General features: G+C 38.2%; 59 protein-coding genes and 1 tRNA gene (1 of these 60 only partly in view). 21 read left to right on the top strand and 39 right to left on the bottom strand.

Annotated features, from left to right (window positions below; all coding sequences use genetic code 11):
• Positions 1–171: 171 nt before the first annotated feature.
• The 3 genes from QNI15_RS18400 to prmC all read right to left on the bottom strand — a co-directional run bounded on the left by QNI15_RS18400 (position 172) and on the right by prmC (position 2,471).
• Positions 172–816 carry a C40 family peptidase gene (locus tag QNI15_RS18400; protein ID WP_313982893.1) on the bottom strand — a complete coding sequence of 215 codons (645 nt, stop codon included), beginning with the start codon at positions 814–816 and terminating at the stop codon, positions 172–174.
• Positions 817–1,131: 315 nt separating this feature from the next.
• Entirely contained in the window at positions 1,132–1,458 is a 327-nt protein-coding gene (locus QNI15_RS18395; RefSeq protein ID WP_313982892.1) for a rhodanese-like domain-containing protein, read from the bottom strand.
• A 146-nt stretch (positions 1,459–1,604) separates the two neighbouring features.
• Positions 1,605–2,471, bottom strand: a complete 867-nt coding sequence (prmC, locus tag QNI15_RS18390; RefSeq protein WP_314032917.1) for a peptide chain release factor N(5)-glutamine methyltransferase — start codon at positions 2,469–2,471, stop codon at positions 1,605–1,607.
• A gap of 97 nt (positions 2,472–2,568) precedes the next feature.
• Between prmC and ribD the strand changes: the two genes are divergently transcribed.
• From ribD to QNI15_RS18370, 4 genes are all read left to right on the top strand, one after another.
• Positions 2,569–3,651 carry a bifunctional diaminohydroxyphosphoribosylaminopyrimidine deaminase/5-amino-6-(5-phosphoribosylamino)uracil reductase RibD gene (ribD, locus tag QNI15_RS18385; RefSeq protein ID WP_314032916.1) on the top strand — a complete coding sequence of 361 codons (1,083 nt, stop codon included), beginning with the start codon at positions 2,569–2,571 and terminating at the stop codon, positions 3,649–3,651.
• Between the two features lie 239 nt (positions 3,652–3,890).
• Positions 3,891–4,619 carry an LOG family protein gene (locus tag QNI15_RS18380; RefSeq protein WP_313982888.1) on the top strand — a complete coding sequence of 243 codons (729 nt, stop codon included), beginning with the start codon at positions 3,891–3,893 and terminating at the stop codon, positions 4,617–4,619.
• 2 nt (positions 4,620–4,621) lie between these two features.
• Positions 4,622–5,620, top strand: coding sequence for a lytic transglycosylase domain-containing protein (locus QNI15_RS18375; protein WP_313982887.1), 999 nt, complete (start codon positions 4,622–4,624; stop codon positions 5,618–5,620).
• 66 nt (positions 5,621–5,686) lie between these two features.
• Positions 5,687–6,517 (top strand): CvfB family protein, encoded by an 831-nt coding sequence (locus QNI15_RS18370; RefSeq protein WP_313997413.1) that lies wholly within the window; start codon positions 5,687–5,689, stop codon positions 6,515–6,517.
• A 55-nt stretch (positions 6,518–6,572) separates the two neighbouring features.
• Here QNI15_RS18370 and ruvC read toward each other — a convergent pair whose 3' ends face one another.
• The gene (gene ruvC, locus QNI15_RS18365) at positions 6,573–7,133 is read right to left on the bottom strand and encodes a crossover junction endodeoxyribonuclease RuvC (RefSeq protein ID WP_313982884.1); all 561 of its coding nucleotides are present in this window, start codon (positions 7,131–7,133) and stop codon (positions 6,573–6,575) included.
• 144 nt (positions 7,134–7,277) lie between these two features.
• Between ruvC and QNI15_RS18360 the strand changes: the two genes are divergently transcribed.
• The 4 genes from QNI15_RS18360 to QNI15_RS18345 all read left to right on the top strand — a co-directional run bounded on the left by QNI15_RS18360 (position 7,278) and on the right by QNI15_RS18345 (position 10,768).
• On the top strand, positions 7,278–8,426 hold the full coding sequence (locus QNI15_RS18360) for a glycosyltransferase (protein ID WP_314032915.1): 1,149 nt from the start codon (positions 7,278–7,280) through the stop codon (positions 8,424–8,426).
• Positions 8,427–8,522: 96 nt separating this feature from the next.
• Positions 8,523–8,783: a hypothetical protein gene (locus QNI15_RS18355; RefSeq protein WP_314032914.1), complete on the top strand. Its 261-nt coding sequence runs from the start codon at positions 8,523–8,525 to the stop codon at positions 8,781–8,783.
• Positions 8,784–8,923: 140 nt separating this feature from the next.
• On the top strand, positions 8,924–10,165 hold the full coding sequence (locus tag QNI15_RS18350; RefSeq protein ID WP_313997409.1) for a PP2C family protein-serine/threonine phosphatase: 1,242 nt from the start codon (positions 8,924–8,926) through the stop codon (positions 10,163–10,165).
• Between the two features lie 27 nt (positions 10,166–10,192).
• The gene (locus QNI15_RS18345; protein ID WP_313997407.1) at positions 10,193–10,768 is read left to right on the top strand and encodes a DUF1572 domain-containing protein; all 576 of its coding nucleotides are present in this window, start codon (positions 10,193–10,195) and stop codon (positions 10,766–10,768) included.
• 14 nt (positions 10,769–10,782) lie between these two features.
• On the opposite strand, the gene QNI15_RS18340 is transcribed toward QNI15_RS18345, so the two are convergent.
• Positions 10,783–11,109 (bottom strand): HesB/IscA family protein, encoded by a 327-nt coding sequence (locus tag QNI15_RS18340; protein WP_314032913.1) that lies wholly within the window; start codon positions 11,107–11,109, stop codon positions 10,783–10,785.
• A gap of 156 nt (positions 11,110–11,265) precedes the next feature.
• On the opposite strand from QNI15_RS18340, the gene QNI15_RS18335 reads away from it, so the two are divergent.
• Positions 11,266–11,787, top strand: a complete 522-nt coding sequence (locus QNI15_RS18335; RefSeq protein ID WP_313982873.1) for a DUF7935 family protein — start codon at positions 11,266–11,268, stop codon at positions 11,785–11,787.
• A gap of 263 nt (positions 11,788–12,050) precedes the next feature.
• On the opposite strand, the gene QNI15_RS18330 is transcribed toward QNI15_RS18335, so the two are convergent.
• The gene (locus QNI15_RS18330) at positions 12,051–13,577 is read right to left on the bottom strand and encodes a hypothetical protein (RefSeq protein ID WP_313982872.1); all 1,527 of its coding nucleotides are present in this window, start codon (positions 13,575–13,577) and stop codon (positions 12,051–12,053) included.
• A 473-nt stretch (positions 13,578–14,050) separates the two neighbouring features.
• Positions 14,051–16,006, bottom strand: coding sequence for a sialate O-acetylesterase (locus QNI15_RS18325; protein WP_314032912.1), 1,956 nt, complete (start codon positions 16,004–16,006; stop codon positions 14,051–14,053).
• Between the two features lie 257 nt (positions 16,007–16,263).
• Here QNI15_RS18325 and QNI15_RS18320 point away from each other — a divergent pair, with 257 nt between their 5' ends.
• The gene (locus QNI15_RS18320) at positions 16,264–16,695 is read left to right on the top strand and encodes a YkvA family protein (RefSeq protein ID WP_314032910.1); all 432 of its coding nucleotides are present in this window, start codon (positions 16,264–16,266) and stop codon (positions 16,693–16,695) included.
• A 210-nt stretch (positions 16,696–16,905) separates the two neighbouring features.
• Positions 16,906–17,319 carry a hypothetical protein gene (locus tag QNI15_RS18315; RefSeq protein WP_313982866.1) on the top strand — a complete coding sequence of 138 codons (414 nt, stop codon included), beginning with the start codon at positions 16,906–16,908 and terminating at the stop codon, positions 17,317–17,319.
• Position 17,320: 1 nt separating this feature from the next.
• On the opposite strand, the gene QNI15_RS18310 is transcribed toward QNI15_RS18315, so the two are convergent.
• The 12 genes from QNI15_RS18310 to QNI15_RS18255 form a co-directional block, all read right to left on the bottom strand.
• Positions 17,321–17,851: a hypothetical protein gene (locus QNI15_RS18310; RefSeq protein ID WP_313997400.1), complete on the bottom strand. Its 531-nt coding sequence runs from the start codon at positions 17,849–17,851 to the stop codon at positions 17,321–17,323.
• A 170-nt stretch (positions 17,852–18,021) separates the two neighbouring features.
• The gene (locus tag QNI15_RS18305; protein ID WP_314032908.1) at positions 18,022–19,479 is read right to left on the bottom strand and encodes a SusD/RagB family nutrient-binding outer membrane lipoprotein; all 1,458 of its coding nucleotides are present in this window, start codon (positions 19,477–19,479) and stop codon (positions 18,022–18,024) included.
• Positions 19,480–19,488: 9 nt separating this feature from the next.
• Positions 19,489–22,845 carry a SusC/RagA family TonB-linked outer membrane protein gene (locus QNI15_RS18300; protein ID WP_314032906.1) on the bottom strand — a complete coding sequence of 1,119 codons (3,357 nt, stop codon included), beginning with the start codon at positions 22,843–22,845 and terminating at the stop codon, positions 19,489–19,491.
• 412 nt (positions 22,846–23,257) lie between these two features.
• Positions 23,258–24,457, bottom strand: a complete 1,200-nt coding sequence (gene trpB, locus QNI15_RS18295) for a tryptophan synthase subunit beta (protein WP_313997393.1) — start codon at positions 24,455–24,457, stop codon at positions 23,258–23,260.
• Positions 24,458–24,755: 298 nt separating this feature from the next.
• Positions 24,756–25,409: a phosphoribosylanthranilate isomerase gene (locus QNI15_RS18290; protein WP_314032905.1), complete on the bottom strand. Its 654-nt coding sequence runs from the start codon at positions 25,407–25,409 to the stop codon at positions 24,756–24,758.
• 146 nt (positions 25,410–25,555) lie between these two features.
• Positions 25,556–26,356, bottom strand: a complete 801-nt coding sequence (trpC, locus tag QNI15_RS18285; RefSeq protein ID WP_314032903.1) for an indole-3-glycerol phosphate synthase TrpC — start codon at positions 26,354–26,356, stop codon at positions 25,556–25,558.
• A 67-nt stretch (positions 26,357–26,423) separates the two neighbouring features.
• Positions 26,424–26,822 carry a hypothetical protein gene (locus QNI15_RS18280; protein ID WP_313997389.1) on the bottom strand — a complete coding sequence of 133 codons (399 nt, stop codon included), beginning with the start codon at positions 26,820–26,822 and terminating at the stop codon, positions 26,424–26,426.
• 52 nt (positions 26,823–26,874) lie between these two features.
• On the bottom strand, positions 26,875–27,285 hold the full coding sequence (gene tssD / locus QNI15_RS18275; RefSeq protein ID WP_313982854.1) for a type VI secretion system tube protein TssD: 411 nt from the start codon (positions 27,283–27,285) through the stop codon (positions 26,875–26,877).
• A 335-nt stretch (positions 27,286–27,620) separates the two neighbouring features.
• A complete protein-coding gene (trpD, locus tag QNI15_RS18270) occupies positions 27,621–28,607 on the bottom strand; it encodes an anthranilate phosphoribosyltransferase (protein WP_313997387.1) in 987 nt (328 codons plus the stop codon).
• A 15-nt stretch (positions 28,608–28,622) separates the two neighbouring features.
• Complete coding sequence (locus QNI15_RS18265; RefSeq protein WP_313997385.1) at positions 28,623–29,384, bottom strand: hypothetical protein; 762 nt, start codon at positions 29,382–29,384, stop codon at positions 28,623–28,625.
• A gap of 113 nt (positions 29,385–29,497) precedes the next feature.
• The gene (locus tag QNI15_RS18260) at positions 29,498–29,887 is read right to left on the bottom strand and encodes a tautomerase family protein (RefSeq protein WP_313997383.1); all 390 of its coding nucleotides are present in this window, start codon (positions 29,885–29,887) and stop codon (positions 29,498–29,500) included.
• Positions 29,888–29,911: 24 nt separating this feature from the next.
• Positions 29,912–30,478: an anthranilate synthase component II gene (locus QNI15_RS18255; RefSeq protein WP_313982849.1), complete on the bottom strand. Its 567-nt coding sequence runs from the start codon at positions 30,476–30,478 to the stop codon at positions 29,912–29,914.
• Positions 30,479–30,545: 67 nt separating this feature from the next.
• On the opposite strand from QNI15_RS18255, the gene QNI15_RS18250 reads away from it, so the two are divergent.
• Together QNI15_RS18250 and QNI15_RS18245 are read left to right on the top strand one after the other, a co-directional pair.
• On the top strand, positions 30,546–30,746 hold the full coding sequence (locus QNI15_RS18250) for a hypothetical protein (protein ID WP_313997381.1): 201 nt from the start codon (positions 30,546–30,548) through the stop codon (positions 30,744–30,746).
• 1 nt (position 30,747) lies between these two features.
• Positions 30,748–31,155, top strand: coding sequence for a type II toxin-antitoxin system death-on-curing family toxin (locus tag QNI15_RS18245; protein ID WP_313982846.1), 408 nt, complete (start codon positions 30,748–30,750; stop codon positions 31,153–31,155).
• On the opposite strand, the gene QNI15_RS18240 is transcribed toward QNI15_RS18245, so the two are convergent.
• The 3 genes from QNI15_RS18240 to QNI15_RS18230 all read right to left on the bottom strand — a co-directional run bounded on the left by QNI15_RS18240 (position 31,152) and on the right by QNI15_RS18230 (position 33,239).
• Positions 31,152–31,640: a GNAT family N-acetyltransferase gene (locus QNI15_RS18240; RefSeq protein ID WP_313997379.1), complete on the bottom strand. Its 489-nt coding sequence runs from the start codon at positions 31,638–31,640 to the stop codon at positions 31,152–31,154. The two genes, QNI15_RS18245 and QNI15_RS18240, sit on opposite strands and share 4 nt — an antisense overlap.
• A gap of 46 nt (positions 31,641–31,686) precedes the next feature.
• Positions 31,687–33,132: an anthranilate synthase component I family protein gene (locus QNI15_RS18235; protein WP_313997377.1), complete on the bottom strand. Its 1,446-nt coding sequence runs from the start codon at positions 33,130–33,132 to the stop codon at positions 31,687–31,689.
• A gap of 33 nt (positions 33,133–33,165) precedes the next feature.
• Positions 33,166–33,239, bottom strand: a tRNA-Trp gene (locus QNI15_RS18230).
• 355 nt (positions 33,240–33,594) lie between these two features.
• Between QNI15_RS18230 and QNI15_RS18225 the strand changes: the two genes are divergently transcribed.
• The 3 genes from QNI15_RS18225 to aac(6') all read left to right on the top strand — a co-directional run bounded on the left by QNI15_RS18225 (position 33,595) and on the right by aac(6') (position 35,516).
• Positions 33,595–34,209 carry a Crp/Fnr family transcriptional regulator gene (locus QNI15_RS18225; protein WP_313997375.1) on the top strand — a complete coding sequence of 205 codons (615 nt, stop codon included), beginning with the start codon at positions 33,595–33,597 and terminating at the stop codon, positions 34,207–34,209.
• 91 nt (positions 34,210–34,300) lie between these two features.
• Positions 34,301–34,993, top strand: coding sequence for a hypothetical protein (locus QNI15_RS18220; RefSeq protein ID WP_314032901.1), 693 nt, complete (start codon positions 34,301–34,303; stop codon positions 34,991–34,993).
• Between the two features lie 64 nt (positions 34,994–35,057).
• Positions 35,058–35,516, top strand: a complete 459-nt coding sequence (aac(6'), locus tag QNI15_RS18215; protein ID WP_313997371.1) for an aminoglycoside 6'-N-acetyltransferase — start codon at positions 35,058–35,060, stop codon at positions 35,514–35,516.
• 29 nt (positions 35,517–35,545) lie between these two features.
• On the opposite strand, the gene QNI15_RS18210 is transcribed toward aac(6'), so the two are convergent.
• The 3 genes from QNI15_RS18210 to QNI15_RS18200 all read right to left on the bottom strand — a co-directional run bounded on the left by QNI15_RS18210 (position 35,546) and on the right by QNI15_RS18200 (position 39,099).
• Positions 35,546–36,268 carry a hypothetical protein gene (locus tag QNI15_RS18210; protein ID WP_314032900.1) on the bottom strand — a complete coding sequence of 241 codons (723 nt, stop codon included), beginning with the start codon at positions 36,266–36,268 and terminating at the stop codon, positions 35,546–35,548.
• A gap of 254 nt (positions 36,269–36,522) precedes the next feature.
• Entirely contained in the window at positions 36,523–38,220 is a 1,698-nt protein-coding gene (locus tag QNI15_RS18205; RefSeq protein ID WP_313997366.1) for a serine hydrolase domain-containing protein, read from the bottom strand.
• A 72-nt stretch (positions 38,221–38,292) separates the two neighbouring features.
• Positions 38,293–39,099 (bottom strand): helix-turn-helix domain-containing protein, encoded by an 807-nt coding sequence (locus tag QNI15_RS18200; RefSeq protein ID WP_314032898.1) that lies wholly within the window; start codon positions 39,097–39,099, stop codon positions 38,293–38,295.
• A gap of 191 nt (positions 39,100–39,290) precedes the next feature.
• Here QNI15_RS18200 and QNI15_RS18195 point away from each other — a divergent pair, with 191 nt between their 5' ends.
• On the top strand, positions 39,291–39,479 hold the full coding sequence (locus tag QNI15_RS18195) for a DUF6496 domain-containing protein (protein ID WP_313997362.1): 189 nt from the start codon (positions 39,291–39,293) through the stop codon (positions 39,477–39,479).
• Between the two features lie 59 nt (positions 39,480–39,538).
• Here the strand turns inward: QNI15_RS18195 and QNI15_RS18190 are convergent, their stop codons facing one another.
• A complete protein-coding gene (locus tag QNI15_RS18190; RefSeq protein WP_313997359.1) occupies positions 39,539–40,315 on the bottom strand; it encodes a phytanoyl-CoA dioxygenase family protein in 777 nt (258 codons plus the stop codon).
• A gap of 183 nt (positions 40,316–40,498) precedes the next feature.
• Here QNI15_RS18190 and QNI15_RS18185 point away from each other — a divergent pair, with 183 nt between their 5' ends.
• A complete protein-coding gene (locus QNI15_RS18185) occupies positions 40,499–42,883 on the top strand; it encodes an ABC transporter permease (RefSeq protein WP_314032896.1) in 2,385 nt (794 codons plus the stop codon).
• Positions 42,884–42,933: 50 nt separating this feature from the next.
• Here the strand turns inward: QNI15_RS18185 and QNI15_RS18180 are convergent, their stop codons facing one another.
• A complete protein-coding gene (locus QNI15_RS18180; protein WP_313982824.1) occupies positions 42,934–43,611 on the bottom strand; it encodes a phosphatidate cytidylyltransferase in 678 nt (225 codons plus the stop codon).
• A gap of 158 nt (positions 43,612–43,769) precedes the next feature.
• On the opposite strand from QNI15_RS18180, the gene QNI15_RS18175 reads away from it, so the two are divergent.
• Together QNI15_RS18175 and QNI15_RS18170 are read left to right on the top strand one after the other, a co-directional pair.
• The gene (locus QNI15_RS18175; RefSeq protein WP_314032894.1) at positions 43,770–44,351 is read left to right on the top strand and encodes a CDP-alcohol phosphatidyltransferase family protein; all 582 of its coding nucleotides are present in this window, start codon (positions 43,770–43,772) and stop codon (positions 44,349–44,351) included.
• Positions 44,351–45,067, top strand: coding sequence for a phosphatidate cytidylyltransferase (locus QNI15_RS18170; RefSeq protein WP_314032892.1), 717 nt, complete (start codon positions 44,351–44,353; stop codon positions 45,065–45,067). The genes QNI15_RS18175 and QNI15_RS18170 overlap by 1 nt, the downstream gene beginning before the upstream one ends.
• Positions 45,068–45,079: 12 nt before the next feature.
• On the opposite strand, the gene QNI15_RS18165 is transcribed toward QNI15_RS18170, so the two are convergent.
• The gene (locus tag QNI15_RS18165) at positions 45,080–46,279 is read right to left on the bottom strand and encodes a hypothetical protein (RefSeq protein WP_314032890.1); all 1,200 of its coding nucleotides are present in this window, start codon (positions 46,277–46,279) and stop codon (positions 45,080–45,082) included.
• 131 nt (positions 46,280–46,410) lie between these two features.
• On the opposite strand from QNI15_RS18165, the gene QNI15_RS18160 reads away from it, so the two are divergent.
• The gene (locus QNI15_RS18160; RefSeq protein WP_314032888.1) at positions 46,411–47,133 is read left to right on the top strand and encodes a DUF5020 family protein; all 723 of its coding nucleotides are present in this window, start codon (positions 46,411–46,413) and stop codon (positions 47,131–47,133) included.
• 35 nt (positions 47,134–47,168) lie between these two features.
• On the opposite strand, the gene QNI15_RS18155 is transcribed toward QNI15_RS18160, so the two are convergent.
• The 11 genes from QNI15_RS18155 to QNI15_RS18105 form a co-directional block, all read right to left on the bottom strand.
• Positions 47,169–47,630 carry a nucleoside 2-deoxyribosyltransferase domain-containing protein gene (locus tag QNI15_RS18155; protein ID WP_314032887.1) on the bottom strand — a complete coding sequence of 154 codons (462 nt, stop codon included), beginning with the start codon at positions 47,628–47,630 and terminating at the stop codon, positions 47,169–47,171.
• Between the two features lie 10 nt (positions 47,631–47,640).
• On the bottom strand, positions 47,641–48,276 hold the full coding sequence (locus QNI15_RS18150) for a DUF4291 domain-containing protein (protein ID WP_313997343.1): 636 nt from the start codon (positions 48,274–48,276) through the stop codon (positions 47,641–47,643).
• 20 nt (positions 48,277–48,296) lie between these two features.
• The gene (locus QNI15_RS18145; RefSeq protein ID WP_314032886.1) at positions 48,297–49,070 is read right to left on the bottom strand and encodes a ribonuclease H-like domain-containing protein; all 774 of its coding nucleotides are present in this window, start codon (positions 49,068–49,070) and stop codon (positions 48,297–48,299) included.
• Between the two features lie 101 nt (positions 49,071–49,171).
• Positions 49,172–49,729, bottom strand: a complete 558-nt coding sequence (locus QNI15_RS18140) for a hypothetical protein (RefSeq protein WP_313997341.1) — start codon at positions 49,727–49,729, stop codon at positions 49,172–49,174.
• Between the two features lie 20 nt (positions 49,730–49,749).
• On the bottom strand, positions 49,750–50,301 hold the full coding sequence (locus QNI15_RS18135) for a hypothetical protein (RefSeq protein WP_313997339.1): 552 nt from the start codon (positions 50,299–50,301) through the stop codon (positions 49,750–49,752).
• 11 nt (positions 50,302–50,312) lie between these two features.
• Entirely contained in the window at positions 50,313–50,921 is a 609-nt protein-coding gene (locus QNI15_RS18130; protein ID WP_314032885.1) for a nucleoside 2-deoxyribosyltransferase domain-containing protein, read from the bottom strand.
• Positions 50,922–50,959: 38 nt separating this feature from the next.
• Positions 50,960–52,942: an NAD(+) synthase gene (gene nadE, locus QNI15_RS18125; RefSeq protein WP_314032882.1), complete on the bottom strand. Its 1,983-nt coding sequence runs from the start codon at positions 52,940–52,942 to the stop codon at positions 50,960–50,962.
• 62 nt (positions 52,943–53,004) lie between these two features.
• Complete coding sequence (locus QNI15_RS18120; RefSeq protein WP_314032881.1) at positions 53,005–54,372, bottom strand: XAC2610-related protein; 1,368 nt, start codon at positions 54,370–54,372, stop codon at positions 53,005–53,007.
• 56 nt (positions 54,373–54,428) lie between these two features.
• Positions 54,429–55,343: a ribose-phosphate diphosphokinase gene (locus QNI15_RS18115; RefSeq protein WP_313982799.1), complete on the bottom strand. Its 915-nt coding sequence runs from the start codon at positions 55,341–55,343 to the stop codon at positions 54,429–54,431.
• 26 nt (positions 55,344–55,369) lie between these two features.
• Positions 55,370–56,851, bottom strand: coding sequence for a nicotinate phosphoribosyltransferase (locus QNI15_RS18110; protein WP_314032879.1), 1,482 nt, complete (start codon positions 56,849–56,851; stop codon positions 55,370–55,372).
• Between the two features lie 128 nt (positions 56,852–56,979).
• Positions 56,980–57,671 carry the 3' portion of a glycosyltransferase family 2 protein gene (locus tag QNI15_RS18105; RefSeq protein ID WP_313997329.1) on the bottom strand. 241 nt of this gene lie beyond the right edge of the window, so only the last 692 of its 933 coding nucleotides appear in the window; its start codon lies beyond the right edge, outside the window; it ends in the stop codon at positions 56,980–56,982.

The following is a 57,671-nucleotide window of genomic DNA, read 5'->3' as shown; positions in this document are numbered from 1 at the left end:
TAGAGGCAATATGTAAACGTCAGATAGTACAAAGAGACAAAATTGGGCAGTCAGTTGACGAAAAAGCAGTTTGAATTGTTGCGACCTATAATCTATAGGTCACAATAAAAAGAGAGCATTGACCTGATCAATGCTCTCTTTTTATTGTATAATGTATTTATAGAAGTATTTTTATTTATCAGATGTATCTTCTCCTACAGAGTCACATGGATCTATTAATGAAACACAATCAGTAGCGGGAGTGCAGGATTCGGCAATCTCCATAGTTGGAATTGGAAGCTCAGAATCTATCAACCGAATACTTTTTACAAAACGTGGATTATAATATTTGGAGTCAATGGTTTCAATAGAAATTCCATTATTTACAGAGGCATGGATAAACTGGATTTTTTCTCCTTTAGCAGAAATTACAATACCAACATGCCCGATTACTTTACTTTTGCGATTACGGCCTTTGAAGAAAATCAGATCTCCTTTCTGCATTTCGGCTGTTTCTACCTTTTTACCAACAGTAGCCTGCCCATAAGAGGTACGTGGCAGTGAAAACCCAAAACGAGAAAAAACATGTGATGTAAAGCCTGAACAATCAAATCCTTTGGCAGAATGGCCTCCTGAACGGTAAGGTACGCCCAGATAATTTTTAGCGTAACTAATTAAACTATCAAGAACCAGAGGAGATTCGTCATCTTGTTTTGTACTATCAGCCGGGCCTGAATAGGCGTAAGATGAATTAGTGAAGATAGCTGCGGCTGTAGTTGATGAGCATACAAGGCAAGAAAGAAATAGTAAACCTGAAATCAGTAATAATTTTGTCATAACACCTGTTTTCAAATGATTGAGGAAGCTAAACCATCCCGGTTGCCTCACTCCTAAATACGTATTTTGCTTGCTTCGATACTAGCTGGGTTAAAAAACGTTGTAAAGTACGTAAAAGTAAAAGAGAGAGTTTCGCATAAATGTTGATAATTTTCTACATTTTCTACAAAAGTCTTACATAGAAATGAAAAGTTTACTCGAATAAAGGAAGTACTTTTATAGGGCTATTTTGCTGATTGATAGGTTATAGCATAAAAAAAGCCTTTTATTTAAAGGCCAAATATTACATAAAACAGTTTTTTCCTTTGGTTACCCCTAATACCACATCATAGCCTGATCTATTTCAATCGCCCAAGCGTGAAGTCCTCCCTTCAATATAGAAAGATTAGTAAATCCATGTGTTTTGTTGAGGTATTCAAATGCTAAAGTACTCTCAATTCCATGGTGGCAATAGATTATGACTGGTAAGTTTCTGGATAATTGTTCATAGTAAGATGGCAGTTCTTCAAGCGGTATATGTATTGCTGCTTTTATATACCCATTTTTATATTCTTCCTGTTCACGCACATCCAACAATTGAAATTGCATCCCCTGATTCATAATCTTCTTTAATTCCTGGACTGTGATTTCGTTTCCTTCCATAAACCCACAATATTTATAAAATTACATTTATACAAAAAAATATTTATTATATCATAAAAATAAATATTTTTTATGAATTTTTCAATATATTGTTTAAATAATTTTATAACAAATTACCAGTGATCAATGTTCTTATGTTCAATCAATTATGCAGAAAGGCTTCCACACAGCATTCTAGGCTTTCCAAAAAGGTCGTGCCGAATAGTAGTATGTAATCCAAATGATTGCATGAGAGTGGATGTCTCTTGTGGAAAATGCTCATTTAGTTCAACAAAAAGCTTTCCCCGCTCTGGTAATGAAGATTGACTAAAGGATGCAATAACTTTGTAAAATAAAAGAGGATCATCATCTGGCACAAATAAAGCCTGGTGCGGTTCATAAGCAATCACATTTGTCAGCATTTGGTCCTTTTCTGCTATTGTTACATAAGGAGGGTTGCTGATTATATAATCAAAGTATACAGGAAACTCTTCAGGAAGATTACCTGCCAGAATATCCATTTGCCGAAAATGAACTGCAACATGTTGTAACCGAGCGTTTTGCTCTGCGATAGAAATAGCACCACTCGAAATATCAATGGCCCATACTTCAGACCCAGGTATTTCTGCAGCCAGCGAAACCGCAATACATCCACTTCCTGTACCAATGTCAAGTATACGGCAATTTTTAACGGGTGCTGATTTATACTCTTCCAGTACCCATTCTACCAGCTCTTCTGTTTCAGGGCGGGGAATCAATACATGAGAATTTACCCGAAACGTTCTTCCCCTAAATTCTGTTTCTCCTAAAATATACTGAATAGGTTCATGTCGTAACAAACGGGCAATCCAATCGTTAAAGTCCTTTGCTGCAACACTGGTTATAACTTTATCTGTCAAAATTGACGTTTTTGTTAATCCAAGCTTATTCTGCAACAACCAAAAAGTTATTGAACGAGCCTCTTCCGGTTCATAAATTGAACTGATTACATGTGTAATATGATCAAATAATTGACGCGCAGAAGTGGTTAACATGGTATAATAATTACAGTCAAGACACAAAAATAGTATCTTTCTGCCGATAAATACTCTTAAATGTATAAAACCTTTCGATCTATAATTCAACAATCACATGATTCACAATCAGATACCAACAGACATTCATTTTATGCGACGGGCACTAGAACTAGCCAGACTTGGCCAGGGCTCTGTAAGTCCCAATCCTATGGTTGGCTGTGTGATTGTACATAATAATCGGATTATTGGAGAGGGATGGCATCAGAAATATGGTTCCTGGCATGCCGAAGTAAACGCTATACAATCTGTAAAAGAAAAAGACCTAGTCTTACTTCCTGACAGTACGGTATATGTAACACTGGAACCATGTGCACACTTTGGCAAAACACCTCCCTGTTCAGATTTGTTGATTACTAAAAAAGTACGCCGTGTTGTAATTGCGAATGTAGATACCAATCCACTGGTTGGTGGAAAAGGTATTGAGAAACTTAAAAATGCAGGCATTGAAGTAACTACTGGTATTCTGGAAGAAGAAGGTCGCTGGCTTAATCGTCGCTTTTTTACATTCATTGAAAAAAACCGACCCTATATTATACTAAAGTGGGCACAAACGGCAGATCGTTTTATTGCTCGTTCAGACTACAACTCCCGCTGGATTAGCAATGACTGGTCAAGAAGATTAGTACATAAATGGAGAGGTGAAGAGCCAGCTATTATGGTTGGCACAACTACAGCCCAATATGACAATCCTCGTCTTAATGTCAGAGACTGGACAGGTGAAGATCCCGTACGCATTGTTATTGACCGGCATCTTCGGTTATCTCCTTCTTTACACCTATTTGATCAGACGCAACCCACTTTATGTTATAATTTGAAAAAAGATGAAGCCAGTGACTATATACAATACATAAAGTGTGTAAGCGAATCAACATTTTTAGCAGAGATGATGGCAGATCTGCATCAGCGGAAAATACAGTCCGTTATTGTAGAAGGAGGAAGTAAACTTCTACAGGAACTCATTTTATCAGACCTCTGGGATGAAGTTCGTGTATTTACTTCTGATCAGACATTTGGCACTGGGATTACCGCACCTGTATTTGGGGGTATCCTCATAGATAAAATTTCTATAAAAAAAGATCAGCTATCAGTCTTCATTCCAGTTACAGATTCTTATAAACAAAGCATTTACACTATGTAAATAAAAAGTTATTTCTTTGACTGAGTTTACCTAACAGGCTAGGGCTCAATACTTGTTTGTTTATCTAGTAAAAATCTGTAACATTTGTAGTAGAAACTCAGTTAAAGCCAGCTGTGAAACCCTGAGTTCACAGTTTTTTTATCTTTAAATCTTACTTAAAAGAGAAAAGCCATAAATAACAAGGTTTTTGTAAGGTAAAAGATTCTATTTTACAACTATAAATCAGGAAGGACAAAATCATGATTGAAAATAACAAAATAAGTGTAGAAGAACGGAAAATACGGGATGCTTTTCAAGCCAGAGACTGGAATGAAATAAAGAGTAATGACTCATGGGCCGTTTTTAAAATAATGTCAGAATTTGTAGGAGGATTTGAAAAGCTTGCCAAGATAGGTCCATGTGTGTCTATTTTCGGTTCCGCACGTACAAAACCAGACAATCCATATTATAAAATAGCCGAAGAAATTGCTGCCAAACTAGTCAGACATGGATATGGAGTTATTACAGGAGGTGGTCCGGGTATCATGGAAGCTGGTAACAAAGGGGCATTTGAACAAGGTGGAAAATCAGTTGGTATTAATATTGTGTTACCTTTTGAGCAAAGCAGTAATATATATATTGATCCGGATAAGCTAATTAGTTTTGATTACTTCTTTGTACGTAAAGTAATGTTCATTAAATACTCACAGGGGTTTGTTGTAATGCCGGGAGGTATGGGTACACTGGATGAGTTATTTGAAGCTATTACTTTAATACAGACTGAAAAGATAGGACGTTTTCCGATTGTACTTGTCGGTAAATCATATTGGCAGGGATTACTAAACTGGATTGAAGAAGTGGTATTAGGTCAGGAACGGAATATTAGTCCTGATGATATGCGTCTCATCAATCTGGTTGATACACCTGCAGAAGCAGTAAAAGTCATAGATGATTTTTACTCAAGGTATTTGTTGCAACCTAATTTTTAACTTTGAGAAAGACCCAACTTATCGCTGTTCTGATTCTGGCATTCCTTCTGGTAGGTTATGGCATTTATGTCAAACTATCAGAGGAATTTAATTTTAACTTTACATTCAATACTGGCCCTCAATTCTATTCATCAGAAAATCCTCCAGACCAAATTTATTTTGCAGGTGAAACTGTTCCATTGGAAGATAAAAAAGTTTCCCGTCGATTCGCTAAAGAATTAAAATCACAAACCTATTGGCATCCGGCCAGAGCTGTTATGCTGGATAGAGCACATTTCTGGCTTCCTCATATCACGGCTATTCTCAAACAATACAAAGTACCAGAAGATCTGAAATATCTGGCAGTTGTAGAAAGTGGTTTACAAAATGTAGACTCTCCTAAAAATGCAGGTGGATTCTGGCAGATTATTCCACAAACAGCACGTAACTATGGCTTGGTAATCAATGATGAAGTAGACGAACGTTACCATCCGCTTCTGGCTACTCAAGCAGCATGCCGGTATCTGCAAAGTGCCCATCTTTTGTTTAGCAGTTGGACGAATGCAGCAGCATCTTACAACTCTGGTATTAACGGAATGACTCAGGCTATGTTACGCCAGAGAAAAAGTTCGTTCTATCAATTAAAACTTAACCAGCAGACAACAGACTATATATTCCGAATTCTGGCTGTAAAACAACTGGTTGAACATCCCAAAGAGTATGGATACAAAGTAAGTCGCTATTCTACACTTAATTCCAGAATACGAATGATCAAGGTTAATAAATCTATTCCGAATCTGACGGCCTTTGCTCAGCAATATGGTATTACCTATCAGACACTTCGGAGTTATAACCCCTGGATTAAAAAAAATACACTGACTATTAAGAAGAAAAGTTATATTTTATTAATTCCACGAAAAAATACTCCCAAGCCACCCTTACGCGCATCTAAACCTATTGTACCAGAGACAACAGGCACAGCTTCTTCCAAACCACAGGAGTCTAATGCCAATGAGTATTAATTAATCTGTATCTTGCAGATAATTTATAAACCTGATGGACTCAGGTTTCTCACATAGATTTTATTTATGGCAAAAATTGGACGTTATAATCTATTAAAGGTTGTTAAGGTATTAGACTTTGGAATTTATCTGGATGGAGGAAAAGATGGAGAAATTCTAATGCCCAAACGGTATGTACCCGAAGACTGCAAAACCGGAGATCGCATTGACGCATTTATCTATCTTGATTCGGAAGATAGGATTATTGCCACCACAGAAACTCCTCTGGCCCAGGTAGGAGACTTTGCTTACCTGAAGGCTGTTTCTATTAATGCAACAGGCGCTTTTCTTGACTGGGGACTTCTGAAAGACTTGCTTGTTCCTTTTCGGGAACAAAAGATGAGTATGCAGGAAGGGAAATTCTATATAGTATATGTTTATCTGGATGAGGGAACCCGACGTATCGTTGCTTCAGCCAAGATAGAACAGTTTCTGGACAAATCAGAACCTGAACTAGAAGCAGGCCAATTGGTGGATTTACTAATTTATCAAAAAACAGAGTTAGGGTTTAAAGCTATTATTAACAATCAATACAGCGGGATGTTGTATGATAACGAAATATTTCAACCTCTGACAACCGGAGACCGCATCATTGGCTATGTAAAACAAGTACGAGAGGACTTTAAAATTGATTTGATTTTACATAAACCAGGCTTTGATAAGGTAGAAGACATTGCAGAGAGCATTTTCATTCGGCTTCAGGAAGAAGGAGGTTTTATGGCAGTGACAGATAAAAGCCCTGCAGAGACTATCTATGAACTATTTGGGATAAGTAAAAAAACATATAAAAAAGCAGTTGGAGATCTTTATAAAAGAAGATTAATAGTTATTGAAGAAACAGGCATCCGACTGACCTAATACAAGAAAAGCCAGACTTACTCTGGCTTTTCTTGTATTTATTCATTTCATCTGTCTATTTAACCCGATCTGGGTTCTTGCTTATAAAAGCAGCCCAACTCTTGGTTTGGCTCACTTGAGTAGCACCACCCTGATAGTAGTGACACACAGCAACAGCCAATGCATCTGTAGCATCTAGTAATTCAGGTGTTTCTTCAAATTTGAATTGTGATTTCAACATAGCAGCCACTTGCTCCTTTGAAGCGTTCCCATTTCCTGTCACTGACTGTTTTATTTTTTTAGGTGCGTATTCGATAATCGGGACTTCTCGCATGAGTGCTGCGGCCATAGCCACACCCTGGGCTCTACCCAATTTTAACATTGATTGTACATTTTTTCCATGAAATGGGGCTTCAATAGCCATCTCATCAGGCATGTATTCCTCTAGCAAGCCTGTGATTTTTTCGAAGATCTTCTTTAATTTGATTTCCTGATTAGCATATTTACTCAAATTAATCACACCAAATTGAAGCAATTGCAATTTATTTTTTCCCTGTACCCGTAAAACACCAAATCCCATAAAGCGGGTCCCAGGATCAACCCCCAGAATAATACGTTCTGTTTCCTCTGTTTTCATGAATGCAAGTTAATATGAATTAGACGAATATAGGATGCCAGCCAAAAATTAAATCTTTTGTTATTCTACTATTTTGTATCAGTTACTCCTATGGGAATCGCATAAAGACCTCTACATTTGTATCTTAACCAGATTTCTGTTTCCTTGATTTTCGCCTATACATTTCTCATCATCCAGATTCTGTATGCCTTATTTACACTTATCCTCTGGATAGCATGGCAGAAGTTACCTATATATAACCCAGTTACCGAGACGATAGTCCAAACCCGGATCTCTGTTATTGTTGTTGTACGAGATGAAGAATCCAATATTATAGATCTGCTCAACTCACTGAGTCATCAAACCTATCCAAAACATCTGTTCAGAGTTTATATAGTAGATGACTTTTCTACAGATGCAACAGTCTCATTGCTTAAGCACTTTCAGTCGACATCCCCTTTTCCGCTTCAGATACTGGAATTGAAAGATCATCCTTCTGCTGAATCTATAAACGGAAATTTCAAGAAAAAAGGTATTGAGTGGGCGATTTCAGAATCAGATGGAGAATTGATTGTAACAACAGATGGTGACTGTATAGTATCTGCAGATTGGTTAACAACTATTGCTAATTTCCAGGTGCAAACAAACGCTCAAATGATTTGTGGAGCTGTAACATTTAGTGAACCAAGTATTTTTGCAAAAATCCAGGCAGTAGAGTTTGCCAGTTTAATTGGTTCTGGAGCAGCAACGTTACAAATAGGCATACCCACTATGTGTAATGCAGCTAACCTGGCTTTTACCAGAAGAGCATTTATAGAAGTACATGGATATAAAGACACAGCCTCAACGGCTACAGGAGATGATCTGTTTCTTATGCACAAAATTTACCAGACTTATCCAACCCAAGTTCACTTCTTAAAACAATCTCAAGCCATTGTCCTCACCCAACCACAACCCAACCTCGTGGCATTTTATCAGCAACGCAGACGGTGGGCTAGCAAGTGGCATCTCTATTCGGACTGGAGGGTGAGTGCAGTTGCTGTTTTTATTTTTATGAACTGTCTTAGTTTACTTGCCAGTATTCCGACACTCTTTATCAATATTCTTCCTCTTATTTTCTTTATTACAGGGATCTCCCTTCGCTGGATATCTGAATGGGTATTATTAGGAAGTTTATTATCTTTTCTCAAAAAACGACACCTTATTGTCTGGATATTTCCAGTACAATGGATATATCCTCTTTATGTTGTTTTCTTTGGTCTGACAGCTCAGAAAAAGGGATATTCATGGAAAGGAAGAAAACTGGATCAATAAGTCTGGCAGAATAAAACCCTAACAGAAGTACACCCATCCAATAATATCTGTACATTTGCAAAAATCTTAATTCTATTTATATTATATATTATCGTCATGACAGATCAGGAACTGGATATATTAGATGAACTACACTTTGTGCAGTCCTTCTCCTATCTTTCAGAAAACCTTGAACTCACGGAAGAAATGCTTAAGCAAACGTTGTATGAACTGGCACAGAAAGGTTGGATCAAAGTCCTTCAAAGCGCTGATGAGGAGATCCCTGTTTCAGACAGTGACTTTGAAAAAAGTTATCATACTTTTTATTATCTGGCAACAAAAAAAGGCTTACTGGCTTTTCATAGTACAGGTGAGTAACTTTAGCCAGCTTCTTATAATTTACAGATTGTATTCATAAATTACCCGATATTCAGCGCAAACAAACAACCCTGACAGAGTTATGTAGAAGCTATACTCGATTTAATGGAAGTATAAATACGTAGGTAACCACCAGCTTAATGATAACCTCTTTGGCAGAATCTCCTGAATATCAACTCCATGTCAAACAAATGGAGTTAAATTCTTTACTTGAAGTAACGCAGGCTATCAATAATAACCTGCCGGAAGAAGCTTTGTATAAAATATATCATTTTATTTTGCGAGGCAATCTCCATATCAATAAGCTGCTGCTCTGTATTTACCAAGACAAATGGGAAAAAAAGGCAGTATTTGGTACCACATCTTCCTTTGATCATGTACATGAAGATCTGATTTCTCTGGATCTGAAAGAAGTCACCTCTACTGAAAATGAACAAGTCCCCGTCATTTTTCAGGAATTCGATGAAATTATACCTGTTTATCATCGTGATGCCCTATTAGCCTATGTCTTTCTAAGTCAAAATCAGATAGCCTATCGGGAAGGTATTGCCACAGATACCAAGTTCATTCAGACATTAACCAATCTGATTGTTGTTGCCATTGAAAACAAAAAGCTTGCTGCTAAACAAATGGAGCAGGAAGCCTTGAACAGAGAATTACAGATTGCCAAAAGAGTACAGGAACGACTATTTCCTAAAAAACTCCCTGACAATCCCTATATCACCGTTAAAGCAGATTATTTTCCTCATCAAAGTGTAAGTGGTGATTATTATGATTTTATAGCACTTCCTGATGAGAAATACTTTGTATGTATTGCAGATGTATCAGGTAAAGGAATTCCTGCCGCATTGCTGATGTCTAACTTTCAAGCCTCATTACGTATTCTGATCCGTCAGACTACAGACTTGCTTCGTATTGTGAGTGAACTCAATCATACACTATATGAGATACTAGGAGGAGAGCGCTTTATCACAGGCTTTTTTGCATTGTATGACCATCGGGCTCACACACTGACATACATTAATGCTGGTCATCATCCACCCTTGTTGATTAATGAATACGGTACCAACCGATGGCTAAAGACAGGAACTACCGTAATTGGAATTTTTGATTCTCTTCCATTTATAAATTATGAGGTAATAGAAAATGTTTCTCATTTCCTGCTATTTGGTTATACAGATGGTGTTGTAGAAGCATGCAATAGTTTAGAAGAAGAGTATGGAGATGAACGAATGCAAAAAGTGATAGAAGAGTTTGCTCAAGAGAAACCATCCCACCTACATCAAAAACTGATTGAGTCTATTCATGATTTCTGTGGCACTACACCTTTTCGTGATGATGTAACATTGCTCACTTTAAAGGTGGGCAACCCCGATAAATAATTCTTTCACTTTATTACCTGTAGGCTTATGCAATCAGAGTATCTGGAAAGTATCAGAAAGCAGTTTCGCTACTACAAAGATCTTGGAGATAAAGCTATGTCTCAAGTGACTGAACAAAATTTGTTTGAACAGATTAACCCTACCAGTAACTCTATTGCTATCATTGTCAATCATTTGTGGGGTAATATGTTATCCAGATGGACAGATTTCCTAACAACAGATGGTGAAAAAGAATGGAGAAACCGGGATGCAGAATTTGAAAACCATATCCAGAACAAAGACGATCTGCTTCAAAAGTGGAATGAAGGCTGGGAGTGTCTTTTCAACGCCCTTACTCAATTACAGGAGGCAGATCTTACTCGCATTATTTATATCCGCAATGAAGGACATACTGTTCAGGAGGCGATTAACAGGCAACTGGCACATTATCCCTATCACGTAGGACAGATCGTCTATTTAGCCAAACTTTTTAGTGGAGACCACTGGCAAAGTCTATCTATTCCTAAAGGACAATCACAAACATACAATGCTGCAAAATTCACCCAATCTCAAGGCAGAAGACATTTCACGGATGACTGGCTACCTCCAACTGCAGAGAAATGAACTGAGTGCAGCACTTATACTACTACCTTCTCATTTGGATTATTAAACACAAAACCTTTGATTTCACCATTATCTTCATAGTCTATTTCAAGTCCCAACACATACATCAGATGTTTTTTTTCGACAATAACAGAAAAATCTTTCAGTATATAACAATGGTCATTTTCCTTGACTGTATCAAACCCCAGTAGTGGCGAAGCCCCTCCACATCCACCTCCCTTTACTCCCACCCGAAGGCCATACAAATTGGTATTAATACTTTTTTCCTGCAATATAGTCCGGATATGCTCTATGGCAGTAGAGGTAATTGTAATTGGGCACTCTTCCTTAAAAAATGACATAAACCACTGATTTTCTTACACGTATCTTATTTAAAACCTAAAAAATAAGCTTGATATTAAACAGGCAATTTCCTTAGATTTGAAACTCTAAATACATACAATAGGTTTCAAAACAAAAATACTATCTTTTCAGATACAAAACCCCAAGGTATTTTTATGAGTTACGTTTTAGAATTACTAAAGATTTTACTTCCAGCAGGTCTGGTGCTATACGCAATGTTCCTTACCATGCAATCTTTTCTTACCAAACAATTTGAACAAAAGCTAATCGAAGTAAAAAGCAAAAATATAGATCTTGTGCTGCCGATTCGCTTACAAGCCTATGAACGCATGTGTCTGTTTCTGGAACGTATTGCACCTAACAATCTGATACGGCGTGTCAATAATGCTGAATATAATGCAACAGAACTTCATAGTCTGTTACTAAGTGAGGTACGTGAGGAATTTAACCACAATTTATCTCAACAGGTGTATATGAGTGATGAAGCCTGGACACAAATCAAAAGTGCTATGGAAGAGATCATTGTCCTTATTAATGACTCCGCATCTAATATTCCGCCAGATGCCCGTGGAATAGAATTAGCAAAAAGGATTTTCGAACAATTGATTGAGCAAAATGTAGATCCTACTTCCCGTGCATTAAAGTTCATCAAAGATGAAATACGAGTAGTATTCTAAAAGCTTTTAAGAGGTTGTCTAAATTAGTATTAAAGAGGCGAAAAGAGCAGATTTTGTAGCGGGATGAGACCATTTTGAGGGGCGTAGCCAGCGGCTACGGGCCGAAAAATGGGCGAAAGCGTAGCACATGTGTTTTTAGTTCTTCAAGAACTTTAGTATAATCTGCCTTTGCAGCCTTTAAGAATAATTTTAGACAACCTCTAAAATAAAAAGAATCCTGTCATGAAAACTGACAGGATTCTTTTTGTGAAGATATATGGCCACTAACCATACTTATACCCTTTTAGTTTTTCCAATACCATATCCCACATCACTTCATAAGGTAATACTTCCAGTGCACGGTTACCACCATAATATTCCATCATCACAGACTTCATCTCATCATACAGTTTTTCGGTAGCCTTACGAGTCTGATAAAAACGGAAGCCATCATCACGCATCTGAGTAAGTAGATTGATGAAACACTCACTTCTGAAGTTCATATCTTTCTTCGGATAGCGACGAGTATATCGTTCAATCTCATTAATGCGGTCAATCAGGCTATCTATATTCATCTTTTCCAGGAAGAATAAAACCTGTATTGTTAAGATAGCACCATTCAAGCCTCGGCGTTCTTTGGCAAATTCCGGCTTTTTCTCAAGGAAATCACTCAATTGGAAACCAGTTTTTGAATTTTGAATCAAAGGTCTGATTTCTTTGATTTTCTGATACTTATAGATGTAATGCAGATAGGCCTGGAAAGTACTCCAACGTTCTTTTTTCGCTTCTGATAACGTTCTAAAAGTAGACTGACTAATAACCTCGTGGAAAATTTCTGCAGCCCGAAGATAATGTTCGGTATGCATGGCCAATAACAACTGATACTCCTTGAATGTATACTGATTAGGGTTTTTATCAGCAAACAAGTAAGCAAACTTTTGAGCATGTGCTTCTCCTGCACTGAAATCCTTCAAATGAAGATAATAATTCATCTTTTGAATTGCCAGCTCTTCCAGACGACTGGTAGGATGAAAAGCAGGAGTTTGACTAATAAACTCTTCGAATGCATTTACAACATCTATTGCAGCTTTATAATCATCAGAAAGCTGATAGAACAACATTTTGATTTTATAATAATATAATCGTAACCGAATACTATCATAAGGACGCAGATTCTCTTCCAGAGCATGGTAGTATTTATCTGCCATCTTCCTTACTCTCAGTCGATTCCCCTTCGATTTTGCATATAGTGCAATAATTTCCTGATAATATTGCTCAGCCATGTTCTCAATTCGTTGCTGCTGCTCAGTACGCTCCGCAATATCTTTGTACTCAAGAAACTCCTGATAATTGTTGCCACTATAATGTTCACGCAAAATACGGGCACATTCCAGTACTATATCTGTCAGTTCATAATCAGCGGCCAACCGCAATGTCTTTTCAGCCATAGGAACTGCCAGACGCTTGGCGTTTGCCATTAAAAGCACTTTAATCGCATACAATTGTTTATTGCAATCATATGATATGCGTTGAAATTCACTGGATTTTTCTCCATCATAATCCAGGAAGAAGAGTGTGTTAAGAAGTTTTTGCCGAAGGCGTGTTTTTAAAATAAGATACTTTTTCTCAGATGGCAAACAATCATAAATGTCTTTTGCGGCATCTAAATCGTTGTCATATTTACGAGAGTGAATACCTTCAAATAAGCGAAAATAATTACTCGTCTTATTCCGATTACTCTCGTCGAAAAGTTCAACTTTTTTAATCCGTTTCTGGGTAATTAAAGAGATGAGTTCACGCAACGAATCCATAGTAACAAGGGGGGGTTGAAAAGATTGCTCTGGAAGATTTTTTTACAAAACTAACAATTACAATTGTACCTGGTGTTTTTTTTCTACAATACTAAGGAAATATTCGGTAAAGTCATGCATTTAGCAGATTAACTTATTACTTATTAGTATAGTACTATTTTGTTTAGAACCATTCCACGTATAATTTTATCTTTGTAGACAACCTAAACAACTTATTTACAGATATTTTATGTATTAGGTAGAGAAGGGTACTAAGTACAGGAAGAAAAAACTGTGAAAACATTGTAAATATGCTTGTAGCATCATCATCTTTCCGTAAATCAATTTTACGGCAGCTAATCTTTCAGAAAATATCAAATTCAGTCTACTCTTCCCTGATTAACCCATTTTTCTGACTTAACCTGGAAACAGGACACTTTTATATAGTTAACAAATAAAGCTTTCAGAGGAAATATAGTCATGGCTACATTTCACTACTGAAACTTCTCATTAGTAGTAATAGAGGTCCATGTATCTGTACGGAAAGGAGAAGCAGGAAAACCTTCTGTATTAAAAAGATTTGCTTCACTAGGTGCATCTGTCCATGCGTATCGGACAGAAACGGGCAAGGCACCTTTGGGATGATAAACAACAACCTGATTACCTACGATTTCAGCCTTGGCATAATAAAATACATTATCTTCACCAGCGATCTCAAATCCTTTCAAATAGCCATATGTATCTTTTGCCACCAAGCCCTTATCAGCAAACTGAAATGATAAGATAGTTTTGCCTTTTTCATGTTTCACGGATGTATACATAGGACCACTATAGGGTACATCTTTCTGATAGGCTATTTTCAACGCACTGGCAGCTAATCGTTTTCCAACATCTTGCTTATTTGTGGGATGTATATCTGCGGGATTTCCAATATCAGTAGTTACAACCATCCCTGTTTGTGGAAGTTGCAGAGTCATTGTTTGTGCTTCACGGAGTTCAGCCCAGTTACTCCCCTGGTTACTGCTTTGCGTACTACCATAACTTGATAATTGTACAAATAAAAAAGGAAACACATTATCCCACCGCTTTCTCCAATCGTTAATCAGTAGTGGAAATGTTTTCCGGTATTGATAGGCTCGTCCGGCATTTGCCTCTCCCTGGTACCAGATTACACCCTCAAATGCATAAGGGATTAGTGGATGGACCATAGCATTATATATAATTGTCCCCATGTTATTCTGCAAACGAGCAAATTCATATTTGTCTGCAATGGCAGGCATATTTTTCCAGGAACCGCTCAAGTTGATACGTTCGGTCTCAGTTTGTATATAAAAATCTTCAGGGGCACCATGTAAGCCCATTCCAAACCAACTAGGTTCTTTTGTGACACCAAATTTTAACAACAATGTATTTTTTCCTGCTGTCCAGGTATGAGCAGGAACCTCTATTTTTCGTCTTCCTTTTAATGCACCTTCCCAAATCAATTTACTGTTAATGTATACTTGTCCGGGACTATCATTCTGGCCAAAGCCCAATGTAGAAGTTTGATCTGCAATAGATGCAGGGATAGTAATTGTTTTTTCTGCATAGCCATTGCCTCTATAAGCCCAGAATCCCTGCCAATCCCATGATCCGGGTGCAGATCCATCTCTCCATTTGGAAAAATCATAACCTGGCTGTGTATATTTTCTTTCATCTTCACTAGTCAGAACAACATCTTCTTTACCGAAAGCATTTCTTTTAAGTTTTTTATCCAGAGAAGTATTTGCGCCTTCCCAGCTTTGTGGCATTGTTGTCGCATACTCTTTCAACACATCAGACAATAGCATTGCATCCTTACTGATCCACCCTTCAACTTGTGAGCCACCCCAGGATGTATTGATCAATCCAACAGGTACATTTAGTTTCTGATACAGACCTCTCGCAAAAAAGTATCCAACAGCCGTAAAATCTCCTACTGTTTCAGGAGAACAAACTTTCCATTCTCCCTCTTTTAGATCTGCTTCAGGAGTTAAGCTAAGACTGTTAGCAACTTTAAAATGCCGTATTTGTGGAAATGTAGCGGATTGTTTTTCATTCTCTGCGTTATCTGCTCTGTTTACTGGCCATTCCATATTAGACTGTCCGGAACATATCCAAACCTCACCAATCAAAACATCATTTAGCACTATTTTACTTGATTTGGCACTGATTACCAATTGAAAAGGTCCGCCTGCTGGCATAGCAGCAAACTTTACCATCCACTTTCCGTCAGCTCCTGCCTGTATTGTTTTTGTTTGTCCCCCCAGTTTAACGGTCACCTTTTCTTTGGAAGAGGCCCATCCCCAAACGGGGATCTCCTTATTCCGTTGAAGAACCATATGGTCTCCAAAAATATGAGCAACCCGTACCTGGGCATGAGAGATACTTATTGTCAGCAATACCCATACAATCACTAAAAGATATTTCATATCATTAAGAATAGATGTGGTCTAAAATTTTAGTGTAATTTACTAGATAAGTTATACATATAACTTAAATTCAAAATAAATGGATAATTTTAATGGAACGAAATTTGTCACAATTTCCATCTGTTCTACTATATACAATTCAGACAGTGATACCTTTTAAATTAAAATAGCAGACCTGACACCCAGTTCTATAAGATAAACAGGTTACATTTTGTATTATTCATCATTAACAACGTATTACAACCAGATCCTGAACTATGCAAACATCTTCATCCGATTCACTGATTTACCGCATCTTACACTCTGTATTCTTTAAACGTTCTCAGCGTCGGGCCAGCCGTTTATTGCGTAATAGTGCTGGATTATGGGATTTGTTGAAAAACGTTTCTATAAAAAGTGGCAGTTTGACAGATAATACGTTTGTGTCTAATCTGCAAACACTAAGCCGGATGATCCGGGCTTATGTAAAAGGAGACTACAAAGTTATTCCATGGACTACATTGGTAAAAATTGTGGCAGCGCTGGTCTATTTTGTCTCTCCACTCGATTTCATTCCCGACTTATTGCCTGTTTTGGGATTTTCAGATGACATTGCAATAGTCTTATGGGTCTTGTCGTCATGCACTGAAGAGATCAAACGTTTTCAGGAATGGGAAGCAGCACAAGCTATTTCTGTTTCAGATAAATAATCATACAAATCTATCTTGTAAGTAAGCTCTATGCTGGATAAAACCTATTTAGCATGGAGCTTTGTTTTTATCCGTCCCTAGAGTTATCCTTGTCATTTTTTCAATACCATTAAGATTTCGTATAGACTATATAACTTCATAGCCAGTTATATCTGCCATGTTTACCTGCTTGATTCTCAGAACACCAATAGCCTATAGAACCTACATCCTATGAAATCCTTTTTGCTGGTTAGCCTTTTGCTTTCTTTCTATTTTCCAACACGCGATCTGGACCCTCAACTTGTCGGTGTCTGGATTTATACTATCAATGCTAGTAGCGGCTCTGGCAAAACATTTATAGACAAGGTTACCCGCGTCAAATGGGTTCTTCATGAAAATGGTACATTTGAAAGAGGTGCAAGTCTGGGAAAAAGCGTAAGCAGAGAAGCCGCAAAAGTGAGCAATGAATGGTCGGCACCTACAGAAAGAGGGACGTGGTATAGTAGGGAAGGCAAGATCTACATTACTTCTATAAACGGACAAAATCTTCCGGAAGACCAGCAGTTGTCAGGATCGTACTACATTGAGGGCAATACGATGGTATTTACAGGTTCAGATGGAAAAAAGGCGATCTGGCATCGGTAACTTACTCCCAATAATTAGCATAGCGATATTCCATTCCCAGTGACTCTTTCAACAAATTCAAAAACGATTCTGTAGGTTTTAAATAGATGCCTAATTGCAAAAATTGTCTACCAAATGCGACATAATTTTCAAAATCGAGTTCATAGATAGGAATATTCTGCCGAAAGCGAGGCTCTTGCCAGATTGCATCAGGATTTTCCCGCAAATCCAAAATCAATTCTCTTGCCATATCCTGATCTCCTATCTCTTTTCCATAAGGAGACTTTACAGTTGTGAGATTCTGAAAATCACTTCCAATCTGCAACTTAGGCTGTTCATAAGTTTCCAGCCAGGCCGGAATATGATAGTATTCAATTCCTTCAAAAGTTCCTTCCAATAGCTCACGGAACAATCGCCCAAGAATAAAACCTGAACTACTATTTTCACTAGGTTCCCAGAAACCGATTCTAATCAGTCGTTCCTTAAATAGTTCTTCATCCTCAGTTACAAACCAGGGATCTGAAGGAAATAATGTCAATCGTCTTTCTGTCATGGAAAGCAAGAAAAGAAAAATCTTCCGGATAGTAAAATACCAAAACAGTAAAACGGGTTTCTATTCATCAAAATAAAACAAGACATACTCAGTGAATATGTCTTGTTCCAAACACCTATGAGATAAATTAATAAAGAAACTTAAACTCACTTGCATTTTCCCTTGTGTCTTTATTGAAAAATAGGCAGCGTCTGATATTGGTCAGCCACCCCATTACCCGCTTTGGGTACATTGGGGTTTGTATTGATTTCAGTCTGAGGATAAATGTATCGTTGTGGTAAGCTACCGGTTGGCGTTGTCACAATAGGCTGAATATGTAATTGCACAACAGGAGTAGCTTTAGCCAGTCTTCTAACATCATTGTATACCTCATACTGGGCCAGCATAACAATATATTTTTGAGAGATGATCTCATATAATAATCCGCTTTGCTGATCCCTTCCGCTAGATGTAGGATTGGCCAGGCCTCCAGGAGCAAAATCCGACAATACATAATTCTCATATTTCAAACCCATTGTGACATAGGTCCCAGGAATGCTATTTCCGTTAATATAACCAGTAGCCAGTACCTCCCGAACATTATTCAGGGCTGTTACTGCATCTGATAGTTGATTCTGACGAGCCAATGCTTCTGCCAGAATCAGCTGTGTTTCAAAATAACTTAAAATTGGCTGCTTGGAATCAACCTTAAAAAATCCATCTTCTGTGTTAGGATCCAACGCACCTGGACCTGTAATACCAGCCTTAAAAAAATGATTATATAGAGCAGTCTCATTTGTTTTTGCATTGGTATGTGCTTTTAAGAATCCAGGTAAAAATGCGGGCGGATCAAATCCTGTATCTCCAGGACGGTTATTGACAAAGAAATCATAATTCAGATTCTGATCTATACCCTGGCTTTCTCCATGCGGGATCAACGCATCTTCTCCCACACTGGAAATCCCCAGCTTAGCATTTTCTACAGCTTTTGCATAATCGCCCAAATGAAGATACAAGCGAGCCTTCAGGGAATAAGCTGCTTTTTTCCATAAATTAGTATCTCCACCATAGATAAAATCCTGTCCGCCAAAATACAATCCACCAGATGCTGACAGATTTTCAATCGCATTATCTAGTGTAGCAAGTAGTTCTGTGTACACCTGTTCCTGAGAATCAAAGACAGGTGTAGGATAAGCAATAAGATCAAAAGCCTGAGAATAAGGCACATCTCCCCAGAAAGCCGTTGCTTTTGCAATAAGAAGTGCTTCTGCTACCTGTCCAACTCCCTTTGTCCATTTATCACCTAGTGCATCCGCTTTAGTCTGCATAAGGCGTGCCTGTGCAGCTATCGGATAAAGATTCCCCCAGTCAAATGTGCCAGAAGATACCTGATACTGAGCCAATCCCAGGTGTTGTCGACTCAATCCTGTTAACTGTCCAGCCCACATGTAGGAAATTCGTACATCTGTATCTTCATGGAGTTCACTTACTCCTACCAATGTACCTGAAAGCAATGTTTGCACCTCTACATCAGAAACAGCATTGGGATTGCCCTTGATTCGAGGATCATTAAATAAATCTTTACAGGATGAAAGTCCGATAAGCAGCGAAATAGAAAGGAATAATTTAGACGTATATATCTTTTTCATAAGTATCTTTTAGTAATTAATTTTTACAGAGAATAAGAATGAACGGGTATTGGGGTTACTGAACCAGTCTTCACCACGAACGATACCCGCACCTGTAATATTAATTTCAGGATCAACCCCTGTAAACGGTGTCCAGAGAAGCAGATTACGACCTGTCAGACTAAAATCAATAGAAGATAGCTTGGTAGCTTTGCGAAATCCTTCACTACGCAAACTATAATTCAGTGATACCTCCCGTAATCTAACCACAGAGGCATCCTCTATAAATTGTTTGGCAGAAGCCGAAGTAAAGGATGTCCCTCTATCTTGGAACCAGGCTTGTGTTAAAGCTACAGGACCTCCACCAAAGTCTTTAATGGCCCCTCTGAAAGGTGTTCCAGCGGTTATGGTTTTTCCATCCACTGTTTTCAGATCCACATCAGACACTACTTCATGTCCATTATCAGCATGAGTGCCAAAGGTATACAATGCCCCACGAGTACCATTGTAAAACTGATTCCCATGCACAGCATCAAATAATACAGCTAAAGAAAGTCCCTTATAAGTAAATGTGTTGGTCAAACCTCCTCTCCATTTTGGATTAGGGTTTCCGATAACTTCACTCTCAGTACCACCTTGCACAAACCCGTTGGCATCCAGAATGTATTTACCTTTGTCATCATGCAGAAAATCTGTTCCATAAAACACGCCAAAGGGTTGCCCTGGAATTAAAGAAGACCCCCCATAGCTACCAGGCAAAGAATACACAGTCAATCCGGCAAGAGAAACTACCTTATTCCGGTTTTGAGAATAATTGGCAGCTATAGACCAGCTAAAATCTCCCTTATGAATGATGTTACCCCCGAGCTCGATTTCAATACCTTTATTGGAAAGAGTAGCTGCATTTTTCGAAGTATTTGTAAATCCGGTTTCTGATGGAGTATCTATATCCAGAATAACATCTTTGGTATGATTGGAATAATAAGTTACTGACAAGTTGATGTGATCATTAAAGAAGCGGAGGTCAGTTCCTATTTCTGTCTCAGTCTTACGTTCAGGTTTTAAAAACTCATTTCCTGCTGTATTATCTCTTGTAAATCCACCCCCATACAATGAACTTTTAGATTGTAGACTACTAGCATATGAATCACTATATGAAGCAGGAGAGAAAGTAGTAAAGTTTTTATACGGTTGAGGTTGAATACCTACCTGTCCCCAGTTTACACGAAGTTTACCAAAACTCAGTACTGGATTTTCACGCAATGCAGCTATTTTCGTAAACTGCCAGGCTAAAGCCGCAGATGGGAAAAAGAAACTACTGTTTGCTTTAGCACCAAAGGTTGAGGCACTTTCACTACGTCCTGTCAGTGTTAAAAAGAATTGATCATATCCTTGTAATTCAGCCTGCGCATAATAGGCATAGGTACGCATCAATGAAGTATAATTGGAAGCTTGCAGATTGGTATTTTGGGCGTTTGTCAGAATGTCAGGAGCACTGGGCACAATAAAATCGGTAATCTGGCTATACAACCAACTTCTCAGCCGGCTATTATAGTTTACTCCTACCAACAAGGTAGCATCGAAACCTGTACCAAGCTTTTTTGTAGCTCGGGCAAATAAATCTGTGTTAAACTGTTTTTCGGTAATAATATACTTGGAAAGGAAACCTGAATTAAATGAAGCAGAATAGATCGGGAACCGTTCTACCCGATCATCAATGAAATTATCAACTCCCGCCCTTCCAGTGATGTTCAGCCAGTTTACAGGATCTATACCTATTTCAACACTACCCATGACACGGTCTACATTGGTAGTATTTTTATTATTGTTAATATTCCATAAAGGGTTGGAGTAACGAGGGTTAGTAGACGCTCCCAGTGGGTTTCGATAGGAAACATGCCGATTTGGATAGGTTGTTCCAGAAGTATCAGTATAGGTACCGGTATATTCTGAGTTATCAAAATCAGGAGATGTTCGCAGCCCTCCCAGCAAAATTCCATCGAGGTTATCGCCTTGTTGAATACGAGTAGATTTACTATTGGTATATCCTACGCTGGAAGAGGCTCGTAACCAATCAGTAAATTGACTAGAAACATTTACCCTCGCAGTATTACGCTTGTAATCACTAAAGCTTTTCACCACCCCTTGCTGACTCAGATTTCCATAACTAACAGAATAATTCGTTTTGGCATTTCCACCTGTAATACTTAGTGTATTATCAAAAAAGTATCCTGTTCTGAAAGGGTCTTTTGTATGATCATATGTGTTTCTTGAATGCTTACCACCATGCTCATCCAAACGATTTCCATTTGCATCAAATGTCCTTCCTCGAGGTATTACATACTTAATGGTACCATCTGCCAGAGTCAGGTATCCATTATATAAATCATATTTTGGAGACTTAGTAAATCCATCATTCTCATCAGGAGCATAAAACTGTCCTGGTCCTGTAACATATGTATCCTCGCCACCAGTACGAGCTGCAATTTTATCGCCCCAAGAAGTTCGGTCACCCTGATTATAAATTCCATTGCTGCCTTGTCCATAAGTCCGTTGAAGTTTGTGGATCTTATTCACTTCGTCAATTGAAACTGTAGACTTCAAGGATATATTTACTCTTCCCCCTGTATCTTTTCCCTTTTTAGTTGTAATAATCACTACGCCATTGGCCGCTCTGGTCCCCCATAAGGCAGCAGCAGAGGCACCTTTCAATACTTCAACAGATTCAATATCTTCCGGATTGATGTCGCTGATACGTGATTGCTGTACTATAGCGTTACCAGCAGCAGCAGTGTTATCAAAAGAATTGCTGACAGGAATACCATCTACAATAAACAAAGGCTGTGCACTACCATTGATTGTATTTTGTCCTCGTATCTGAATATAAGCCCCTGCCCCCGGATCACCTCCGTTTCGGGTAATTAATACCCCTGAGGCTTTGCCGCTTAAACCAGTCAATAAGCTTGTTTCACCAGACTTAGCAATAGCAGGCCCCTTTACTGTACTAACAGAAGAAGCAAATTTATCTTTGTCTTCTTTTAATCCAAGGGCTGTTACAACAATCTCACCCAATTGTTTAGTGTCAGGTAAAAGTTTTATATCTACTGAGGTCCGGTTTCCAACAGGAGCTTCCTGAATGGCAAACCCGATAAAGCTAAAAACTAATGTAGCCGAAGGTTCCGCACTGATAGAGTATTTACCAGTAGCATCAGTAGTAGTACCAATAGTAGTACCTTTTACAACAACACTAACTCCAGGTAATGATGATCCATCGTCTGACGCAGTCACTTTACCTGTTATAAGGCGACTTTGAGCAGCCACCTGCATTGACGCTATAGCACAGCTAAAGGTCACTACAAGCGACTTTACTAGTAGAAGTTTCTTCATAAGTTTGTTTGGAAGTTAAGGTTAAGGTGTACTGAACTTACCAAAACAAAAACCATAAAACAAACTTAAACATGAATAAAATTTTACAAATACACAGTAAAACGAAATTTTAACAATGCATAATATATAAAATACAGAATATTATTCAGCAAAAATAAAAAATTACATATATTAAAAACAACAAACACGAAAACAGCGAATATCTAAAAATACTTAATCTAAATAACACCAATAAAATAAAAATAAATATACAGCCCACTATATTGTTATTACAATGGTTACCTTTCGCATTTCTACACGAATATATTCACATATAAAAAATCACAAATACCAGAAAATCAACTATATAAAAACAAAAAATCCACTACTTGTATGTAATGGATTTTTTGTTTCACTTTCTCAAGAAAGCATCTTACAGCCCTAACTCTCTGCTATACGTTGCCAAATCTTTATCTCCACGGCCTGAAAGGTTAACCACAATCACTTCATTCCCTGTGTTCTTCATATATTTCAGATAAGCCAAAGCATGAGAAGATTCTAATGCGGGGATAATTCCTTCCATTCTACTTAATTCCAAACCTGCTTGTAGTGCTTCCTGGTCAGTAATAGCGGCAAAGATCGCACGGTTTGTTTCAAACAAATGTGCATGGATAGGACCAATACCCGGGTAATCCAGACCTGCGGAAATAGAGTATGGCTCTGTAACCTGCCCATCCTCTGTTTGCATTAAGATTGTACGGCTACCATGTAAGATCCCTGGCTTACCTAAAAATGTTGTGGCAGCAGAATGTCCAGAGCTTACCCCCTGTCCGGCAGCTTCGGCAGCAACCAATTTCACATCACTTTCATCCAGATAATGATAGAAAGCACCAGCAGCATTGCTTCCACCTCCTACACAAGCAATCACATAATCAGGATTCTCTCTCCCTATTTTTTCCAGTAACTGTTTTTTAATCTCTTCGGAAATAACCGACTGAAAACGGGCCACCATATCCGGAAATGGATGGAAACCAACTACACTTCCAATAATATAATGGGTATCAACAGGGTTGTTAATCCAGTGCCTCATGGCTTCATTGGTAGCATCTTTTAGAGTTTTACTACCACATGTTGCAGGCCTTACTTCTGCGCCCAGCATTTTCATACGAGCTACATTAGGTGCTTGACGCTGAATATCTATTTCTCCCATGTAGACAATACATTCCATTCCCATCAATGCACATACAGTAGCGGTGGCTACTCCGTGTTGTCCTGCCCCTGTCTCAGCCACAATCCGTTTTTTACCCAAACGTTTAGCTACCAGGATCTGCCCGATTGTATTATTAACTTTATGTGCGCCTGTATGACATAAGTCTTCACGTTTAAGATAAATCTGCGCATTATATTTTTCTGACAGGCGACTTGCTAGATACAAAGGTGTTGGCCGACCAACATAGTCACGCAATAATGTATGGAACTCCTCCTGAAACTTGGGATCATAAATAATCTTCAGGTAGTTTTCTTTTAACTCTTCTGCATTTGGATAAAGCATTTCAGGAATATATGCCCCTCCAAAACTGCCATAATATCCATGCTCATTTACAGCAAAAGCACTTTTCTCGATTAATTCCATTAGTGTAAAATTGTTAGGTCCAACTTGAATCAAAACATCTTATGTGTATCACATCAGTCGTAGCCATGCAGAGTCTTAGCAGAATGGCAACAGTAAATTGTTGCAGGAGGAAGGCAATATATGTGTAAAAATGTCTAAACGCTATTCGATAGATGAGGGATATACCACTATCCAGTTACCAACAGAGTCTTTTCCTAACACCAACCTATGCATACTGATCAACAGTACCCTCCAGTTATCCATTTAATGAATAATTATTCTGATGCCTCTGCATCCCTTCTTTACTCTATCTCTCTATTTATGCCAGCGTTTCTTTAAACGCTACATGTAACTTGTCGATAAACTCTTTTACTTTCTCTACATTCTTTATGCCTGGACTGACTTCAAATAGACTATTGATATCTACCCCATATAAATTTAATCCTTTATTCTTTAGAGCAACAATAGCATCCAAACTCTCTATGTTTAATCCCCCACTTAAGAAAAAAGGCTTTTCATTATCATATCGCTGCAACAGATTCCAGTCAAATGTAATCCCGTTGCCTCCCTGTGCAGCCCCCTTTGCATCAAACAAAAAATAGTCACAATGAGGTTTATAATTATTCAGACGTGCAAAATTAAAATTTTCATCCAGATTAAAGGCTTTGATAACGGTAATGCCCCTGTTTCGTATATTCTTGCCTACATCTGGAAGCTCCTCTCCATGAAGTTGAACAATATCAAGATTGTATTTCTTTACATTTTTCAGGATCAAGTCCGGATGAGCATTGACAAATACACCTACTTTTTTAGTCGTCTTGGGAAAAGACTTCAAAAGTTCTGCATCCAACTCCTCCCCTACATTACGTGGAGATTTTTCAAAGAAGATAAATCCCATAAAATCAGGATCTAAAGCCAATACCGACTGAATATTAGCAGAATCCCTCATTCCACAGACTTTGATTTTAAGCATACCAAGTGTATTTTGTTGGGAGAAAAAACCGTTACAGTTTCTGAATTTTGTACGAAAGTAAGATTTTTCTTATAGAAATCCAATAGCAACCAACAACTTGAAACGAGGGATATAATTTTTCCAACTCAACACACAAAACACTGATACTAAGCCATTTGCTTTATATCAGCAACAAAGTTAGAAAACGCAACTCCCGGATCAGAATGCTGCATAAAATATTCTCCTATCAAAAAACCATTGTATCCATAGTTATGTCTCAGATCCTGTAAAACTTCTGGAAGATGAATGCCACTTTCTGAAATCTTTAGAAATTCTCTCGGAATACGTTCTGAAAGTTCTTTGGAGATGTTGATGTCTGTTTTCATCCGCTTAAGATCACGGTTATTTACCCCAATCACATCTATATATTCATTTACAGAAGATTCTAATTCCTCCAGATTATGCACTTCCAGCAATACCTCCAATGTCAACGCTTTAGCAGCTTTGGCCAGTTGTTTACATTGGTCTGGCGTAAGATTAGCGGCAATCAACAAAATAATATCTGCACCCAAGCTTTTTGCTTCAATTAATTGATACTCATCAATCACAAAATCCTTCCGCAAAATAGGTATATCGGGATTAGCTTTACGAGCACGCAAAATGTGTTCATCTTTTCCATCAAAATATTTCTGATCAGTAAGTACTGACAATGCAGAAGCACCACCTTGAGTATAACCAGTAGTTACTTGTTCTACTGAAACTTGTTGGTTAATGATTCCCTTAGAAGGTGATTTGCGTTTATGTTCAGCAATGATTCCACTCTTCTCAGGGTTCAATAGTGACTCTCTTAACGATACTGTTTTGCGCCCAAATAAATCACTCTTTTCCAATACAGAGACAGCAGTCAGAGATTTGCGTTCTGCTACTTCACCTTTTTTATGGGCAATAATTTCATCTAGAATATTCATAATCTTACATTTCAGAATCCAGGTTACAGGGAAATTAGTATTCAGTATGTCTTTATTTTAGACATAATTAATTCCAACGGTCACGCCGAATAGCATCAGAAGCCAGCAATGAAGCATTGATTTTCATATGTGCCTGCAATCTGGCATCCAGTACCAGTCGTTCGGCTTCCAGTCCTGACATGTCCGGTTCTGAAGGTACTCCCATGGCAATAAGTTTTTGCTCTAATACTTTAATTCGGTGTTTACGAGCAGCTTCTGCTGTCATAGTTGTTCCTTTTCCGAGTTGGAGTTCCCGTAACTTTAAAAGAAGCTTATTGTATTTATTCAGTTGGTCTAAATAATCTCTCTGAATGTACAATTTTTTAATTTCAACTATTTTCAACTGTTTTTCAATCTCCTTGATAGTACGCTCTACAGCCTGATACTCAGGATGAATGGAATCTGAATTAAATTCTAAATCGCTCATGTTATAAATAATACAAACCAGATAAACACATCAAATTCTATCTCAGATACGCTCAGTTTGGATAGGTAATGCCCCTTCCTGCATTAAGCAATCTGACATTTATAGTCTGTACTGTTACAGTAATGGTAACAGGACTTTGATTATAGTCATAGTTAGAATCAATGGATTCACTAAAGCCAGAACAAAATGCCTGCTGAAAAGTAATGATCTTAAGTGGAGCATTACTTTCTGCTTCTGAAATTGTAATTTTTCCACTTTTAGTTTCCTGCCGGGTTAGTGTACACCAGTCTATTAATTCCTGATCTACCTTTGAAGGTTTCACATTCCAGGTCATACTATGAGGAGAACCAGCATAGTAGTCATCTTCAGAATCTGACACAGAGGGTGGAGAATTGTAACAGGAGTAATAACACGATTGCAAATCGTATGTTCTTTTATCCAATTCTAGGCGGATTTTATACATATCAGAAAATCAACAAATTAACGTGCAGCAAATTATAGATTTTACAGCAATAGACAGCAATTCAAAAGAGACTGTTTTACAACAGTCTCTATCTAATTCTTACAAAGACAAATTGTCTTCTTTTAAGAAAAATTGTCTTTGCTATTTCTGCAAATAGGATTCAATAAGGTAAATTAACTAAAAACAATTAGAATTCAGAAAGAAATCACCTTCGACTCCGTAACTATAATACGCTAAATAGATCCCCGGTATTGTTCTTTATCTATTCACTATATTGAGGATCATTGATTACCAGCAATTTACTTATTCATTATCTACTATTCATCATTCTATCCTCAGGCTACTAATTTTTGAAAACTCTGTAAAGCTTTGCCACCCTCCAGACTCTCACGTGCCATCTCTACAGCCTCTAGTACAGTTAATTCAGGCTTGGCAGTCTGAAGCCCAAAGGCAGCATTGGCCAGCACTGCTTGTTTCTGGGCAGGAGTAGCCTCATTAGTAAGTACATTCATGAAGATCTTAGCGGACTCTTCCACCGAATTCCCACCTAAGATTTCATCAGCCTGTAAAATCTGAAGGTTCAAGTCTTTGGGAGAGAAAACTTTTTCGGCTTGATTACCAATAATTTTAAAATCACCTGTCAGGGATATTTCATCATAGCCATCCAAGGCATGTACGATAGAAAAACTCTTATCTGTACGTTGGTACAAATAGGCATATAAACGAGCAATCTCAAGGCTATAGACTCCTACCATCTGTTTTTTAGGAAAAGCTGGATTAACCATCGGTCCCAACATATTAAAAAAGGTTTTCACGCCTAGCTCTTTACGAACAGGAGCCACATTTTTCATAGCCGGATGGAACAATGGTGCATGCAGAAAACAAATGTTTGCTTCTTCCAGACTTTTGTTGATCAGTCCTTTATCATTTGTAAACTTATATCCCAGATATTCCATCACTGTTGAACTCCCACAAATAGAAGATACACCATAATTACCATGTTTTACAACAGCTTGTCCGGCTCCTGCGATCACAAAGGCAGAAAGTGTAGAAATATTAAAGGTATCCTTGCCATCTCCTCCTGTGCCACAAACATCCATCGGATCAAAATCTGCAACATCCAATGCTACACATAGTTCAAGCATGGCATCCCGAAATCCTTCTAGTTCTTCCACAGTAACACTACGCATCATATATACAGTCATAAAGGCTGCAATCTGTACAGCAGTATATTTTCCCTGAGCAATATCCACCAATACCTGCCGGGCTTCTTTCTTGGATAAAGTTTTATAGGCTAATAAATGATTTAAGATCTCTTTCATACTTAAAATAATAAACTATAAAGACATTAGAATACGAACAACGAAATAGATGAAAACTACTTTATAGAACAAACTTGCCCCCAGACTAAACCAGTATTGAAAACCCAGTTGCGCATTGTGTCTTCGTAAAACGGTAACATACGTGATCAATGCTTGTATCTGTGAAGAAAACAGGTAAATACTATATATTACTCCTGCAGCTTTTGAAAAAAAGCCAATATGCTGATCTCCATTAGGATATTCATCCAGATATTTATGTGTAGTAACCAGAAACAAAAAAGCAAATGGATAGGTTAACAAAGGAAGGATATAACCCCAAAAAATCGTAATGGGTGACATATTTTTAATATGCTCACCAAACTTTATAATATTAAATATCCACATGCAGATAAATGTGCCAGTCAATAACCACAGCAACAGATTCACCGTTTGCAGGCGATAAATTTGAAGAGATGATAATACTTCCCGGCTGCTGGTAATGACTTCTTTACTTGTTGTCGGAAGTCCTGCAATCAATACATAAATGCCAAATAACAATCCTGCAACCAGCAACACCTGAGCTATAGTAAAAAAGGCCATCAACAGGTTAAAAAGAGGAGATTTTTTTCCGCTGCCATTGGGATTGAAGGTCCCTGTTTCTCCAGTAATACCTTCGCTTACTATTACAGGTAAAATAAGTATTACCATAAAGAATCCCGGCCCCATTAAAAGGGAAAGAATGATCAATAATACAATAACAATTGCTAAGCAAATTCCAAAGGTGACCAGTGCCGCCATAATTTTATAAAAGAGTTAGTACAAAATATCTTTACGATGATTACAGATATAGTACTACTTCTTAGACAATTGTAAACATTTGACAATCAATTAATCCCAAATAGGCTTTTCCTCTAGACTCCTATTGTATAGTCTAGTTGGATTTCATCGCCATTCATACCTCTAAATCCCCAATTACAGGCAGGAGACTCATATATACAAATTTCCAGATCCATCTTCCGAATTCCTACCTCTGCTTCAATCCGAGAGAATAACTCTTGAATCAATCTCTTCTTTGTTTCTGTTTTTCGCCCGGCAATCATAGTAATTTCTATAATTGTATACTGTTCCGTCCGATCCTCAGGAAAGAAAAAATCTTCCTTTTCTAGATATAAGAAGCGATGAGCCCTCTTACCTATAGGTAGATGAAGAACATCCACTATACACTGATGTATAGTATCAGATAATCTATTACGAACAGGTTGCAGCTGTTCTTTTATCCCAAAAATCTTAATCTGTGACATAGTTTTATCGACAAACAGATGGCTCTAGTTGCTCAACCAGTTTTCCAGCATCTTTTTCCCATGTTCGGTCAGGATGCTTTCCGGATGAAACTGAACTCCTCTAACATCATAGGTTTTATGTGCCAGTGCCATAATACGACCTTCATTATCAACAGCCGTAATCTCAAGGCTTTCAGGAAAATCCGTTGAAACAACTGTCCAGGAATGGTAACGCCCAGTGTTGAATTGAGCAGGAATACCTTCAAACAAAAGTTCATCTGATTTTTGAACAAAGGCAGGGGTAGCAATTCCATGCAACACATCTGTCATATTCTCCAGCGTACCTCCAAATGCCTCTCCAATTGCCTGATGCCCCAGACATACACCCAAAATGCTTTTAGTTGGCGCGTATTTTTTAATGAGTTCAGGCATAATACCAGCTTCTGATGGAATGCCGGGTCCGGGAGAGAGTAAAATCTTATCAAATGCATCTACTTCTTCCAGGGTAATTTTATCATTACGGTACACTACAGGTTCATGCCCCATCTCACGCAGATAGTGTACAAGATTATACACAAAACTATCGTAGTTATCTATTACTAAAATTCTCATAGCAAGAGTTTTAAAATATGAATTCTTATTTTTTTATTGTAAAAAATATCGCGTATTTCTTTGCACTATGCCTTCATCAGAAAAAAGAAAACTTCTCGTAAAAGAAATTCAGGAAGTGCCTGATCATTGTCTGGATGAGTTACTGGTTCATATTCAACAACTAAAGAACCACTCATCTGATACAGACTCTATTGCAGGGTCTACATTTGAACAACTTCTTCAATCTACCTCAGACCAGTACAAAGAGGTCTGGAAAGTCTTAGCCTGATATGCTGCACTTATCTAAAAAACAAATCATTGCTGTCAATAAGCACCAAACAGATCGGTTTGGCGGTAATTTTGCTCTGCCCTGCAATTTCCTCAATGAGGAACGCCTTGATTATTTACTGGAAGTTGTCTGTTCTGAAATCTTTGGCGAACCTATCTATCCGGAAATTTATCAGAAAGCAGGTGTATATATGTTCAGTATTGTTTCCAACCATATTTTCTCAGATGGAAATAAACGTACTGGTCTGCAATCAGCCATGATATTTTTGCTCGTCAACGGTTATAAAATCAATCCGGATTTACCTGATCAAGTTTTGATTGATTTCACACTGGAAGTTGCTTCCGGTAAGTATACACTGGAACGGCTTCAAAAGTGGTTTAAAGAACATATTGTCAAAGCAACTGCTTAACAAGGGCTTTCTTCTGATAAAGCTCTTGTAGTATCTGTTTTCTTTTCCATATATACCAGAGTAAGTCCCTCATGTAAAGACTTTTGCCGAAAAGGCTCGTAGCCCAGCTTCTGATATAAAGTAATATTTTTCAAACTTTTATGTCCGGTAAATAATTCAAATCGATTCACCTGAGTTATTGATTCATCTATTGTGTGCATCAATAATGTACCCAACCCTCTATTCTGATGACTTGGTTTGACAATCAGTTTTCGAACATGACAGGTATCCTGATCTACAAATGCACGAACCGAACCTACAATTGCTTTTCCATCCTGTATTTTCCATACCCAGCTTTTTTTAAACTCTTCCCGAATAGAACGAATACTCTGTACTATTGGGTGAATGGATAAATCGTTGTAAAGCAAGGCTTCTGATAGATAAGCCTGCTTTTGCAGATACAGAATTTCTTCTGCATCTTCCAATGTGGCGAGTTCTACTTTCATAGGTATGTATGTTAAGAATGAATTTTCAGATTATCTGGTTGATACCTTAATCGTGGTCATAATTAAGGTTTACGCCAGCTAGCTGCACTGCCCGCCGCAAAGCTGCAATCTTATTATTTACCTCCTGCAATTCACTCTCTATCTGAGACTTAAACACAACACCAGCTCCAGCCTGATAATACAATGTATTATCCTTGCTCAAGAAAGAACGGATCATAATGGCATGATTAAAATCTCCATTGAAGTCCATAAAACCAATACAGCCACCATAAAAACTCCGGCTTGTAGGTTCGTACCGATCTATGAGTTGCATAGCTTTGTGTTTGGGAGCTCCTGAAAGGGTTCCGGCAGGAAAGGTATCTGCAACCAGTTGCAGAGGATTTGTTTGTTCCTCTATTTCTCCTGTTACTTTAGAAACGAGGTGAATTACATGAGAGTAATATTGTATTTCCTTAAATGTTTCGACAGTGACATCATGGCTGTGACGGCTTAAATCATTACGAGCCAGATCTACCAGCATCACGTGCTCTGCATTTTCTTTAGGGTCATCATATAGCTTTTGGGCTAGTTCTGCATCTGCCTGATCATTGCCTGTTCTCCGGAAAGTTCCAGCTATCGGATAGATGGCAGCAGTATCTCCTTTGATTGAAATTTGTGTTTCCGGGGAAGAACCAAATATTTTGAAACTGCCATAGTCGAAGTAGAACAGATACGGAGAGGGATTTACAGAACGCAGTGCCCGGTATACATTAAACTCGTCTCCCTGAAACTGCTGTTCAAAACGTCTGGAAAGTACAATCTGAAATACATCTCCAATCTTGCAATGAAATCTCCCTTTTTCCAGTATAGCCAGAAATTCTTCGTCTGTCAGATTAGAACGCTCGGTTCCCTGCAATTTGAATTGATAGGAAGGATAATTCAAGTTTTGAATCAATGAAATCAGGTAATTCAGATTACTTTCCTGTGATTCTTCTTTATATACAACTTTTCCTTCTGTATTCTGGTATTCATGTTCAAAGACAAACATCTCATCTTTGAAGTGGTTAATGGCTATTACATACCGAAATACTTGGTAGATAATATCCGGAATAGAATGGGTATCCTTCAGGTCAATGTCTTCAAAATACTGTACAGAGGGGTAAGACATATACCCAAACAACCCATTATGAATAAATGGAAACTTGTCTTTTTCAGATTTCTGAAAGCTTTTGCCAAAGGCTTCTAATGCGGTCAATACCTGGGATCTCTCTTTGATCTCTGTAGAACGACTTGAACCATCCGGAAACTGTTCAATAATATAGTTTCCAGAAACTTCAAATTTGGCAACTGGTTGGCAACAGATATAGGAAAATGAGTTTTCATTACCATGATAATCAGAGCTTTCCAGCAAAATTGTATTTACAAACTTATCTCTTAACTTAAGGTAAATACTGACAGGAGTCACTGTATCTGCAAGAAGTTGTCGATAACGTGTATGGACTTGAAAAGACATGGTTCTAACCGTTTAAAGAATTATAGATAGATCTGGCACAGGAGCAGGGACTCGAACCCCGAACTTCAGTTTTGGAGACAGACATTTTACCATTAAACTACTCCTGTGTGAAAACAAAAAAGGCTTGCTGTTATGTGAACAGCAAGCCTTTCGGATATATCTTCTTATGGCATTACAATGCAGGGCTGTTCACATTCCGATTTGAAATGTGCCACCACCATGCAGTATTTACCAGATTTGATTTCATGTATTTAAAATAGTATATCACAAAGATAAAGAAGTGTCTTTTAAAAAAGCAAGACTAACATCATATTTTTTTTATTTGAATTATAGCTGACAAAATTTTATGTTCAGACAGTGACTAAGAATATTACACAGCAACATTTCACTATAAATTAATCGCAATCCATTATTTTAACCTATAGTTAGCCATCCGAGTATCTAAAAGTACATCTCCACCCAATGGAACATTCTTTGCATAGTTTATCTAATCATAACAATGAGGAAAATCTTATTCGCTTTCTCAGAAGCACCAATCTTGTTTCTACCACTACAGCTAGAGAAATTGCTTCTAACTTTCGAGCAAAACACATTAACAAACATGATTTCCATTTACAGGAAGGACAGATTCTTAATGAATACCTTTTTCTGGATACGGGCTTTATGAGAGCCTTTGCTCATAATACAGAAGGTAATGAAGTAACCACCAATTTTTATGCTCAAAATCAGGTTGTGTTTGAAGTTTCTTCTTTTTTCAATCGTATTCCATCCAGGGAAAATATTCAGGCATTGACTGCTTGTAGTGGATGGTGTATTACATACGGACAGTTAAACAGTCTGTTTCATTCGATTCCCGAATTCAGGGAGTTTGGCCGGTCGATGTTGGTTCAGGGATTTTCGGCTTTAAAAATACGGATGCTATCTATGATCACAGATACTGCAGAGGAACGTTATGCCAAACTGTTACATACCAATCCGGAAATATTTCAGAATGCACCCTTGAAAACCATTGCTTCCTATCTGGGTATAACGGATACATCACTTAGTCGGATTCGAAAAGAATTTAGCCGGAAATAAGCTATTCATCCATTTCTTGCCATTTGGCAAGAAGAGTGTCTAGATGGTGTGCTTCCTTTGCGGTGCGCTCAACAACCATCCCACTAACATCATGGAAGCACTCCCTTTACACATCAGCCTGGCCTTTGTGATAATTACGGTTCTTACTGTTTTTGTCTTTTATAAAGCAGCAGGACAATCCAGAATTACTTTATTTGTGATCTTGTCTTGGCTAATTCTACAAATGCTGGTCAGTTATACAGGGTTTTATACCAATACAGAAGCTATTCCTCCCCGTTCCATTTTCTTTCTTGCTCCACCATTACTTTGTATCTTCATACTCAGTATCACCCCTTCAGGAAAAAGTTTCTTATCCCAACTGGACATTAAAACCCTTACGCTTTTACACAGTATTCGTATACCTGTAGAGCTGGTATTGTTCTGGCTTTTCAGTTATAAGGTTATTCCTGAAGTCATGACATTCGAAGGAAGGAATCTCGATATATTGTCCGGACTTTCTGGTCCTTTTATATACTATTTTGGATTTGTTCGCCAACAACTTAACCGAACAGTACTATTAGTCTGGAATATATTGTGCCTGGTTCTTTTATTAAACGTGGTTATCCATGCCATCCTGTCATTTCCCTATCCATTTCAACAATTTGGTTTTGACCAACCCAATATTGCTGTTTTACACTTTCCATTTGTCTGGTTACCTAGTTGTGTGGTTCCTCTGGTCTTACTATCCCATATAGCCTCTATAAGGCAACTCCTTTACCCTATCAACTCATCTACATTAACTTAGCAAATCTTTTAGGAATAACTGAAAAAGTCTATATTTAAGCCCTGATATCTTGCTATTTACAACTGTGAATCCTTCTACCCAATCTATCATTACTGCATCAGAACAACAGCTGGAAGAACTCACTCAAATGGGTTTGGATTTGTGGCCAGACAATGAGTATGATGAACTCAAACATGATTTTCTGGAACTTTTACAAACTCCGGAAAATCATGTTATTTATCTATTTAACCACAAGGACGAGAATGTAGCATTTCTTCATCTTTCTATCCGTACCGATTATGTAGAAGGTTCTGACTCTACCCCTACTGGTTATGTGGAAGGAATCTATGTAAAACCAGCCTTTAGACGAATGGGCATCTCACAGGCACTGTTTAAGCGTGGTGAGAAGTGGTTAAAGGAGAAAGGATGTCATCAGGTTGGGTCTGATATAGAAATTGACAATCAGGCAAGCTATGACTTTCATACAAACATGGGCTTCAAAGAATCTGCCCGATTAATAGCTTTCATTAAAGATATTTCCTAGCTAGGCAGATTATTTGCCTGGCATCAGGATTACTTATCAGCAAACTCCATCAACCGGATCACATCTTTGGTTTCTTTTAAGTCCAGCTTTTCCTGTTCTACAAACTTTTTCAAATCATCAGAAGCATTTAGATGTTCCAACACTGATTTCTTGCCTAATTTCACTTTGCTTATTGTCTGATCAGCTTTACGAATGTAATAATTCTTCTCATCCATCAGTTCATCATAGGTACGACCAGAGCTATATGCACCCTGATAGCTAGCTTTGAGTACTTTTTTATCATATCGAACCAAAAGAGCGGTTTTTCCTTCATACAACACTTCCAGATATTCTTCCTTCAGAATAGCATCGTCAGTCTTTAAATCCGGGAATCGTTCAAAAAGTCTATTTTGTCCCGTAAGAACATCTTTCAGCAGAAATCCTTTTACAGAAGAAGATACAACAATTGCAGAATCACCTTGTGATCGACGCATTACCAGCCGGTTGGAGTAGACATCATATTTTACAGGTACATCATTTTGGATTTTACTATTGGCAAGTGTCACATCGGCATTACACCAATGCTGTAATAGATAAGGCGATCCACGCAATCCCTCATATCTGTTATCAAACCCACGTACTACAGTCATACCACCTCCACTGGTTGCACCTGCCATATTCAGGTTTTGCTGAGCATCATATCCGGATGGAGTATTCTGTCCAAAAGCAGATAGAGTTAACCCACCAAATAAAAGTACAAACCAAGTCTTCATACTAAAAAACGCTACAAACCATTTAGGAGAAATTAAACAACCAAAATACGAAAAAATACTCCGTATTCTTATTTACCACAAAACTTTTCTATCACTCAAGCAATACGCAAGCAGATTGAAGTATTTCAAAATTCTATTGGAAGGATAAAGTAGCCATTTTTTATAGCCGTTTACAAAATAGATATAGTTCATAACACATATAGGCCTGTAATTGATTACAGACCTATATGTGTTATGAACCAGAGTGTATATTATTATTTTCCACTACTAACAGTAGTATTTCCTGTTACTACTGCTGGTAAGATATAACGCTGAATGATTTTATCTACTTGTGGATGTGCATAGGGAGTATTATAAGCAGTTGCCGTAACTACTACTACTAATCCAAGTTCTTTAAAAATAAATATTTTGTTCCCTCCATTCCCACTACAATAATACGTTTCATAGGAGGCATTACCTACCTTATAGGTTTTATTCCAGAACAGATAGCCATAAGACCCACTTCCATCCGGTAAAGCAACTTGTTTTGCTAAAGAAGAATTCACCCATTTTTGCGGAAGAATTTGTTTGTTATTCCATTTGCCATCATTTAGGTAAAGTTGTCCAAATCGCGCAAAATCCAGCGAGGCAAGTTGTATGCCTCCGGCAGTATTGGCTACATGCTGTGGCGTATATTGCCATTTATAGTTTTTTATTCCTAATGGTTTAAACAATTTTTCGTCAGCATATTTCTCCAGTCCACCAGGAACACTCTTGTGAATCACATCGCCCAATACCACTACACCTGCTGTAAAGTAATCCCAGTTCTTCTCCATCACTTTGGCTTTATCCATTGGCAGATCCAATGCAAACTTTACCCAATTGTTTGTAGGATACATATTTTCTTCATTGCCAGGAGATTCCGAATTATTATCTGATCCATCAAACCCGGAACTCATCATCAGTAGACTACGTAAGGTTACACTGTCTTTTCTGACTGAATAATTACTAAACTCCTTCAGATTATAGAATTGGCCTAACGTCTGGTTTTCATTTTTAATGTATCCATCCTTAATGGCAATCCCCATTGCTGCTGAAGCAAAAGTTTTCCCTACAGACCGGGGATCATGTAAAGTAGTTCTGGTTGCCCCATTGAAATACTCTTCCAACACGAGTTGTCCATCTTTAAGAACTACGATGCTGGTAATCTGCTTGAAGGTTTTGTCTTCAATTTTCTGATTGAGTTCTTTTATTTTCTCTTTGTCGTATTTTAAATTTGAAAGTGAGAACCCACTACTAGGCTGAATAGCTTGTGGCTGTAGCTTAGCCGGATCTACCTGTGGTTTAGTCACAGTCAGCGTTATTTCCCCGTGAGCAATGATATTACCTGCTACCAAATCCGGATTCTTTACATAGGGACGAATTTCTATTTTTAGTAAATGCGGTTTCCCAACAGTCAGGGCATCTTCTCCACCATAGGCCATGAATCGTCCCCAGAGATATCGTCCCCAGGAATCTGCATTGGTAGAGCTTATAAGAGGTATCTGAAAGACTGTTTTTGTCTTTTTATTTTCGGGAAGCCCTGCTCCAGGGTGTAAATTCTCTTTATATATCAATGAGTTGTCTACATAGAAACTAAACTGATAATTGCCTAACGCATTTACTTCATCTGCGGTTAACTTCGGAGCCAGTGGATGAAGATAATTGGTTAGTGAATTACCCAGATAAGTTCGTATGTTCAAGTCAATACCTTCCTTTATCTCAAATGTTTTCAGGAAGTCTGTTTCCTTATATTCCTCAACGGGAATACCTTTTGACATAAAAGTGATACGACCTACATTGGTTTGATGCAAAGGACTGGTAATTCCTTCAGATTTTACCAAATCCGAAGTTTGTCCGTAAGCCGTAACTTGCATAAACAAGCATGAAAAGAAGATCAATTGAATGATCAGGAGGTTGGAAGTTTTTTTCATAGGATTCATAGTTAGAAAGACACAAAGCTAAATGTGCCTTCACTAAAAAAATAGAATGAAATTAACATAGCATCAACTTAGCAATGTTCGGTATTGAGAAGGTGTCATACCATTGAATTCTTTGAAACAACGTAAAAAATGACTCTGATCGGCAAATCCACAATCCATCGCTATATCAGTTAGAGATAAAGTTTTATCAGAAAACAACTGCAAAGCTTTCTCTACTTTTATTTTTCGCATGTAGTTTCCTAAGGTACATCCAAAATATTTTGGAAACTGGCGAGATAGATGAACAGGATGTATCTGCAATGCGTTGGCAAGCTCTTGAAGACTTTGATTCTCAAGTCCATTGTAGTACAATAGTTCTTTTATCCGATTCACCCATACAGGCCGCTGTTCTGTCGCTGCTTTCCGGTTCTGTTGCATCTCAGCAAAAACCTGTAACAATAATGTCTGAATAACTAAAGGAGTATTGCTATCAATAATCTTGGTCTCTTTGAATAGCTGGTAGAATAAAAGCTTTATCTCTGGATTATCAATATGCAGACTACCTTCTGGAATGGTAAGTCCTGAGAAAATATTATCTGAAAAATGTTTATTCAGTTCAATATGAAATCCTCTTGTAAATACATCTGGTTTACAATTGTAGTGAGGGTCTTGCCAGTGGTGAAATAGCAGGCTGCCACTGGTACAGGTATACACTTCTTTCTTGTTGCCTTCAGTTAACCCTCCTTGTAGGATAAATGTAAAGTATGCATTCTCATGATAATGCCAGTCTACTTTGGGCAGAGTATATACAGTATCTGTGAGTGTAATACCTTCCATTGAAAGCTTCTGGTTTGTGTCACCATAAAACTGTCCTGTTTTTCGATAGTTCATTTGAATGGGAGGGCTTTCAATAATAAGTTGCAGTAGCTATCAGTAAATATATCATTCTCTGACATGCTCCCTATCCTTTTAGTACAAGCGGTTAAAGAACCGTATGATGTCTCATTAGTGGACAGTATCTTTTGGCATTGTTTTTTATCTGTTAGCCTTGATAATTTATGTTGTATATAAATAATACGATTATGAAAAAGTACGGAGAAAAAGCTCAGGAGAAAGTACATGAAGCAATGCATGAGATGAAAGAGGGTACTCTCAAATCGGGCAGAAGCGACAAAAAAGTGACTGATAGAAAACAAGCCATTGCCATAGGTCTTTCTGAAGCAAGAAAAGAAGGTGGAAAAGTTCCAAAGAAGAAAGAAAAGAAATCTTAAGTTACGTAACGCATAAGTAAAACTGCTTTCATGATAGTAATTCTATGAAAGCAGTTTTTTTATTTTTCGCTTATGCCTAATCGTATCGCTTGTTCTATGGGTGAATAAGTTCTATCATCACGATCTAACTGGAAAGGCTTTGATGGAAACAAAGGTGGCTGAGCCATAAACTTTGGATTTGTACCATGATGTGCTTGAGAAGCATGTACCAGAAATGGATGGCATAAATATACAGTTCCGGCGGTTCCAGTTGCCAGATGGAGCGGTCTGTCCAACGCAGGTCCAACTTGTTGTGCCAATTCCATAAATGACAATCCCTCCTCCCCTTTCGGCTTCAATACCTTTGCTACATCCAGATGAGAACCTGCCAGAATACGGGTTGGGGCATCGGCCTCTGTTACATCTGAGAAGAGAAATAACATCAATAAAGCTCTTCCTTTTGAAAAAACATTTACTCTCCACGCAAAAAAATCATTTACATCTGCACCAGGAAAACTGGCATCCACATGCCAGCCTGTATCACCAGGATCTTGGATATGCGGAAACCGAACTGGAAAGGAGCCTAAACTCTGCCGAGGTAACCATCTTTGCTCTCCGACTAATTGATTATAGGCAGCATGTAATACCGGAGTATTGGCAGCTTGCCTAAATGGCTCCTGACTGTATTCTCCCAATCGAACAACAGGTTTTGTCCAGGTAGAAGTATCATGTGGATCGCAACCTGTATCTTTCCATAAGATAGTTCTACATTGTGTAGCTAGTTCTGAGGAGAATGCATTCTCAATACAAACAAAGCCATACTGTATAAAATCATGAATCTGATTGTCTGTTAGCATATTTACATTTTATCTCATTCAAAAATTACCTAGGGCAATGTCCGTCAGTGAACACATCATGACCGATAATGAACATTGTCAGTAGTTGTTTATAGAGAAAAATCATCATTTCAGCCTAATTATACGTTTTGGCATCCAATTGGATTTACGTATTTATTCCCTACATCTTAAATCCTGTAATTCATGCTTCATAACTATCTCATAATTGTTCTCCGAAATATAAAGAGAAACCAGATTTTCTCTTTCATCAATATTATTGGGTTAGCAGTTGGAATGTCTGTAGCTATACTCATCGGACTTTGGATGTATGATGAATTTACTTTTGACCAATATCATTCCAATTATGATCGTATTGCCCAGATAATGCAGCATCAAACTCTAAATGGAAATAAAGGGACACAAAATGCTATACCCAGACCTTTGGAGATGGCTCTGAGAAACTCTTACAATAATTACTTTACGCATCTATCCATGGCAACCTGGACAGGAGGGCATATTCTTGCTTATAAAGATCAGAAAATATCCAAAAGTGGGAATTATATGCAGCCATCCATCACGGAGATGTTATCTCTGCAAATGATACAAGGCAAACGCAATGGACTTCAGGACCCTTCCTCAATATTACTATCACAATCAACAGCAAAAGCATTATTTGGTGACATTGATCCACTTGGAAAAACTATTAAAATAGACAATAAAGATTTTGTAAAAGTAGCAGGTGTTTACAAGGACTTACCTTATAATACAACCTTTAGAGACCTTGAATTTATTGCACCCTGGAATCTTTTTGTTCGTTCTCAGGAATGGGTACAAAGAGCAGCAGATCGATGGGGAAATAACTCATTTCAACTTTTTGTACAGCTGTCACCATCAGCAGATATTCAAGCAGTATCTGAAAAAATAAAGAAAGTAAAAGCTCAGGCAGCTCCGGATGAAGTTCCATTTAAGCCTGAAATTTTTCTGTACCCAATGAAAGACTGGCACTTACGTTCAGATTGGAAAGATGGTCGAAATGCAGGCGGCCGCATACAAATTGTTTGGATGTTTGGTGTCATTGGCGTATTTGTATTGCTGCTGGCCTGTATCAATTTCATGAATCTTTCTACTGCCCGCAGTGAAAAGAGAGCGAAAGAAGTAGGTATCCGTAAATCTATTGGATCTGAGCGCAGACAACTCATTGGACAGTTTTTAGGCGAATCACTACTCATAACAGGGTTCTCATTTTTCCTGGCATTGGTACTTGTTCAACTTTCTCTGCCTCTGTTCAATGAGATTAGTGACAAAAAGATTTCCATTTTATGGACAAATCCGTTGTTCTGGCTATTTGGTATTGGCTTTAGTGTATTAACAGGATTGATAGCAGGCAGCTATCCAGCATTGTATCTTTCCTCTTTTGACCCTGTAAGTGTATTAAAAGGGACGTTTCGGGCTGGCGGAAAAGCATCATTGCCTCGTAAAATATTGGTAGTTGTCCAATTCACAGTATCTGTTAGCCTCATTATTGGAACTATCATAGTGTATCGCCAGATACAGTACTCCAAAGACCGTCCTATTGGATACAACCGGGATGGGTTAGTGATGGTGACGATGAGTACACCTGATTTTCAAGGGAAGTTTAGTGTACTTCAACGAGATCTTAAAAAATCAGGAGCTATTCTGGAAATGGCAGAATCGTCCAGCCCACTTACCAGTGTATGGTCTAATAATGGAGGTTTTAGCTGGAAAGGGAAGCATCCTGATCTCCAAACAGACTTTGCGACCATTTGGGTCTCACCAGAATTTGGCCAAACGGTTGGTTGGAATTTTACACAAGGCAGAGATTTTTCAAAAGAGTTCTTAACCGATTCTACAGGGATTGTTATTAATGAGGCTGCGGTAAAATTTATGGGTGTCAAAGATCCTGTAGGAATGGAAGTTGACTGGAGTGGAGAGGTAAAACTACATGTCGTTGGCGTTATCAAAGATATGTTAATGCAGTCTCCTTATCGTCCCGTAAAACCGACAATTTATCTAATGAACAAGCTTGATGCGAACTGGTTTATTCTAAAACTTAATCCTGCATATTCAGCCAGTCAATCACTCAAACAAATTCAAACAGTATTTACAAAGCATATTCCACAAGTACCCTTTGAATACAAGTTCGCAGATGCAGAATATGCCACAAAGTTTAATGATGAGGAGAGACTTGGCAAACTAGCGACATTTTTTGCTACACTGGCTATCTTTATTTCGTGTCTGGGTATCTTTGGACTGGCTTCATTTACAGCCGAGCAACGCCGCAAAGAAATAGGCATTCGCAAAGTATTGGGAGCTTCTATATTGAATTTGTGGCAGTTGTTATCTAAAGAATTTATAGTACTAGTTCTGACTTCTTTTGTTATTGCAACTCCTATTTCCTGGTATTTTCTTCAAGGTTGGTTACAGAGTTATACCTATCGAATCGAAATATCGTGGTGGATTTTTGCTGTTGCAGGGCTGGGAGCTCTTATCATTACATTAGCCACTGTAAGCTATCAGGCGATAAAAGCTGCTATTGCCAATCCCACCAAATCTTTACGTACAGAATAGGTTACATCTATGCATGGTAAACTCAAAGAAGAGTTTACCATACTCTTTCTTTACAAAATACTCTTCTCCAATGAGGTTAATACAAGCAACACAACAATAGGTACAGTCAGATTATCCAATCCTTTAAAACTCACAGACTCAGTTAGTGTAGCACACAAAGTAATAATCAGTGAAAAGAATAATTGCTGAGCAATATTTAAAGAAGAACCAATAGAAAAAACAAACAGCGAAATAACCAGACAACTTGCAGCAAAGAATATAGAGCCTATTAATGTTTTTCCACCTGAAAAACGCATGGAAGTATGTCCCCACTTTTTACCCCCTATTTCTGCAAATGTATCTGATATTGACAATACCAAAACAGGCAAATGAAACAAGAGTGTATTATTAAGGTTCTCAGATACCCAAAAACATATACATATCGGAATTGGAAATATCACACTACCTATTGACTTCCGCCTTACCTGATGCACAGAAGACAATTTCCCCAGAATACGTGTTGCAAGAAGAATTGTAAATGCAAGAGTACATAACAACAAGACCCATAGGTAGCTTTTGAAAAATAGTGGAAACAACAATGTCAGAAAACCACCAGAGACATGTAAAAACTTGCGGCAAATCTCAGAATCAACATGCAGTTTTTTATGCAGCCATTCAGTAATAAGAATCAACAAAAGAAATGCGACAACAAACAAAATGGATAACTGCATTTCTGATACTTGCATCATATATTATAAAGATTCATCTTTGAAATTGGAGAGGCAAGTTGCCTTTCAAACACAACAAAGATATGACTAATACTTTCCCCAATACACTTTAAGTATTTATTTCATATAATACTTATCATTTTAATGAGAAACCTTCTACTCACAACATCATTTTGCATATGAAATCTAATTCCTTCTGGACCATACCCAATATCTTATCACTATACAGGATCGTCATATTTCCTTTTATATTCTATCTCATTCTAACCCAACAAGAATTCTTATTCTCCATTTTTATCACTATTAGCTTAGTCACAGATATTTTAGATGGGTGGATAGCCAGAACATTTAAATTACAAACAGAAATCGGAGCAAAGCTTGACTCGTGGGCAGACTTGGGGACTTACATTCTCGCATTCCTGGCTATTTATATATTTAAATGGTCTGACATTAAGCCACACAGTATGATTCTCGTTCTGTTTTTTGTGTTCTGGCTGGTTTCTTATCTATATGTCTTCTATAAATTCAGGGGACTCATAGGGCTTCACACCTATATGTTCAAACTTACAGGATACTTTCAGGGAGGGTTTATTGTCTATTTATTTCTATTTGGCTTCCAACCTATTGTCTTTTACTTTGCATTGATTTGGGGAACAATAGCCTGTATCGAAGAAATCATCATCATTGCGCTATTGCGAGAACCTAAGACAAATGTAAAAGGTCTATATTGGGTACTTAAAAATCATTCCAAAAATACATAGTGCATCCTATAATTATTTATACTCTATCATTCGTGGCCTTGGGTGGACTAGGAATGTATATATCCAGTAGAAAAGCAGATATACATACTCAAAAACAAAGGTGGCTCAAATATATCACCTACATCGTTATTGTAACAAGTATCATAGTATCTACTATCTATCATTTCTTTTATTTACTTGCGATTCTTATTGTGTGGGTTGGTCTTTTTGAAGTAATAAGGAATTGTAAAGCCAGTCTGTATATAAAAGTAACTTCTTTGCTTTCTTATACTGCGATTAGTATACTTTTTATAGTATACTCGTATACTATCCCAATAGCATTTTTGTTGTACATATATTTTCAGATTGCCATATTTGACGGATTTAGTCAGATAGTAGGACAATTACTGGGCAAACACAAATTAGTTTCCCACATTAGTCCCAATAAGACCATTGAAGGACTAGCAGGTGGTATTTTGTTTACCATCCTTGTAGCCTTTTTAACAAGAGACTGGGTACAGGTATCTGTACAGAAAGCTATCCTATATGGGATTTTGACTAGTCTGTTCTCTCTCTCAGGTGACTTGCTAGCTTCTTATTTCAAACGGCTCAATCATATCAAAGATTACAGCAACATTCTTCCTGGCCATGGTGGATTTTTGGATCGGTTTGACAGTTTGATGATGACAGGAGCAGCTTATTATCTCCTGCTCAATCAAACGGATAGAATAGTATAGGCCTGTACATTATTACTCACAAAGGATAGGTTCAATACTAAACAAGTCTACATAAACAGGCATAGCTTGTGAATCTTTTACAAAACCTTTTAATGCACAAATACCAACATATTGGGGATTGATCATCAGATCACGGCTCACCACTTCTTTAAACGCAAAAATATCAGAAGCTCCTGTCGCATATAAAAATCGAAAATGGTGCCCATTCTTTTCGATGCGAAGTGCAGACCGCTGTAGATTATTTTTAATTATTGTAGACTGAGCAGGCTCAACGCTGAAAAGAGATAGATGAGCAATCTCCTCCGGTTTACTAAATCCTCCATGTATGGAACTGATCGCCTGAATTAATATCTCACCTGGTCTGGAATATCCACCAAAGAAACCATTGTATCCAATGGTTAGCCGAGTACTTCTGCTTAGTAAAGTAGTATCTTCCATAAGAATAATTCCAGCCTGTTGCCAGTTTTGTCCTGGAATAAAGTTGCCCAGATGTATTTCGGTTGAGAAACAGTCTGTATCCAATTTCTTTACTAAAAAGTTTTTCATGCCCACTCGCCTTGCAGAATCCGGGTAAGTATCACCTTCTAGAGTAAACAGGGTAAGGTAGCCACTTTTTGCATTTCGTTTGTTCCAGAAACTTGTGTCCAGGTCTTTCAGCATCCAGCCTTTATGAAAGAGTGAATCTGTACTTGTGTTGCTAAAATTATCTGTAAAATGCTCCGATTGTGAATAGTGGTAAACTATATAATAACCCGCGAGAAAAATACCAATTACAATCATACCTATCCAAAGGTATTTCACTTTGCTATTTCTGTGAACAATCAAAGGAGATGATGTTCTTATTCCCTGATTATCTTTAACAGGAATGTCTTTCTCAATTCCATCCCGATAAGTATACCAATATGGAAAGTGAGGTTCATTACGCTTTCGGCTGATCTCGTCGGTTTTGACTGCATCGGCTACATAACGTGCTAATGTATCCAATGTAGCGACCGAAGGGTTCTCTTGTTTCGCAGTAGAATCCTTCAAAATAAAGAAGGAATAATTTTTCAGCGTTTTCCAACCAATTATCAATCCTGTCTGCTCCTCAATCTCGGAAGAGAAATATTTGCTGTCTGCTTCAGAAAGTGGAACTGTCAATTCCTTATCAAAACATTTACTATATGCCTCTCCGAATAATTTACAGAAAGCTTTTTCCTCTGAAGGACTCATAAGGGTGATAAGACTGGGATTAACTATTCGTAATTCACGTTTACGCCTGATTTCTGATTATTGTTTTCGTTTTGAGAGACTTTTGAATGATCAAAAATCAACCTTCACCCTCAATTTATTTTATTAAAGGTATGAAAAAGACATTCATTCTTCTTCTATTGTTTAAAGCCGGTTTACTATTTAGTCAGGATCTACAACTGCATTATGATTTCAGACATTCTGTAGATCCCAAACATAATACTGCCAATTTTCCAATGATTAGCTTTCAGTATTTTAAAGATGTAGATACCAATGCTACAGGTTCATTCCTGTTGAAAGTCCAGTCATTTTTGAGTGGAGATAAAAATAATACAGGCCAAACATTTATTCAAATTTCTCAAACTTTGAAATTCTGGAAACCAAAAGTCTATTTCTCGCTGAATTATACAGGAGGACTTGGTATTGCACCACCTTCTTTTGGCTACTATCTGACGAATTCATTTGGAGCAGGAATTTCCTATCCATTCCAATGGAAAGGAGCTTGGCTAAGTGCAAATCTACTGTATCGATATAATGCCTTTCACAAGCCCAGCCATGATCCTCAACTCACATTCTATCTGGGAAAGTTTTTTGCGAATTATAAAATCTTCGTTGAAGGAAGTATAGTTGCCTGGACAGAAAACAAAGATCAAGGCATAGATTACACCAAAGGTCAAAAAGGAAAGAAGCTTGCTTTTTATGGAGATCCACAGATATGGTTTCGAATAAAGAAAGGCTTTTTTATTGGATCAAGAATTAGTCTGTATTATCATCTCATTAGTCAAGACAATAAAGTGCAGGCATATCCGACAATAGGCACTAAGTATCAATTTTAGATTAAAGATCTGATATCCTCAATATATGAAAGCTACTACTGCAGATAGCTTTTCGCAGATTGTATCAGACTTCTCAGATCTGGAACCTGAGTAATGGAATATCGGTCACACACAATGTCGATATTCCCTTTTCGCCAGAATCCATCCGGACAGCAAACCCGCAATTTTCCGGAACGGGCATACAATCCAAACTCCAGCATAGAAACAGGTGCTTTGGTAGTAGGTTCAAAATAGACAAGTATCAGGTCTGCTCGTTCCAATCCTTCCAATTCCCAGCTTACCTGGCCTTTAAAATCCGGGTTAGAGATTGTTTGCTCCCAATCTGCATTCCAGGCAGCTCTTCGTGGATTCAAAATAGTTACATTCGTCCTATCTATGGCCGTAATGACCTTCTGTTGCCAATCCTCTGCTTTTCCCATTTCGATGCTTCCTGCCAGAAATATAGAGGTATGATTAGCTGGAATATATATAGAATCAGGAGGATATATAACAGGCATATGATAGGATTTATAGATCTAATTGTTTTATAAGCGCACTATCACTCAAGGTATAAATATCTTCTTTGGGTACTATCAACTCACCGATTCCATTTGCATCCATATTTTTCCTCTGTTCTATGACAAAGTCTGTAATATCCTCAATATCCAGAATCCACTTTTTGGCAAACTGTTCTGCCATTTGTCCTTTTAGTCCCAATTGAATAGCTCTTCGATTCAACGTCTTCCCATTTGGATAATGGTCAGGGTCCCACTGTATTCTTACATCAGATTGTTTCATTGCAGTGTTCCACTCTTCACCAGAGGGATAGATAACTGGCTTAAAACTGGTGTGCACAGCCTGTTTCAGAATAGTTTCAAAATGAGATCTTCCTATAGATATTGCAAGGATTCTCTCCTGATTTTCCTTGGTTGCCCATCCTGACCGAAACATCATCCAGATAAAACCAGGCTTTATCCATGTCATTCGGGTATAGCTATAATCTTTCCCACCAAGAAATTTATTGGTAACAGCAAAGTTTGCAATAGAAGGTTTATATGCCTGATAAACAATTATTTTCTCCTCATCAAATTGTCCAGCAATGTGCTTTCCAGTATCCGGAAGTCTTTCCTGTTGTTCTGTATACTTTTCTGTAAGTAACCTCATCTCTATTTATAACACCACCTCTATATAATCTCAATTCGTGTAGGTTCGATGCATTCAGGAGGCAATATGGCATACCCACTCATGGCTAATAATACCTGAGCAGCATTGACTACATCTAATGCACAATAACGAGCTATCTTATCCAGGTCATGCTCTTCGTAGTATACTTCATGCACCAGACTTCCATCCATCTCTTCTTTACTGGAAGGTATATCAAAAATAGCGGCCAATAAGTCCAAGGATGTAAAGTTCTTGAAATCACCAAACTTCCAAAGGTCCATCGTATCAATATGCTGGATCTCCCAAGGCTTTTTACCCTGCATCTGCAAAGGTCCAGGCAGAGGAAGTCGGTTAATAAGAATGCGTCTGGCCAGATAGGGAAAGTCAAATTCTTTTCCGTTATGGGCACAAAGTTGTATGGGCCGACGAGAAGAGTACTCACCATTCTGACGATTGATATGCAAATCAAAACGTTTCAGATAGTCATTGAACTTCTCCAGCATAGCACGTTCATCGTCAGATACCAGACTGGTAATGGATAAAACTGTTTTCCCTTTCTTTTCAATCAGATAGCCTAAAGCAATTGAAACTATCTTTCCAAATTCAGCCAGAATTCCACCACGTTGTCTGAAAAGTTCCGTATCTGTTTCAGTGCCTGCCTTTCGATATTGATTGGCTTTCTTTGACCACAGGTATTGCATTCGTTCATCCAGCTGCTCATAATGCTCTACTCCTGAAACAGTTTCAATATCCAGGAATACAATATTGGTAAATTGTCGTAAGTCGTCTGCCATCTATACTATGTGGTTTCTCAGCAAAAATAGTATCTTTTCGGTTGGATTTTCTTGCCCATTTCATTTTTCCGTCGACCAATACCCTAAGAAACTTATTCTGTTTACTCAATAGTATCCTCAGATCGATTAATAAAAGATATATTACGAAGACTCAGAATAAACCCCGACTTTTCAAGATACTCCAATTCCAGCTTTTCTTTCAGGTCTAATTCTTCATTCCTGGTTCTTAGATAGAAGCTTTTACGTTGTGTAGCAGTATAGGGATATTTTAGCGTAACATATTTTGTACTCTTCTTTTTCATTTGGGTGTCAGTTGAAACATCATCATCCAGACAGGCAACAGTTTGCAGCTTATTTTTAAGGCCAGATCTCAGATCTTCTTTGAGCCGCCGTATATCCCAGCTTAGCCAGATCCATGACAAAACGCCTAATCCTACATATATACCCAGACTAATCTTCCAGGCTCCAGCCCAGGTAATAGGCAAGAACATCCGTAGTAGAAAAAATGCACCGACCACTACACCTACCAGCAATATCCACATCCCCCACCGCGCCTGATACATATTATGAATCTCAGTACGTAATGAATCCTGATCACTGGCGCTTAGTGGGAATACTTCAAAATGAGGGCTATTTTCATCCTTGTTCCAGAAACTCATTGTTTTAGTAGCAAATCGGGTTATTCTTTATTGACATCATAGTTTTCAAACAGCACTTTCCCAAAATCCTTTGTTGTTTTAACTTTTGTTTCTACTTTGTCAGGCTCAGAAGTATGAAATGAATCTGAACCATCTTTGTGCAGGTACCACTTTTTATCAGTTGGAGTGTACTTAAATGTTATAATCCGGGTCCAGCGCCAACTGCTACCTCCATAATGTTCAATCGAAAAATAACCATTTTTGATAGTAATATCAGAAAACGGATCACCAAAAACACCACCACACTGATAACATAAGACAACCTTGTCGTTTCGGGCAACCTGCTTTAGTTTTCCATCTGGCTGCCGGATCAGGATTAGCAATGGACGAGGAACTTCTTCTGTTTTTTTATCCTCCCCTTTTGCTTTTAAAATAAGCAAGCAATCTGATTTACCATCTTTATTCAAGTCACCATTTTCCTGATGCAGCACTTCATATCCTTTTACTATAAAAGGTTTGATCTCTTCATCTGTTTGTGCATTACAGAGTATAGAAAAGGATACAAATGCTAAAAACAAAAGACTTTTTTTCATGACATATTTTCTTAATATTCCCATTTGTTCTGAACCAACGTTGTGGCAATTTCTTCAATAAAAGAATCAGCAACTAATTTGTGCTTCTCACCTTTAGGCAAAAAATGCCATTTAATCCCATGTATATCCGTTATGCGCTTGGCCCACTTTATTCCTTCTGCATCTTCCGGAGACCCAATAATAAACTTTCTCCGCTGCGGACTTTTCAGATATTCCTGTAAATAATACCCGAGTTCAAACCGAGTAGTGGGTCCAATGTTAGCAGGAAAGTTTTCAGCTACTTCTGGCAGCCAGTAAGTTGGCAACCAGAATGCAGTAATATCACACAAATTCAGGTATTGCCATTCCCAGGGAACCTGCTTATTCAATACCTCTGTTAATTTTGAATTTCCTGCTACATCAATATCAGACCAGATACCACTTTCCGGTTCAGGGGCAACTACAACCATACTTGGATCGAGTCTCTCATCTTTTTCCAATGCATAAATAACAGTTCTCCTCCACCCTGTTGTCATCGCCTCACCGCCAGGAGGAGTAGGCCCTCCCAGAAAAACTCCCAGCTTAGGAAAAACGGTTTGGTGTTGCCGGGCATACAAGACTCTTATTTTCTCTCTTTCCATATACTATACGTAGCTTCTTTGCGGCTTATCTGATTTTTCTATTCTCCTATGCTTTTTCTCATATCCTCCAGTTCCTTTTCAAAACCTCCTGACAAAATCGGGAAGCGACACCATGTTTTAGGGTCTAAGCTATGATCATCCACATGGAATCCGGGAGCATATCGTTCCCGTTTCCATTGGTTACGGCTCCACAACCGGAAAAATCGTTCAATAGACTTGATAATTACCTCTTCTGTATAGATACCCTCAAACTTGTATTTCATCAATGGCAATATATCCTTAGGCATCTTCTTATCACGTATGGCAGCATCTTCAATAGCATCCAGTAAGGCATATGGCATCAGATCTTCCTCATCTGTCTGCTTTTTATCCTGAGGTCGCAATTCAGCAGTAGGCTGCAGACTATTCACTGCTTTCAGTCCAGCAAAACGAATCCGTCCTTCCAATCCATCGGTTTCCAGCCAACGCAGCCATTGACGAATAAAATGCTTGTTGATACCAGCAATCGGACTGATGCTACCTGCAGTATCCCCATCCATAGTGGCATAGCCAACAGCAGCCTCAGAACGGTTGCTGGTAGAGAGTAACAACGCATTTTTCACATTGGCTAGTAACCAAATACTTGGAGCCCGTACCCGTGCCTGGATATTTTGTAAAGGAACATCATCTGTCTCCCAGGAAAGTTTACGACCCAAGCCACCTTCTATTAAAGTACGGTATTCTTTTACCAATGTGTCAATGCTAATCTCAAAGTATTCAACGTCCAGATCTTTTGCCAGCGTTTCTGCCGAGTTACGGGTATCATCCGAACTGTTTTCTGTTGCCTGGTAAACACATGTAATCAATGTAGCTGCTACATCTGCTTCCGTCTTACAATTTTGAATATCTTTCTGATAATACAGCTTTTTTTGTAAGCCTTCCAAACCTATTTCTTCTATACAAAGTTTGATTGCCAGTCGGCACAAAGAGGCAATAGCAGAGGAATCGGCACCGCCACTCAGCGAAATTACCCAACCATTGGAACGGCTCTTACGCAGGTAGTCAAATAGAGCCAGTGCAATACAACGGGCAAACTCTTCTTCTTTGGTATACTGGCTTTTCTCCCAACTCTCTAAGTCATAACTGTAAGGCTCATAAGCAGCTTTGTACCATACAAAAGGCACTTTAATAATCCCAAAATCATTTTTAATTAGTGGGACACGATTCTGTACCTGTGAGAGTCGAGTATTGTCTACATCAATAACTGCAGATACCAGAAGAAAATCCTTATAGCTAAACCGACTTCCGGAAGCCAATCCTACAGCAGAAGAGGTGATAAAGGCATCTCCATCAAAGATGGCACGCCCGGATTCATTTCCCAACAGATTCACATACAAATAGGTGGCCCCAAATGCACGGGAAGCATCCATAACAAACCGCTCCCGTAAAAATGACTTTCCAAACTCAAAGTGGCTGGCACTAGGATTGAGAATAATATCAACGCCACGTAAATACAATTCACGTCCCGGACGATGGGCAATCCATGCATCTTCACATATCTCATAACCAACCCGGATACCTTGCACTTCAAAAATCAGGTCTCCGGCTGGGTATTCCTGACCGTTGATTTCAATAGAAGTAACAACTCCAGCTTCCCAGGCATGAAACCAGCGTGGCTCATAATAGATGCTATTGCCAGGAAGATTTTTTTTACATACAAATCCCTGAATCTTCTTATCTGCAATAAAACATGCTGTATTATACAAACGATGATTATACCGAACAGGTAATCCAACTGAGACCATAATTCCTTCACTCGCATCTGCAATAAGTTGAAGCATTTCACCTGCTGTTTGCGTAACTCCGGGTGCATAAAACATATCTTCACATCCATATCCGGATATGCTCAATTCCGGAAAACACAACAAACTTATATTTTGCTTCTTGGCTTCTGCTATCGCATCCAGATGATGTTGCACATTACGTTTCCAGTCCAAAGGAGTCTGGTTTACCACTGCCGCTGCAATTTTAAGAGGATTCATATCTGTTACTGTGTTTAAGTATGTTGTACTACGAAAGAATAGACTACTCTATACTCCCGCATTTATTTCTTTTCTTCAGGATAAACTTCACTTACTAGCTTCTTTTTCTTTTTTTCAATCCACTTTCCTTTTATCAGCTTTCCGTCTATAATATAACAATATTCGGTTCCATCTTCTTTTGTATGTGTACAGTCTTCCTGATAACGAGCAACCAGGATCAGTTTACCATTGATATACCGATAGGTATCACGTCCATGATCACAACAACTTCCCCTCCAGGAGCTATGAATAGTTTTCGTTTTTGTATTAAACTCCGGACTGGTAATTTCAGAAAGAGTCAGATCAAACTCAAACAATTTGGTTTTCGGATTGTATACATAAATATTGTGAGGGATATTCGGCCCTGCAGGTAGAAACATCATAATATGAATATCCGGATACCCATCAAAATTACAGTCCTGCACCTGTATACAATTATTGACAGGACTAGTAGGTGTAGCCCCTAATCGATCTATAATTTGTAAAGTAGTATCTGTTTTTATTGATCTTACACGAATAGCTTGTGCTACGGCAGATTCTAAATCGTTTTCAGTTGTATCACTCCATGCAACATCAAATGAATACGCATCTGTATGCTGTTGTTGTTTAATCCAAACGCCAGATTGTAATTCTTCTTTCGAAAGCCATCCATGTGTAATCGTAGCATTTACAGAAACCTGCTCAACCTCATACCAGTTAGTTGCTTCCTGCAATACTGCTACATATTCTCCTCCATATATCGAGTTCATTTTTCGACTAGCTACATCTGGATTCTGATAGAGTGAGATACTGTCTACATTGATTTTTTGGATATCAATATAAGGCCTGGCATTTCCTAAAAAAAAAGGGCTCATAGGATAAATCACTGTTTGATAACGGGTAGTAATAACCGGAAAAACAGTTTTATCCATATGTAAACTATCTGTCAGCACTTTAGGAGTCCCTGCAAGAAAAAATTGTTCAGGATAGATCCGAAAGTAATAGCCAGCATACATCTGAATACTTCTAAAATCATATCCACTGCTTAGATCACCTCCCCATACAGTTGTGTCCATTACAGTTTGGTATTGTCCTGCATGCGCTTCAAGTTTGGGTGCATAACCATATACAGTTCCGTTATAAAGCTCTGGATTTTTAGCCAGGAACAGAAACTTTACAGTTTTAGCAGAGGTATCCACAGACACAACTGTATACTTTATCTGTAGTTTTTCATCCAGATAAGGTTCAGCTTTTGTGTTCGTATGATAACTCTCACCACTATACTGGGGAATCGGATAGGGAAATGGATAGGAAGGCTTTATCTCATAGATTCCTGCTTTTGGAACCTGTGCTGTCAGTAGAACAGAAGTCCAGAATAACAGAATAAGATATGTTATTATGTATCTTTTCAAGGAACTGATATAGCTGATTATACAATACTATCTTCACAAAGTCTTCATCACTATAGTTAATGTTTTTCTATCTCTTGCCTGAATAACGATGCAATAGACTTAACCCGAAGGAAGTCCCCCTGTAGTCGAACTGCATTCGGATGGCTATCGGTACTTACAACACATTCGAACAAACCACTTGCTTTAATTTTTTCTAAACCATCTTTGCTAAAAAGTCCATGTGTAGTTACCGCAGCAATTTTAGTAGCTCCTGCTTCTTTATATGCTCTGGCCGCATTAATTAAAGAACCACCTGTCCGAATCATATCATCATAGATGATTACATACTTATCTCTTACATCCGCGCTAATAGAGGTAATTTGTGTTTCATCTCCACTAATCCGTCTCTTAAACACAAATGCTCCATTCACATTCATATCGTTAGCCAGAGACTCTACCCACTTGGCTCTACCTGCATCTGTAGATGCCAGTACAAAATCGTTTCCGGCAATTTCCCGACAAGCTTCCATTATAGTAGGCTTTGCATACAGATGCACAGGCCTTGTTTTTCCTTCGAAATAATACGGTACTCCTTCGGTATGAAGATCCAGAAGAAACACCCGATTCCCCATCGAACTTGCAGGAATCTTGGATAGTAAAAAAGCTCTTGTCTTGGCAGTCACTACCTCACCTTTCTTAACAGATCGTTCCATGGTAGCGTACCCAAAATAAGGAATCATTAGCAATAATGACTCTGCTCCCATAGATACAAGTGAATAAGCCAGATCAAAAAGTTCCAGTGTATCTGCATCAGAAATAGTACCACCAATCAGCACAACCTCCCGGCAATCCACACTGGTAAGAATGCGCTGATATCGTTCTCCATCCGGAAAATTCTTTACTTCCACCTCACCACACTCAAAACCGGTGGTATGACATAGTTCTTTCTGTAAATACTGATATGCCTGAGTACTAAAGATGATCTTATTCACGTGTATCGGGTAGCCTGTTTAATTTTTTACTTTCCGTTAAATTTCCGCAATTTCAGAATCAGATCTGTTTTGAAATCATACAAACCTTTTTCCAATCCTACAGGATATAAGTGAGGGTTTACAAAACGTCTGATACTTTCATGGAATCCGCTTAGTTGATCTTCTACACGTTTCTTTACATCCTGTATCTCGGGAAGATTATATACAAGTTTTCCTTCCCGAAATACAGGTACCAGCAGATCTTCATGAGGAGTCGCGTTATCCAGTTTACGCCTCTTGGTATAATCCATAGGGTCAATCATGATTTCTTCCTCTTTCTTCTGGAAACCTTCTGTGTTATAAATCATATCCGCTATAAAACCATTGGCATTCCGATAACGTCTCACCTGCTGGATACCGGGAGTAGAAATCTTTATGGTTTGCTCAGATAACTTGATTTTATATTCCCATTCATCATCTTTATCATTTCTCATCGCTGCCAGCTTATACACTCCCCCTAGGGCTGGCTGATCATACGCTGTTACCAGTTTGGTCCCTACTCCCCAGACATTAATAGTAGCTCCCTGATCTTTCAAACTCTGAATGATATTTTCATCCAGATCATTGCTGGCAACAATAGCCGCATCTTTGAATCCGGCAGTATCCAACAACTTACGGGCTTCAATACTAAAATAAGCCAAGTCACCAGAATCGAGCCGTATCCCTCCTAATTTATAGCCTTTTGCTTCCAGTTTTTTACCTGTTTCAATGGCTTTCTTAACACCTTCTAAGGTGTCAAATGTATCTACCAGGAAAATACAGTTATTGGGTAATACTTCTGCATAGGTCTCAAATGCTTCTTCTTCAGAGTCAAATGACATAACCCAGCTATGTGCATGAGTTCCTTTTACAGGAATACCAAACAAACGACCTGCTAGTACATTGGAAGTAGCATCAGCCCCGCCTATATAAGCAGCCCGGCTTGCAGTCACTCCACCATCCATCCCCTGAGCTCTTCGTAAACCAAATTCCAGTACGGGTTCACCTTTAGTTACCTGTTTGATACGAGCAGCCTTGGTTGCTATCAGGGATTGAAAATTGATCAGATTCAATAAAGGCGTTTCCAGAATCTGGCATTGCAAAATTGGTCCACGTACACGTAGGAGTGGCTCCTGAGGAAATACTACTGTGCCTTCAGGAATAGCATCTACTTCACCAGTGAATCGTAACTCTTGTAGATAATCTAAAAAAGCAGCCTCAAACAAAGGCTGTCCATCACTGCCTGTCAGCGTTCTTAAATAGGCTGTATCTTCTTCGGAAAAACGAAAGTTCTCAATAAAATCAATGGCTTGCTCCAAACCTGCAGCTACCGTATAACCGCCACCAAATGGATTTTTGCGAAAAAACAGATTGAATACAGATTCTTTCTCGGCTGTTCCTGATTTCCAGTATCCATAAGCCATTGTAAGTTGATATAAGTCTGTAAGTAAACTTAACGACTGACCATATAATTGCAGATGTTTATTCACGTGGCAGAATTAAATTGGTGATTAAATCACTTGTTAGTGTAAATATTACGCTAAGATAATTTCATTTGGTTTTATTTTCCAAATAAAGCAGCAAATAATTTTTATCACTTGTATTATCTTGTTTATTGCTATGCTTTGATTTCCCGGAGTACAGCTCCTATGATACGTTTCCAGAGAGGGTATTTTTTTACATGTTCATTCACACTCACAATTTTCAACGCACCTGTTCCTGTCTCACCTGATTTCAAATGAATAGGTCTTTTCTCCAGATCGTCAAACCATGTATACCGAGTTTCTTTTCCAAATATATAATCTACATCTTCATCCGTAATCTGATTCAGAAATGGCATAATGCCAGTCAGAGCAGCCAACGAAACACTTCCTTTTTTTATTTCACGATTCCAGTGGGAAGACCCTGTACGACGATGCAGATAATGTGTATCAGCCAGTTTTACCAGTTTGCATCCTACCCCCAGCTGACGTATGGTAAAAGTCCAGGAATCAAGGGTTTGATTAATTAATGTAGGTTCAAAATAACGACCAGCTTTAAGCCAACTTTGTTTTGTATATAAATAGTTACCACTCTGGCCAATAAAGTAATTTACACTTAATGCATCTGCCAGTTTATATACGCCAGACTTAAACACTGTTTTATATACCAGCTTTTTACTTCCATCTTCTCCATCCTTGAAAAAATGGATTTCTCCAAAAGCAGCAGCATCTGCCTGATTATCCAGCATGTACTTTTTAAGTTTAGACACACTTCCTGGAACCAAAACATTGTCGGCATCTACACAAAATATAAGTTCATGCTTTGCTT

The organism is Xanthocytophaga flava (assembly GCF_030068545.1).
In the GTDB taxonomy this organism is placed as follows: Bacteria; Bacteroidota; Bacteroidia; order Cytophagales; family 172606-1; genus Xanthocytophaga; species Xanthocytophaga flava.
The sequence above is the reverse complement of the archived record's forward strand: the minus strand, read 5'-3'. Positions and strand labels throughout refer to the sequence as shown.

Coding starts and splice junctions, on each gene's coding strand:
- QNI15_RS18400 (WP_313982893.1), bottom strand. CDS start 816: ATGACAAAATTATTACTGATTTCAGGTTTACTATTTCTTTCTTGCCTT.
- QNI15_RS18395 (WP_313982892.1), bottom strand. CDS start 1,458: ATGGAAGGAAACGAAATCACAGTCCAGGAATTAAAGAAGATTATGAAT.
- prmC (WP_314032917.1), bottom strand. CDS start 2,471: ATGTTAACCACTTCTGCGCGTCAATTATTTGATCATATTACACATGTA.
- ribD (WP_314032916.1), top strand. CDS start 2,569: ATGATTCACAATCAGATACCAACAGACATTCATTTTATGCGACGGGCA.
- QNI15_RS18380 (WP_313982888.1), top strand. CDS start 3,891: ATGATTGAAAATAACAAAATAAGTGTAGAAGAACGGAAAATACGGGAT.
- QNI15_RS18370 (WP_313997413.1), top strand. CDS start 5,687: ATGGCAAAAATTGGACGTTATAATCTATTAAAGGTTGTTAAGGTATTA.
- ruvC (WP_313982884.1), bottom strand. CDS start 7,133: ATGAAAACAGAGGAAACAGAACGTATTATTCTGGGGGTTGATCCTGGG.
- QNI15_RS18355 (WP_314032914.1), top strand. CDS start 8,523: ATGACAGATCAGGAACTGGATATATTAGATGAACTACACTTTGTGCAG.
- QNI15_RS18350 (WP_313997409.1), top strand. CDS start 8,924: ATGATAACCTCTTTGGCAGAATCTCCTGAATATCAACTCCATGTCAAA.
- QNI15_RS18345 (WP_313997407.1), top strand. CDS start 10,193: ATGCAATCAGAGTATCTGGAAAGTATCAGAAAGCAGTTTCGCTACTAC.
- QNI15_RS18340 (WP_314032913.1), bottom strand. CDS start 11,109: ATGTCATTTTTTAAGGAAGAGTGCCCAATTACAATTACCTCTACTGCC.
- QNI15_RS18335 (WP_313982873.1), top strand. CDS start 11,266: ATGAGTTACGTTTTAGAATTACTAAAGATTTTACTTCCAGCAGGTCTG.
- QNI15_RS18330 (WP_313982872.1), bottom strand. CDS start 13,577: ATGGATTCGTTGCGTGAACTCATCTCTTTAATTACCCAGAAACGGATT.
- QNI15_RS18325 (WP_314032912.1), bottom strand. CDS start 16,006: ATGAAATATCTTTTAGTGATTGTATGGGTATTGCTGACAATAAGTATC.
- QNI15_RS18320 (WP_314032910.1), top strand. CDS start 16,264: ATGCAAACATCTTCATCCGATTCACTGATTTACCGCATCTTACACTCT.
- QNI15_RS18315 (WP_313982866.1), top strand. CDS start 16,906: ATGAAATCCTTTTTGCTGGTTAGCCTTTTGCTTTCTTTCTATTTTCCA.
- QNI15_RS18310 (WP_313997400.1), bottom strand. CDS start 17,851: ATGACAGAAAGACGATTGACATTATTTCCTTCAGATCCCTGGTTTGTA.
- QNI15_RS18305 (WP_314032908.1), bottom strand. CDS start 19,479: ATGAAAAAGATATATACGTCTAAATTATTCCTTTCTATTTCGCTGCTT.
- QNI15_RS18300 (WP_314032906.1), bottom strand. CDS start 22,845: ATGAAGAAACTTCTACTAGTAAAGTCGCTTGTAGTGACCTTTAGCTGT.
- trpB (WP_313997393.1), bottom strand. CDS start 24,457: ATGGAATTAATCGAGAAAAGTGCTTTTGCTGTAAATGAGCATGGATAT.
- QNI15_RS18290 (WP_314032905.1), bottom strand. CDS start 25,409: ATGCTTAAAATCAAAGTCTGTGGAATGAGGGATTCTGCTAATATTCAG.
- trpC (WP_314032903.1), bottom strand. CDS start 26,356: ATGAATATTCTAGATGAAATTATTGCCCATAAAAAAGGTGAAGTAGCA.
- QNI15_RS18280 (WP_313997389.1), bottom strand. CDS start 26,822: ATGAGCGATTTAGAATTTAATTCAGATTCCATTCATCCTGAGTATCAG.
- tssD (WP_313982854.1), bottom strand. CDS start 27,285: ATGTATAAAATCCGCCTAGAATTGGATAAAAGAACATACGATTTGCAA.
- trpD (WP_313997387.1), bottom strand. CDS start 28,607: ATGAAAGAGATCTTAAATCATTTATTAGCCTATAAAACTTTATCCAAG.
- QNI15_RS18265 (WP_313997385.1), bottom strand. CDS start 29,384: ATGGCGGCACTGGTCACCTTTGGAATTTGCTTAGCAATTGTTATTGTA.
- QNI15_RS18260 (WP_313997383.1), bottom strand. CDS start 29,887: ATGTCACAGATTAAGATTTTTGGGATAAAAGAACAGCTGCAACCTGTT.
- QNI15_RS18255 (WP_313982849.1), bottom strand. CDS start 30,478: ATGAGAATTTTAGTAATAGATAACTACGATAGTTTTGTGTATAATCTT.
- QNI15_RS18250 (WP_313997381.1), top strand. CDS start 30,546: ATGCCTTCATCAGAAAAAAGAAAACTTCTCGTAAAAGAAATTCAGGAA.
- QNI15_RS18245 (WP_313982846.1), top strand. CDS start 30,748: ATGCTGCACTTATCTAAAAAACAAATCATTGCTGTCAATAAGCACCAA.
- QNI15_RS18240 (WP_313997379.1), bottom strand. CDS start 31,640: ATGAAAGTAGAACTCGCCACATTGGAAGATGCAGAAGAAATTCTGTAT.
- QNI15_RS18235 (WP_313997377.1), bottom strand. CDS start 33,132: ATGTCTTTTCAAGTCCATACACGTTATCGACAACTTCTTGCAGATACA.
- QNI15_RS18225 (WP_313997375.1), top strand. CDS start 33,595: ATGGAACATTCTTTGCATAGTTTATCTAATCATAACAATGAGGAAAAT.
- QNI15_RS18220 (WP_314032901.1), top strand. CDS start 34,301: ATGGAAGCACTCCCTTTACACATCAGCCTGGCCTTTGTGATAATTACG.
- QNI15_RS18210 (WP_314032900.1), bottom strand. CDS start 36,268: ATGAAGACTTGGTTTGTACTTTTATTTGGTGGGTTAACTCTATCTGCT.
- QNI15_RS18205 (WP_313997366.1), bottom strand. CDS start 38,220: ATGAAAAAAACTTCCAACCTCCTGATCATTCAATTGATCTTCTTTTCA.
- QNI15_RS18200 (WP_314032898.1), bottom strand. CDS start 39,099: ATGAACTATCGAAAAACAGGACAGTTTTATGGTGACACAAACCAGAAG.
- QNI15_RS18195 (WP_313997362.1), top strand. CDS start 39,291: ATGAAAAAGTACGGAGAAAAAGCTCAGGAGAAAGTACATGAAGCAATG.
- QNI15_RS18190 (WP_313997359.1), bottom strand. CDS start 40,315: ATGCTAACAGACAATCAGATTCATGATTTTATACAGTATGGCTTTGTT.
- QNI15_RS18185 (WP_314032896.1), top strand. CDS start 40,499: ATGCTTCATAACTATCTCATAATTGTTCTCCGAAATATAAAGAGAAAC.
- QNI15_RS18180 (WP_313982824.1), bottom strand. CDS start 43,611: ATGATGCAAGTATCAGAAATGCAGTTATCCATTTTGTTTGTTGTCGCA.
- QNI15_RS18175 (WP_314032894.1), top strand. CDS start 43,770: ATGAAATCTAATTCCTTCTGGACCATACCCAATATCTTATCACTATAC.
- QNI15_RS18165 (WP_314032890.1), bottom strand. CDS start 46,279: ATGAGTCCTTCAGAGGAAAAAGCTTTCTGTAAATTATTCGGAGAGGCA.
- QNI15_RS18160 (WP_314032888.1), top strand. CDS start 46,411: ATGAAAAAGACATTCATTCTTCTTCTATTGTTTAAAGCCGGTTTACTA.
- QNI15_RS18155 (WP_314032887.1), bottom strand. CDS start 47,630: ATGCCTGTTATATATCCTCCTGATTCTATATATATTCCAGCTAATCAT.
- QNI15_RS18150 (WP_313997343.1), bottom strand. CDS start 48,276: ATGAGGTTACTTACAGAAAAGTATACAGAACAACAGGAAAGACTTCCG.
- QNI15_RS18145 (WP_314032886.1), bottom strand. CDS start 49,070: ATGGCAGACGACTTACGACAATTTACCAATATTGTATTCCTGGATATT.
- QNI15_RS18140 (WP_313997341.1), bottom strand. CDS start 49,729: ATGAGTTTCTGGAACAAGGATGAAAATAGCCCTCATTTTGAAGTATTC.
- QNI15_RS18135 (WP_313997339.1), bottom strand. CDS start 50,301: ATGAAAAAAAGTCTTTTGTTTTTAGCATTTGTATCCTTTTCTATACTC.
- QNI15_RS18130 (WP_314032885.1), bottom strand. CDS start 50,921: ATGGAAAGAGAGAAAATAAGAGTCTTGTATGCCCGGCAACACCAAACC.
- nadE (WP_314032882.1), bottom strand. CDS start 52,942: ATGAATCCTCTTAAAATTGCAGCGGCAGTGGTAAACCAGACTCCTTTG.